This is a genomic window from Paracoccus wurundjeri (genome assembly GCF_030678915.1).
GTDB classification, from domain to species: Bacteria; Pseudomonadota; Alphaproteobacteria; order Rhodobacterales; family Rhodobacteraceae; genus Paracoccus; species Paracoccus onubensis_A.
In genome coordinates, this window is the sequence record NZ_JAUUTZ010000027.1 from 1 (window position 1) to 57,408 (window position 57,408).

General features: G+C 59.5%; 45 protein-coding genes and 1 pseudogene. 28 read left to right on the forward strand and 18 right to left on the reverse strand.

The window, feature by feature from the left end:
- The coding region (locus Q0601_RS20260; protein ID WP_305291731.1) for a DUF4123 domain-containing protein at window positions 1–657 on the reverse strand (657 nt) is incomplete at its 3' end.
- Window positions 658–891: 234 nt separating this feature from the next.
- Here Q0601_RS20260 and Q0601_RS20265 point away from each other — a divergent pair.
- The 3 genes from Q0601_RS20265 to Q0601_RS20275 all read left to right on the forward strand — a co-directional run bounded on the left by Q0601_RS20265 (window position 892) and on the right by Q0601_RS20275 (window position 2,650).
- Window positions 892–1,515 (forward strand): RNA ligase family protein, encoded by a 624-nt coding sequence (locus Q0601_RS20265; RefSeq protein WP_305291732.1) that lies wholly within the window; start codon window positions 892–894, stop codon window positions 1,513–1,515.
- Between the two features lie 70 nt (window positions 1,516–1,585).
- The gene (locus Q0601_RS20270) at window positions 1,586–2,098 is read left to right on the forward strand and encodes a GNAT family N-acetyltransferase (RefSeq protein WP_305291733.1); all 513 of its coding nucleotides are present in this window, start codon (window positions 1,586–1,588) and stop codon (window positions 2,096–2,098) included.
- Window positions 2,099–2,185: 87 nt separating this feature from the next.
- A complete protein-coding gene (locus Q0601_RS20275; RefSeq protein WP_305291734.1) occupies window positions 2,186–2,650 on the forward strand; it encodes an NUDIX hydrolase in 465 nt (154 codons plus the stop codon).
- Window positions 2,651–2,760: 110 nt separating this feature from the next.
- On the opposite strand, the gene Q0601_RS24755 is transcribed toward Q0601_RS20275, so the two are convergent.
- On the reverse strand, window positions 2,761–3,159 hold the full coding sequence (locus Q0601_RS24755) for a GFA family protein (RefSeq protein WP_370656157.1): 399 nt from the start codon (window positions 3,157–3,159) through the stop codon (window positions 2,761–2,763).
- A 206-nt stretch (window positions 3,160–3,365) separates the two neighbouring features.
- On the opposite strand from Q0601_RS24755, the gene Q0601_RS20280 reads away from it, so the two are divergent.
- The 6 genes from Q0601_RS20280 (at window position 3,366) to arsH (ending at window position 8,073) form a co-directional block, all read left to right on the forward strand.
- Window positions 3,366–4,481, forward strand: a complete 1,116-nt coding sequence (locus Q0601_RS20280) for a zinc-binding dehydrogenase (RefSeq protein WP_305291735.1) — start codon at window positions 3,366–3,368, stop codon at window positions 4,479–4,481.
- Between the two features lie 377 nt (window positions 4,482–4,858).
- Window positions 4,859–5,290: an acetyltransferase gene (locus Q0601_RS20285; RefSeq protein ID WP_305291736.1), complete on the forward strand. Its 432-nt coding sequence runs from the start codon at window positions 4,859–4,861 to the stop codon at window positions 5,288–5,290.
- A 190-nt stretch (window positions 5,291–5,480) separates the two neighbouring features.
- Window positions 5,481–5,846: an ArsR/SmtB family transcription factor gene (locus Q0601_RS20290; protein ID WP_305291737.1), complete on the forward strand. Its 366-nt coding sequence runs from the start codon at window positions 5,481–5,483 to the stop codon at window positions 5,844–5,846.
- 3 nt (window positions 5,847–5,849) lie between these two features.
- Window positions 5,850–6,275, forward strand: coding sequence for an arsenate reductase (glutaredoxin) (gene arsC, locus Q0601_RS20295; protein WP_305291738.1), 426 nt, complete (start codon window positions 5,850–5,852; stop codon window positions 6,273–6,275).
- Window positions 6,276–6,292: 17 nt separating this feature from the next.
- Complete coding sequence (gene arsB, locus Q0601_RS20300; protein WP_305291739.1) at window positions 6,293–7,369, forward strand: ACR3 family arsenite efflux transporter; 1,077 nt, start codon at window positions 6,293–6,295, stop codon at window positions 7,367–7,369.
- A complete protein-coding gene (arsH, locus tag Q0601_RS20305; protein ID WP_305291740.1) occupies window positions 7,366–8,073 on the forward strand; it encodes an arsenical resistance protein ArsH in 708 nt (235 codons plus the stop codon). The genes arsB and arsH overlap by 4 nt, the downstream gene beginning before the upstream one ends.
- A gap of 309 nt (window positions 8,074–8,382) precedes the next feature.
- Here arsH and Q0601_RS20310 read toward each other — a convergent pair whose 3' ends face one another.
- Entirely contained in the window at window positions 8,383–8,895 is a 513-nt protein-coding gene (locus tag Q0601_RS20310; RefSeq protein WP_370656158.1) for an Lrp/AsnC family transcriptional regulator, read from the reverse strand.
- 89 nt (window positions 8,896–8,984) lie between these two features.
- On the opposite strand from Q0601_RS20310, the gene Q0601_RS20315 reads away from it, so the two are divergent.
- On the forward strand, window positions 8,985–10,157 hold the full coding sequence (locus Q0601_RS20315) for an MFS transporter (protein WP_305291742.1): 1,173 nt from the start codon (window positions 8,985–8,987) through the stop codon (window positions 10,155–10,157).
- Between the two features lie 203 nt (window positions 10,158–10,360).
- Here the strand turns inward: Q0601_RS20315 and Q0601_RS20320 are convergent, their stop codons facing one another.
- Window positions 10,361–11,944, reverse strand: a complete 1,584-nt coding sequence (locus Q0601_RS20320) for an ABC-F family ATP-binding cassette domain-containing protein (RefSeq protein ID WP_305291743.1) — start codon at window positions 11,942–11,944, stop codon at window positions 10,361–10,363.
- Between the two features lie 310 nt (window positions 11,945–12,254).
- Between Q0601_RS20320 and Q0601_RS20325 the strand changes: the two genes are divergently transcribed.
- On the forward strand, window positions 12,255–12,419 hold the full coding sequence (locus tag Q0601_RS20325; RefSeq protein ID WP_305291744.1) for a hypothetical protein: 165 nt from the start codon (window positions 12,255–12,257) through the stop codon (window positions 12,417–12,419).
- A gap of 400 nt (window positions 12,420–12,819) precedes the next feature.
- Here the strand turns inward: Q0601_RS20325 and Q0601_RS20330 are convergent, their stop codons facing one another.
- Genes Q0601_RS20330 through Q0601_RS20340 form a run of 3 tightly spaced genes read right to left on the reverse strand, consistent with a single transcriptional unit; the run spans window position 12,820 to window position 15,220 of the window.
- The gene (locus tag Q0601_RS20330; RefSeq protein WP_305291745.1) at window positions 12,820–13,155 is read right to left on the reverse strand and encodes a hypothetical protein; all 336 of its coding nucleotides are present in this window, start codon (window positions 13,153–13,155) and stop codon (window positions 12,820–12,822) included.
- Window positions 13,155–14,084, reverse strand: a complete 930-nt coding sequence (locus tag Q0601_RS20335; RefSeq protein ID WP_220475332.1) for a DUF6772 family protein — start codon at window positions 14,082–14,084, stop codon at window positions 13,155–13,157. Before Q0601_RS20335 ends, Q0601_RS20330 begins: the two co-directional genes overlap by 1 nt.
- Window positions 14,081–15,220 carry a mandelate racemase/muconate lactonizing enzyme family protein gene (locus Q0601_RS20340; RefSeq protein WP_305291746.1) on the reverse strand — a complete coding sequence of 380 codons (1,140 nt, stop codon included), beginning with the start codon at window positions 15,218–15,220 and terminating at the stop codon, window positions 14,081–14,083. The genes Q0601_RS20335 and Q0601_RS20340 overlap by 4 nt, the downstream gene beginning before the upstream one ends.
- A 215-nt stretch (window positions 15,221–15,435) precedes the next feature.
- Between Q0601_RS20340 and Q0601_RS20345 the strand changes: the two genes are divergently transcribed.
- The 10 genes from Q0601_RS20345 to tagD all read left to right on the forward strand — a co-directional run bounded on the left by Q0601_RS20345 (window position 15,436) and on the right by tagD (window position 23,728).
- On the forward strand, window positions 15,436–16,194 hold the full coding sequence (locus tag Q0601_RS20345) for a FadR/GntR family transcriptional regulator (protein ID WP_305291747.1): 759 nt from the start codon (window positions 15,436–15,438) through the stop codon (window positions 16,192–16,194).
- Window positions 16,178–16,960 carry an SDR family NAD(P)-dependent oxidoreductase gene (locus tag Q0601_RS20350; protein ID WP_305291748.1) on the forward strand — a complete coding sequence of 261 codons (783 nt, stop codon included), beginning with the start codon at window positions 16,178–16,180 and terminating at the stop codon, window positions 16,958–16,960. Before Q0601_RS20345 ends, Q0601_RS20350 begins: the two co-directional genes overlap by 17 nt.
- The gene (locus Q0601_RS20355; protein WP_305291749.1) at window positions 16,957–17,850 is read left to right on the forward strand and encodes an SMP-30/gluconolactonase/LRE family protein; all 894 of its coding nucleotides are present in this window, start codon (window positions 16,957–16,959) and stop codon (window positions 17,848–17,850) included. The genes Q0601_RS20350 and Q0601_RS20355 overlap by 4 nt, the downstream gene beginning before the upstream one ends.
- A 32-nt stretch (window positions 17,851–17,882) precedes the next feature.
- The gene (locus Q0601_RS20360; protein WP_305291750.1) at window positions 17,883–19,127 is read left to right on the forward strand and encodes an ABC transporter substrate-binding protein; all 1,245 of its coding nucleotides are present in this window, start codon (window positions 17,883–17,885) and stop codon (window positions 19,125–19,127) included.
- Window positions 19,128–19,135: 8 nt separating this feature from the next.
- On the forward strand, window positions 19,136–20,059 hold the full coding sequence (locus Q0601_RS20365) for a carbohydrate ABC transporter permease (RefSeq protein WP_305291751.1): 924 nt from the start codon (window positions 19,136–19,138) through the stop codon (window positions 20,057–20,059).
- On the forward strand, window positions 20,059–20,907 hold the full coding sequence (locus tag Q0601_RS20370) for a carbohydrate ABC transporter permease (RefSeq protein ID WP_305291752.1): 849 nt from the start codon (window positions 20,059–20,061) through the stop codon (window positions 20,905–20,907). The genes Q0601_RS20365 and Q0601_RS20370 overlap by 1 nt, the downstream gene beginning before the upstream one ends.
- Window positions 20,908–20,937: 30 nt before the next feature.
- Window positions 20,938–21,990: an ABC transporter ATP-binding protein gene (locus Q0601_RS20375; RefSeq protein ID WP_305291753.1), complete on the forward strand. Its 1,053-nt coding sequence runs from the start codon at window positions 20,938–20,940 to the stop codon at window positions 21,988–21,990.
- A gap of 79 nt (window positions 21,991–22,069) precedes the next feature.
- Window positions 22,070–22,420 carry a hypothetical protein gene (locus Q0601_RS20380; RefSeq protein ID WP_305291754.1) on the forward strand — a complete coding sequence of 117 codons (351 nt, stop codon included), beginning with the start codon at window positions 22,070–22,072 and terminating at the stop codon, window positions 22,418–22,420.
- Between the two features lie 160 nt (window positions 22,421–22,580).
- Window positions 22,581–23,015: a hypothetical protein gene (locus Q0601_RS20385; RefSeq protein WP_305291755.1), complete on the forward strand. Its 435-nt coding sequence runs from the start codon at window positions 22,581–22,583 to the stop codon at window positions 23,013–23,015.
- A 269-nt stretch (window positions 23,016–23,284) separates the two neighbouring features.
- Window positions 23,285–23,728: a glycerol-3-phosphate cytidylyltransferase gene (gene tagD / locus Q0601_RS20390; RefSeq protein WP_305291756.1), complete on the forward strand. Its 444-nt coding sequence runs from the start codon at window positions 23,285–23,287 to the stop codon at window positions 23,726–23,728.
- Window positions 23,729–23,799: 71 nt separating this feature from the next.
- Here tagD and Q0601_RS20395 read toward each other — a convergent pair whose 3' ends face one another.
- Entirely contained in the window at window positions 23,800–24,837 is a 1,038-nt protein-coding gene (locus tag Q0601_RS20395) for an SGNH/GDSL hydrolase family protein (protein WP_305291757.1), read from the reverse strand.
- A gap of 198 nt (window positions 24,838–25,035) precedes the next feature.
- Between Q0601_RS20395 and Q0601_RS20400 the strand changes: the two genes are divergently transcribed.
- A complete protein-coding gene (locus tag Q0601_RS20400; RefSeq protein ID WP_305291758.1) occupies window positions 25,036–27,606 on the forward strand; it encodes a glycosyltransferase in 2,571 nt (856 codons plus the stop codon).
- A gap of 180 nt (window positions 27,607–27,786) precedes the next feature.
- On the opposite strand, the gene Q0601_RS20405 is transcribed toward Q0601_RS20400, so the two are convergent.
- From Q0601_RS20405 to Q0601_RS20415, 3 genes are all read right to left on the reverse strand, one after another.
- Entirely contained in the window at window positions 27,787–28,740 is a 954-nt protein-coding gene (locus Q0601_RS20405) for a hypothetical protein (protein WP_305291759.1), read from the reverse strand.
- A 118-nt stretch (window positions 28,741–28,858) separates the two neighbouring features.
- Entirely contained in the window at window positions 28,859–29,962 is a 1,104-nt protein-coding gene (locus Q0601_RS20410) for an XcbB/CpsF family capsular polysaccharide biosynthesis protein (protein ID WP_305291760.1), read from the reverse strand.
- Window positions 29,963–30,100: 138 nt separating this feature from the next.
- Window positions 30,101–31,252 (reverse strand): LicD family protein, encoded by a 1,152-nt coding sequence (locus Q0601_RS20415; protein ID WP_305291761.1) that lies wholly within the window; start codon window positions 31,250–31,252, stop codon window positions 30,101–30,103.
- A gap of 278 nt (window positions 31,253–31,530) precedes the next feature.
- Here Q0601_RS20415 and Q0601_RS20420 point away from each other — a divergent pair.
- Window positions 31,531–31,677, forward strand: a pseudogene (locus Q0601_RS20420) (IS256 family transposase); the annotation flags it as partial.
- A 76-nt stretch (window positions 31,678–31,753) separates the two neighbouring features.
- Window positions 31,754–33,949, forward strand: a complete 2,196-nt coding sequence (locus tag Q0601_RS20425) for a polysaccharide pyruvyl transferase family protein (protein ID WP_305291762.1) — start codon at window positions 31,754–31,756, stop codon at window positions 33,947–33,949.
- Window positions 33,950–34,188: 239 nt separating this feature from the next.
- Here Q0601_RS20425 and Q0601_RS20430 read toward each other — a convergent pair whose 3' ends face one another.
- The 7 genes from Q0601_RS20430 to Q0601_RS20460 form a co-directional block, all read right to left on the reverse strand.
- The gene (locus Q0601_RS20430) at window positions 34,189–34,959 is read right to left on the reverse strand and encodes a sulfite exporter TauE/SafE family protein (RefSeq protein ID WP_305291763.1); all 771 of its coding nucleotides are present in this window, start codon (window positions 34,957–34,959) and stop codon (window positions 34,189–34,191) included.
- Between the two features lie 447 nt (window positions 34,960–35,406).
- Window positions 35,407–36,267, reverse strand: a complete 861-nt coding sequence (locus Q0601_RS20435; protein ID WP_305291764.1) for a fumarylacetoacetate hydrolase family protein — start codon at window positions 36,265–36,267, stop codon at window positions 35,407–35,409.
- A 27-nt stretch (window positions 36,268–36,294) separates the two neighbouring features.
- Window positions 36,295–37,227 (reverse strand): alpha/beta hydrolase, encoded by a 933-nt coding sequence (locus Q0601_RS20440; RefSeq protein ID WP_305291765.1) that lies wholly within the window; start codon window positions 37,225–37,227, stop codon window positions 36,295–36,297.
- A 56-nt stretch (window positions 37,228–37,283) separates the two neighbouring features.
- Window positions 37,284–38,576, reverse strand: coding sequence for an LVIVD repeat-containing protein (locus tag Q0601_RS20445; RefSeq protein WP_305291766.1), 1,293 nt, complete (start codon window positions 38,574–38,576; stop codon window positions 37,284–37,286).
- Window positions 38,573–40,108, reverse strand: a complete 1,536-nt coding sequence (locus Q0601_RS20450; protein ID WP_305291767.1) for a tripartite tricarboxylate transporter permease — start codon at window positions 40,106–40,108, stop codon at window positions 38,573–38,575. The genes Q0601_RS20445 and Q0601_RS20450 overlap by 4 nt, the downstream gene beginning before the upstream one ends.
- On the reverse strand, window positions 40,108–40,605 hold the full coding sequence (locus Q0601_RS20455) for a tripartite tricarboxylate transporter TctB family protein (protein ID WP_305291768.1): 498 nt from the start codon (window positions 40,603–40,605) through the stop codon (window positions 40,108–40,110). The genes Q0601_RS20450 and Q0601_RS20455 overlap by 1 nt, the downstream gene beginning before the upstream one ends.
- Before the next feature lie 85 nt (window positions 40,606–40,690).
- Window positions 40,691–41,689: a Bug family tripartite tricarboxylate transporter substrate binding protein gene (locus tag Q0601_RS20460; RefSeq protein WP_305291769.1), complete on the reverse strand. Its 999-nt coding sequence runs from the start codon at window positions 41,687–41,689 to the stop codon at window positions 40,691–40,693.
- Window positions 41,690–41,806: 117 nt separating this feature from the next.
- On the opposite strand from Q0601_RS20460, the gene Q0601_RS20465 reads away from it, so the two are divergent.
- The 4 genes from Q0601_RS20465 to Q0601_RS20480 form a co-directional block, all read left to right on the forward strand.
- On the forward strand, window positions 41,807–42,469 hold the full coding sequence (locus Q0601_RS20465; protein ID WP_305291770.1) for a FadR/GntR family transcriptional regulator: 663 nt from the start codon (window positions 41,807–41,809) through the stop codon (window positions 42,467–42,469).
- Between the two features lie 679 nt (window positions 42,470–43,148).
- Window positions 43,149–44,024 carry a tetratricopeptide repeat protein gene (locus tag Q0601_RS20470; RefSeq protein WP_305291771.1) on the forward strand — a complete coding sequence of 292 codons (876 nt, stop codon included), beginning with the start codon at window positions 43,149–43,151 and terminating at the stop codon, window positions 44,022–44,024.
- Between the two features lie 11 nt (window positions 44,025–44,035).
- Window positions 44,036–45,700 (forward strand): ShlB/FhaC/HecB family hemolysin secretion/activation protein, encoded by a 1,665-nt coding sequence (locus tag Q0601_RS20475; RefSeq protein WP_305291772.1) that lies wholly within the window; start codon window positions 44,036–44,038, stop codon window positions 45,698–45,700.
- A gap of 47 nt (window positions 45,701–45,747) precedes the next feature.
- The coding region (locus tag Q0601_RS20480; RefSeq protein ID WP_305291773.1) for a two-partner secretion domain-containing protein at window positions 45,748–57,408 on the forward strand (11,661 nt) is incomplete at its 3' end.

A 57,408-nucleotide genomic window follows, 5' to 3' on the forward strand; every position in this document is an offset into this window, starting at 1 on the left:
GGCAAAGCGCAGATGCATGGGCGTGATCGGGGTCCCGGTCAATCCCCCGGTATCCGGGGAAAACCGGATATCCACGCCATTATGACGGAAGATATAATGCAGCGGCTCCCCGCGATCCGTCATCATCATGCGCCGCATCCGGGGCGCGTCCCCGGCAACGGCCGCCAGGAAGGGATGCAGGACCCGGGGGTCCCAGAACCGGAAGAACCGCAATCCGCCATCGTCCTGGACGGGTAGCCTGGTGAAGCGCCGCAAATGTTTCTGGACGGCTTTGAATGGCGCATCCGTCTGGATCAGCAGGCTGGTGCCAGCGGGCCAGTGTTTTGCGAAGTACTTCCGGTGAAAGGGAAGAGAAGATGCTTCTTCCACCTCCGGGATCGACATATCGACCAGCCATGGCGCGAAATCCGCTGAGGCCTCGGCAGCCTTTCCCTCGAACAGGCAAAGCGCCGGAAGCTCGATACTGTCCAGATCGAACAGCCCGCTGATCTCCCGGCGCAGGCTGGCATCAACCAGCATATAGACGCCTGCAGGGGCGTTTGAGCCGTAGAGCAAATTCAGCAAGGATGGTGGAGCGTCGGGGAGGGCTTCAACCAGATTATCCGGCCCGCTGACCTTGACCATATCCCGGTCAATCTGAACTTGCTGCAAGAACATCGACGAAATTTTCCGAAACCATATAAATATAAGCGCAATATAGTCGGAATCGGTGGAGCGGGAAACGCAGAATTTTTCGCTACCGCAGGCGCTCCATTCCTGAGGATCGCGCAGTGCCATTATCAGTGACGCCCGAATATCGCTTATTCCACGATGATGCCCTGCTTGTAATGCGCCGATAGGGCATTGTCTGGCCCATAGCCGCCGCTCAGCCATGTGTGCTATCGCTTCCTCATGAAGAAATATGGCCGCACCTTTCACCTACCGATTTCACCCGGCGCCACCAGCGACGACAAGATCATGTCTTCGCTGGACGGGCTGATGGTGGAAGATCTTGTTGTCACAGAAAAGATGGACGGTGAGAATACGACCATTCACGCTGGCGGCTCTCATGCGCGCAGCCCGGACAGCCGTTACCATCCGTCCCGAGACTGGATCAAAGCGTTCGCGGCGGGAATTTCACCCTACCTGGCAGAAGACGAACGCATTGTTGGTGAGAACCTCTATGCTCGTCATTCGGTCGCCTATGATGCGCTACCCTCATATTTTCTCGGCTTCGCCTGGATAATGGAGGATGAAATTCAGACATGGGATCTGACGCTGGCGCGTTTCGGGAAACTCGGCATCCAGCCTGTTCCGACGCTTTATCGACGCCCTTACCGACAGGGTTTGTTCAATGGTCTGGCGGAGGCGCTCGACTTTAGCAGGCAGGAAGGGTTTGTGGCGAGGATTACAGACTCGTTTGCGGAAACTGAAATGCCGAGACGAGTGGGCAAATATGTCAGAGAAGGGCATGTCCAGTCAGAGACCCATTGGATGAAAGCCGAACTCATCCCTAATCGCCTAGCTGAAACCTAATGACAATTCCGTCCGCAGGTTGATACGAAGAGCCCTTCTCTGTCATTGGCCCTCCGGCTAAATTGCACACATGACAAACATCAGACCTGCAATCGAGAGCGACGCCCCTTTTCTGCCAGAGATCGAGCGCAGTTCCGGTGAGATATTCCGGCAGTGGCCGGGGCTGGAATGGATCGCCGATGATGATGTTCAATCAGCGGAGCGGCATCGCGCCCTGATCGCAGACGGCGTTGCCTTCGTCGCGGAAATACAAGGCTATGAAATTGTAGCTTTTCTGAATGGGGAGCTGATGCCGGATGCCCTGCACATCTGGCAGATGGCGGTCCGTCGGGATCAGCAAAGGCAGGGTATCGGGCGGAAACTGCTCAAGGCCGCGCAGCGGTTCGCCACCAATCATGGGATCAACGCTCTGACCTTGACCACGTTCAGGGAAGTGCCGTGGAATGAACTCCACTATCATAGGCTCGGGTTCGTCACGCTGAAAGGTGAAGGACTCGTCCCCAGACTAAAGGCAGTGCTCGACGCCGAGGGACAAGCAGGACTACCTACAGCACAGCGTTGCGCCATGAGGAAAACGCTCTAACGGACGCAATGTCCGCTTTTCACCTTAGCCACTTTGCAGAGATCGCCGAAACATTGATATGAAACCGTACTCAGCAAGAGAATAATTATGCCAGAAATTGCAATACGCTCATTCCTTGCTTCTCTTGTCGCTGTCAGGAAAACGGAAGCACGGCATGAAGTGCTTCTGCTGAAGAGATCACAGTCTTTGGTGGGTGAGTGGTGTCAGGTGGCAGGCGGCATCGAGGAGGGAGAAACCGCTTGGCAGACCGCTTTACGCGAACTCGAAGAAGAGACGGGCTTGAAACCCATTTCCTTGTATTCAGCCGATACGTGTGAGCAATTCTACGAAGCGCGTCGGGATAGTATTACGATAGCTCCAGTGTTCGTCGGCTTTATCGACAGCGCGTCGAAAGTGGTTTTGAACCACGAGCATAGCGATTACTGTTGGGTGAGTTTCGACGAAGCAGTAGAAATGGTTGCCTTTGGTGGCCAAAGGCGGATTCTTCGCTGGATTGAGGATGAGTTTGTCAAAAGGCGCCCTAGCAAGCACCTGTTGATCGGGATGGGCTAGCCGAACGCCCGACCGGCCGATTTGGAATTCAAAGGCATTTGTCTCTGTCATGCGATCGGCACGCAACCTGAACGGCACAGATGCGAGACAAATCGGTCGATCAACGACTCTTATTCGTATGGTAAGCTATCAGAGAGATGTATCCACGACAACATTTCATCGGCGTGGAAATGTGCCCGTGGCTCTATATCAGCGGGATGATCGAGCAAAGCAGCATAGAAATGTGTCTCGTTCGGGAAACGTGCTGAGCGATAGAAGATTGGTGATCCACATTTTCCGCAGAAACCACGTGTATTCCCTGGACTGCTTTCATAGTCAACAGGTTCTTCTCCAATGAATTTCCAAGAGCCATTCTGCTGCCCGATCCAGGTGGTGAAAGGCGATGCCGTCGCCCTGCGGCAGCTCTCGCAGTGACAATGCCCCACCCAATTAGACGCCCCTGTCAGTTCAAATGCACAGGCCCCGCAAAGGCAATGCCCTCGTATGGCGGGTTGTTTCTCGCGGTTCATATCGTCTCCTATCGATTTGAGAAAGTCAGCCTGCTCTCGTCAAAAATGAAGTCAATACCCGACCGTCCGCTTTGGGCTCTAATCGGCCATTGCTATCGGCGATCCAGCCTTGTCTCCGTGTCGTCCAGTCGCTGGACATTGCCGTGCCGACCGCGTTTGATGCGGTTAACTTGAAGAAGAATGACCACGGAAACGCGGGAGATAGCATGGCGCGCAGCGGCCGGGAACTCAGAACCACGATCACCGAAGATGGGACGCTCCGGATCAACCTCGAGTGTGTGCCGGTGCCCGAACCGGCAGAGGGCGAATTGCTCGTCCGTGTCGAGGCCGCGCCGATCAATCCATCCGATCTCGGCCTGCTCTTCGGACCGGCGGATATGAGCACGCTGAAGGCACAAGGAACGGAAGCAAATCCGGTTCTTACGGCGCAAGTTCCTGCGCAGCTCCTGCCCGCTGTCAAGGCACGGCTGGGGCAAACCATGCCTGCTGGAAACGAGGGCGCGGGGAAGGTGGTCGAAGCCGGGAACGACCTTCAGCACCTTGTCGGCAAGCGCGTCGCCATGATCGGCGGGGCCATGTATGCCGAGTATCGCCTGATCACCCCCGATTCCTGCATCGTTCTGCCGGACGAGGCTACCGCCGCCGAAGGCGCGGCCCTTTTCGTGAACCCGCTCACGGCGCTCGGATTCGTGGAAACGATGCGGGCCGAGGGTCACAGCGCCATCGTCCACGCGCCCGCCGCCTCGAATCTTGGCCAGATGCTGGTGAAGATCTGCAAGGCGGATGGGATCGAACTCGTCAATATCGTCCGCAGCCAGGAACAGGCCGACCTGCTGCGAGAAATTGGCGCCAGGCACATCGTGGACAGCAGCACCGAGAGCTTTGCGCAGGACCTTGAAAATGCCATCGCCGATACCGGTGCCATGCTGGGCTTCGACGCGATCGGCGGGGGCGAGATGACCAGCGCCATGCTTAACGCGATGGAAGCCGCCGCGGCGCGCAATATGGACAGCTACAGCCGCTACGGATCCGACACGATGAAGCAGGTCTATGTCTACGGCTCGCTCGATACCGGGCCGACGATCCTCAGGCGGCGTTTCGGTTTTACCTGGAACGTGGGCGGGTGGTTGCTCTTCAATTTCCTCCAGCGCGCGGAACCGGGTGTCGCGAAACGAATGCGCGACCGCGTCAGGGCCGAGATGACCACGACCTTCGCCAGCCACTACACCGCGAAGATCAGCCTGCAAGACGCTCTCAAGCCCGAGATTGCGGCGGCGTACCAAAAGAAATCGACGGGGGAGAAATACCTGCTCGTTCCGTGACTGCCCGGGTTTTGGCACCAAGCATACTTAGGATCCCGCCGCGTGGATTATCGGCGCTTCGAATGATTCCGGTTTCCTCATTATTCCTGAGACCAGCAGACGCGGATTGTGGCTTCCGTTACTGTCAGGTTTTGGATGAATACCGCTCGGGGGGGGCACTGCCGCCGTTCAGCAGAAGCGGATACCGCAATGCGGCCATTTCCACACCGGACATTCCAGCATTATGCTACGACACCGCTCACCAACCGCGTTTAAGCAGTCGGTCATGTCGTAACGGCTCATGGCGAGCCTGGATCAGAATCGGCGGCGAAATGTAAGTCTTTTCAGCAGCTCTCTTTACTCAATTAATCAAAGTATTGTATCCGGAGACTATGATTATGATCCGACGTTCTCGCCCCGACGAGGGCGCCCGCATCATCGAAATCTGGCGAGGCGCAGTTGGCGCTACTCATGACTTTCTAACGCCTGAGGATCGTCTCGCCATTGACGAAATGGTGTGCGGTTTCCTTCCGCACGCTCCACTCTGGCTAGCGGTTGATGAAAATGACTACCCACTGGCCTTTATGCTGATCGACGATGGACACATGGAGGCGCTATTCGTTGATCCTGCCTGGCGCGGAACCGGTATTGGTGCTGCCCTTGTACGGCACGGCCTAATGCTTCATCCAAAAATGACAACCGATGTCAACGAGCAGAATGATCAAGCTGTTCGCTTTTATGAACGAATGGGATTCAAACAGACAGGCCGTTCGCCAATCGACGGACAGGGCAGGCCATATCCACTCATCCACTTGGAATATTTGAACTGATTGGCCGACCTCAGGGCATCAAACTCGGCAGCTTCATTGTGCTGAAATTAATGGGTTCACGGCCTGGCTGGTGATGTGCGGACCTGGCTGCCGTTCGCTGCGTCGCCGTATCAGCGACCTCTTTCGAAAACTCCTTGACCTCTTAAGTGAGTTGATCAAACGTATCAATACCTGTTGAGGAGTTGATTCGATGGAAGAGTCTCAAGCTCTCGCCGCCTTTACTGCCTTGTCCCAGGAGACACGGCTGCGCGTGGTGCGCCTGCTGGTTCAGGCCGGACCGGACGGCATGGCCGCGGGTGCAATCGGCGAAGCCCTCGGCGGCGCGGCCACATCTCGGTTGTCGTTCCACCTGACCCATCTTGAACATGCCGGGTTGATCCAGTCCCGGCGGGACGGGCGTTACATCATCTACAGCGCGGTCTATTCCGTCCTCGCCGGTCTGGTCGGCTTTCTCTTGAAGGATTGCTGCCAGGGCCACCCCGAGATCTGCGCACCTGCCATTGCAGCGCTGAGCTGTGCCTGCGACAGAGAGTCCAATCTGGTTAAAAGCGCCTGACCCATGGATGTTGTCATCTACCACAACCCGGACTGTGGCACCTCGCGCAATACGCTGGCGATGATCCGCAATGCCGGCATTGAGCCGCATGTCATCGAATATCTGAAGTGCCCGCTGTCACGCGTCATGCTAGAACAGCTGATCGGCCGCATGGGGATCACGCCGCGCCACCTGCTTCGTGAAAAGGGCACGCCCTACGGCGAGCTTGGTCTGGGCGATCCATTCCTGTCTGATGAGGCGCTGTTCGATGCGATGATGGCACATCCGATCCTGATCAACCGGCCCATCGTGGTCAGCCCGAAAGGCGTGCGGCTCTGCCGTCCCTCGGAGCAGGTGCTGGAGCTGTTGCCACCCCAGAAAGCCTCCTTCAGCAAGGAAGATGGTGAACAGGTGGTTGACGCCCAAGGCAACCGCACCCGTTCGACCTGATCTTGGGAGATATCGCCATGACTGCCGTTCGACCGGCCAACCAGCTTTCCTTTCTCGACCGATACCTGACGCTCTGGATTTTTGCGGCCATGGCACTTGGCATCGTGCTGGGGACAATCTTTACCGGCCTACCGGATGCCCTGCATGGCATGTCGGTCGGATCAACCAACATCCCGATCGCCATCGGCCTGATCCTGATGATGTATCCGCCCCTAGCCAAGGTCCGCTACGAGGAGCTACGTCAGGTCTTTGCCGACAAGCGCGTTCTGGTGCTGTCTCTGGTTCAGAACTGGATCATCGGGCCGGTGCTGATGTTCGTGCTGGCGGTCATCTTCCTGCGGGATCAGCCGGAATACATGACCGGCCTGATCCTGATCGGCCTTGCCCGCTGCATTGCCATGGTGCTGGTCTGGAACCAGTTGGCACGAGGGGACAACCAGTATGTCGCCGGTCTGGTGGCCTTCAATTCGATCTTCCAGATCCTGTTCTTCTCGACCTATGCTTGGCTGTTCCTCACGATCCTGCCACCGCTGTTCGGTCTGGAAGGCAGCGTCATCGATGTCAGCTTCTGGACCGTCACCGAGGCCGTGCTGATCTATCTGGGTCTGCCCTTTCTTGCCGGTTTCCTGACCCGGCGCATTCTGATCGCCCGGAAAGGGGCAGGGTGGTATCAAGAAGTGTTCCTGCCCAGAATCAGCCCGATCACGCTGGTGGCGCTGCTCTTCACCATCGTCGCGATGTTCAGCCTGAAGGGTGGAGACGTGGTGCGGCTGCCGCTGGATGCGGTGCGGATCGCCATTCCGCTGGTGTTGTATTTCGCCATCCAGTTCCTGGTCAGCTTCGCCATGGGCCGGCTGATCGCCCGGGACTATCCGCGCACCACGGCCATCGCCTTCACCGCCGCCGGCAACAACTTCGAATTGGCGATTGCCGTCGCCATCGCCGCCTATGGACTGGCTTCCCCCGTCGCCTTCGCCGCTGTGATTGGCCCTTTGGTCGAGGTGCCGGTTCTGATCCTGCTGGTCAACGTCGCACTGCGGCTTGGTAGCCGCTGGTTTTCCAAGACCACCTTGCACAACGAGGCCCGTGCATGATCCCCGACCTGTCAAACCTGTCGTCCGACGCCATCCGTCAGCCGAACCTGCCCTTGGTGTCGCGCGCAAGCCATCCACCGCGCATCCTGCTGCTCTACGGTTCGTTGCGCGAGCGCTCCTATAGTCGCTTCGCTACACTGGAAGCCGAGCGTCTTCTGCGTCACTTTGGCTGCGAGACGCGTGTCTTCCATGCCAACGGCTTGCCACTGCCAGACGATGCCGAGGCGTCGCATCCGAAGGTTCAGGAATTGCGCGAGTTGTGCCTGTGGTCCGAAGGCCAGGTCTGGACCAGTCCGGAACGCCACGGTGCCATGACGGGCGTGATGAAGTCGCAGATCGACTGGATCCCGCTGTCGATGGGGGCAATCCGACCGACCCAGGGTCGCACACTGGCCGTCATGCAGGTCTCGGGAGGTTCGCAAAGCTTCAACGCCGTAAATCAGATGCGCGTGCTTGGACGCTGGATGCGCATGGTCACGATCCCGAACCAGTCCTCGATCGCCAGGGCCTATGACGAGTTCGACGAGGCGGGTCGGATGCGCCCGTCGAGCTACTATGACCGCATCGTTGATGTGATAGAGGAACTGGTAAAGTTTACGCTGCTGACCCGCGACCTGTCAGGGTTCCTGACTGACCGATACAGTGAGCGGAAGGAAACGGCGGCAAAGCTGGAGGTACGGGTGAGCCTGAAAGCCGCAACCTGATAAGCACGTCTCTGCTGCGACCGCAAAATTAGGGCAATGCTGCGGAGTGGGTGAACGGCAACTGATGGTTCCAGGCGACTTACCGTGGCGTAGAAAGGGACAGGGGTGGACGAAGCGAGCCCCCGCCCTCTGGCAAGACAGGGCCGGCCCGTTCTCGCCGGCCAGGACGGGCGATATGCTCCCATGCAGGATCTCGAAATCGGCCGCTCAGATTTGCTGTAGCGGCTGAGGCAGGAAGCGCTGCCGTGATGCGGGGCAACGCCACTGTTCGGTTCATCCCGTTTTATGCGAGGTCTTGCCGTGCCGCTTTCAATGAACCGCCTGATCCGGCGATGGACCTCTTTCGAGAAATGTGGATAGGGCGATGTAACTGCGCACTGAGCGGACGCCTTCGAGGCTCTGGATCTCCATCAGGAAGTTTTCCAGCGATTCGGTATCGACCGCCCGCACTTTCACCAGAACGCAGCCGTCCCCCGCGACAGTGTGGAGTTCTTCGACTTCGGGCCTGTCGGCGAAGGTCAGTAATTCGCGCGTGGCCTTGTAGCTGCTGGTGTCGACCACGAGGAAGGTCAGAAGCGTGCGGCCCAGCTTGCAGCCGTCCAGAATGGCAACGGTGCCCTTGATGACTCCGTCGCGTTTCAGGCGCTTTACCCGGTCATGCACGGCGGGCGCGGAAAGATTCACGATCTTGCTGAGTTCTGCGTAGCTGCGCGAGGCATCCTTGGCCAGCGCGCCTAATATCCTTCGGTCGATTGCGTCAAGTTCAGCCGGATGGTGGCGTGTCTGCCGAACCACATCTGTTTCTTTCTTCAAAGCCGACATCTTGGGTTTATCTCCGAACATCATGTCTTATTTGAGCAGTTTAACCGAACATTGTTCGGGTTGAAACATCGCAGACGGAGACCTCCCCCATGCCAGTCGCACTGTTCGCGCTGGCGATCGGCGCATTCGGTATCGGCCTGACCGAATTCGTCATCGCCGGCATCCTGCCGCAGATCGCCAGGGATTTCGGCGTTGACATCCCCGCCGCCGGGCTGATGGCCACCACTTATGCCTTGGGCGTGTTTGTGGGCGCGCCGATCCTGACCATTCTGGGCGCGAAAGTCCCGCGCAAGACCATGCTGATCGGCCTTGCCGTCATCTTCACTCTGGGCAATGCGCTGACCGCCCTCGCGCCCTCGCTGCCCATCGCGCTGGCCGGCCGCATCCTGACGGCGTTCAACCATGGCACCTTCTTCGGCATCGGCTCGATCATCGCCGCCTCGCTGGTGGCGAAGGACCGGCAGGCAAGCGCCATCGCCTTCATGTTCTCGGGGCTGACCATGGCGAACCTGATCGGCGTGCCTGCCGGAACCTGGCTTGCACAGGTCTATGACTGGCGGCTGGTGTTCTGGCTGATCGCCGGGATCGGCCTTGTCACTGCGCTGAGCGTCGCGCTGCTGGTGCCCCGGGTCGAGGCGGGCAAGGCTATTGCGCTGAAGGCCGAACTGCGCGCCTTCATGGACCCGCAGGTACTGCTGGCCATGGGCATCACGATCTTCGGCCCTGCCGCGTTCTTTACCTCTATCACCTATATCGCGCCGATGATGGTCGAGGAGACGGGCCTTTCGGAAGCAGGTGTCGCGCGGATCATGGTTCTGTTCGGTCTCGGGCTGGTTGTCGGCAACTGGATCGGCGGTCGCTTTGCCGATCGTTCGCTGTTCGGGACGTTATTCGTGACGCTTACGGCACAGGCTGCGGTGCTGTTGGTTTTCTGGCTCGGTGTCAGCAGTGCTGCTGTGGCGTCGGCTTCGGTGTTTTTGATGGCGGCCTTCGGCTTTGCCACCGTGTCACCCATCCAGAAACTGGTTATGGATCGTGCGAGCCACGCGGGCGCGCCCACCATGGCCGCATCGGTGAATATCGGCATGTTCAACCTCGGGAATGCGATCGGGGCTTGGGCAGGAGGCGCGACCATCGCGGCCGGGTTCGGCCTGGCCTCCCCGAACTGGGCGGGCGCAATCCTGTCGCTCGTGGCCCTTGGACTGGCCGTCGCCGCTTGGCTAAGCGCCGGTCGAGAATATTCTGCAGTCCCGGCAGAGTGAGCCTCTACCAGAAAGTCCGGTTGATCAGGATTGGGACCGAGGCCCACGCATCCGGCTAAGCATTCGATCAATCTCGAAGCAGCCGGCCCGTTGCTGCCGGTTGAGCTCGATCGATGCTGCGTGGCGGCATTCCCGAAAGCTGCCGCTTGACCGGGACCGAAGCGAAATGTGGGGCATCGTGGCAGCGATGCGGGACTTAGCGGTCATTCCCCAAGGTGAATTGCTCTGTCCGGCGCGAGCGATTCAAGGAATGCTCTGTCGTGGCTGATGACCATCACCGCTCCATCATAAGCTGCCAGCGCGGCCTCCAATCCGGTTATCCCGTCCAGATCGAGATGGTTGGTTGGTTCGTCGAGGATCAGCAACATCGGCGGCGGCATGGCCCCAAGGGCACAGGCCAGCCCGGCGCGCAGGTGCTCGCCTCCGCTCAGTTCACCCGCGCAACGCAACGCATCCGCCGCACGGAAACCAAACCGGGCCAGCGCGGCATGGGCCATATGCGTATCCGCCACCGGATTCAGGTGCAGGAAATTGTCGCGCAAGGTATGGGCGGGGGTGAGCAATCCGACATGCTGATCCAGCAGCGCGAACGGCACCATTAGCTCCACCCGCCCACACTGCGGTATGATCTGCCCGGTGATGAGTTTCAGAAGCGTGGTCTTGCCGCTGCCGTTCGGCCCGGCAATAACGATACGTTCGGGGCCGGTGACCGTCAGCGACAGATCGCGGATAACGGGGCGGTCGGGATCATATCCGCCGCTCACGCCCCCCAGCCTCAGAACCGTCTTGCCGGGAGCAAGGCCGGTCGAGGGAATGTCCATGCGCAGTGGTTGCAAGACTTCAATCTTCGCCCGCGCTGCGGCCATTGCCTCATCGGCCACCTCGCGTCGGGCGTCACGCAAACGCGCGCCCGCCCCGCCCGAGGCCTCTGCCCGGCCCCTTGCAGCGTCCATCAGAATTTTTGGCTGATCGCCCTTTGCCCGCGCCCGGCGCCCGGCACTATCCTTGCGCGCCTTGCGCTCGGACGCCTGCTGCGCACGAAGCGCAGTATCTGAGACAGTTTTTTCCGCATGGGCAAGGTCACGGGCCGCCGCATCCAGCTCTGTGTCTTTACGCTGGCGGAAGGCACTGAAATTTCCGCCATATCGGCTCGCACCGAGCGATGTCAGCTCGACGATGGCGTCCATTTCCTCCAGAAGCTCACGATCATGGCTGACGATGATCGCCCCGCCTGTCCAACGCCGGATGAGGTCGATCACCGCCTCGCGCCCGTCACGGTCGAGATTGTTCGTGGGCTCGTCCAGCAACAGGAAATCCGGCTCCGCAAGGATTACTGAGGCAAGGGCGGCACGACTACGCTGTCCGCCTGAGAGTGTCGCAAGCAGTGTACGCGACTCGATGGACAGGCCACAGCGCAAAAGCGCGGCCTCGACCCGCGTGGGCAATGTCCAGTCCGCATCGGCCAGTTCATCGGTCTGAGCCAGCCCCGCCTCGGCCCGGTCCAGCAAATCAAGGGCGGACCGAACACCGAACAGGTCGGCGATCGTGTCGTCAGGATGACCCATCACATCCTGACGCATCATCGCCATGGCACCAGAAATCTGCACCTGACCTGAGGCGGGTTGTAGATCGCCGGAAATCAGGCTCAGAAGCGTGCTTTTGCCGGAGCCATTGCGGCCAAGGATGCCGGTCCGTTCGGGACCGAAGCTCAGGTTGAGGTCCTTGAAAAGCGGTGTGCCGTCAGGCGTGGACCACGACAGGTTGGAGAGGGAAACGAATACAGGCATGGATCTGGACTTCTCGCAGCAAAATCGAGGGGGTAAAGGCGGCGAGGTTCAGATCCATAGCTATAGTTTCTCTGTTAGGATGACTTGAAGGTAGTAGTCGTTCGACAATTTTGCAACCCAGAGCCGGCCGGCAGCTTTGCGGCGCGCGCATTGAATCAACCTTCCTGACGCAGTGATCCGGGCCGCGGCGCAAACCTCCGGTCGCCTGTTTGTGACCCGCAATACCAAAGATTTTCCACCTGATGATCCGGGGATACGCGAACCCTGCACTCTGTAGAGAATGCGCCAGGCCGAATGACAGGAGAATGCCATGACCCGCACCGCCTTCTACGCCTGCTATGTCGTCATCGAAGCCGGCCGGGGTGATGCGACGAACCTCGGCATCGGAGCGCGGTGCGTGCCCCGCCATCCCCTTCACTTCCTCGCTCAGTCGCAGCCCGATGCTAATGTGCCGTTGAGGGCGCCGCAGGTGTAGACGGAGGTGTTAAAGGCCCCATCGTTCCCCGTCGCCAATTGACCTTGTGCCACGCCGCTGCCTCCGGCATCCCCTTGGCCGATATCGACTTAACATCGGGAATGGCGTTTTTGCGCGGACGGCCTCTTCCGGTGGCCAAGGCGATCATCGCGACATCGGTAGGGTAGACCTTCTGCCTGAAACGGCTTTTCCTTATGCGTCTGCTCCTTCACGGTTGAGCAGGCTGTACATCAGACTGACGGAACACGCGGGGCGGGTCAGGGCGAAGAACCGATTTTTGTGCTGAAGCCGACTTAGGCCCAGCCATACGGCATCGCCTACGCGGTGGCCTCCCTCTGGATGGGCGCACTGTGCGATCATCCACAGCATCAGTTCAGGCAGACATTGCAGACCGGAATTTTCAGGCCTTGAGGTGCAAAGTCACCAGAACCGTTGTCGCGGCGCCGTCGGGCATTTGGGTCCGAAGGCGAAGCCAATTGCCGAAATGAGTTATGCGCGCCACCGCAAGCCCATCCTTTTCGGCGGGCATCGTCAGTGTGCTGCCTTCGGGGAGCCAGCGCATGCCGTCCGGGGAAATTTCTATGACCGCCTCTGGCTGTCTCCCGACGGGGGTCTTGAGGGCGCGGACGAACAGCACCGCTTCGCGGGCCCAGCCTGCCTCATAGGGTTCGGTGGCCGCTTCGCCGGTCCAGGTTTCGTTACGTGCGAGGATGGCTGTTATATTTTCTGGCAGCATCAGAAATCCCCCGAAATGCAGACTGAATCGACATAGAGAAAAGCGCGCTTGGCGACATCCGTTTCGGCGAAAAAGCAGAAATTCAGCATGCACCACAGGTTCTTCATGGCGGGAATGCGCATTGGCTCGAAACCCGAGATGTCGAATTCACGGTCATTGCAGCGAAAGCTTGTCGCCCGCATGTCGGCAAGGTCGAAGTCGAAGCGGATGTAGTTCCAGTTCACCTTGGTCGCGATCTCATTGTAGCACAGGCGTTGATCGCCGTTCGGCAGGTCCTCCCATCCGTCTGGCGCAAGATGGTAATGTGTCGCCGTCTTGTCGGTGTCACCCAGCTTGCGCATCTCCGAGAGTTGCGACTTGAACTGCCATTTCTGCACATGCTTGCCGTTTCCGGCGTTTAGAAAGCGCATATGCGGCATGACACGTTCGACCCCGTGATCGCGGTCGCCGCCCTGAAGGTCAAACAGAAAACCGAAGGAGCGCACGTCGGTATCGCCCAGCTTCAGCTCTGTTGCTTCGGGTTTGAAGGTGACATAGGCTTCGAAACGGATCGGCCCGCGTTCGCGCATGGCCAGTCGCTTGATTGCTACGTTCTGCGCGCCGGGGCGGGGACGGGTGGCGATCTTCAGGGCATAGGAACTGTCGACTCCGCCATGCGAGCCCGCATCCCAATGACCCAGTGTCGAAAGCATCGCAGAAGTGTGCTGCGCATAGCCCGGAAGCATGCTATCCAATGTGTCCTCGTAGTTGCCGACCAGCTGCGACCAGCCACAATGACCCCGTGAGAAATCGTCATGGCTGATGATCCGCCGCAACGGTTCGAACCGGCTGAGTTCCGGATTGGAAAGGCGCATTGCCCTAAGCAGGGTTGCTTCGAGATCGTCGGTTGGCGGGGCGTTCAGCATATGCGTCTCCATGAGGTCTGTCATTCGGGACTGCGCAGGCGGGCGACCGCGTCCCAGTTTATTTCGAGCCCCAGGCCCGGGGCCTGCGGCACGTCGAGCGTGCCGTCCCTTTGCCGTATGCAGCCGGGGGCGAGATCGGCGAGTTCGGTCTTGAACGGGCTGCGGTCGCCTTCGCATTCCATGATACGAAAGCCGGGCATGGCGGCGGAAAGATGTACCGAAGCGGTTTCGCATATGATGCCGGACATGCCGATATGCGGTGCGTAACCAATGTCGAATGCCTGTGCGAGTTCGGCCATTCTCCGGGTCTCGGTGATGCCTCCGGCGCGGGCAACGTCGGGCTGAAGGATGGAGAGCGTGCGGTTCATGACCAGCCGTTTCGCCTGATCGACCGTGAAGTTGCTTTCTCCGGCGGCGAGCGGCACATCGCAGCGGCGGCGCAATTCCTCGTAGCCTTGCTCGTTCTCGGGGGCCAGTGGCTCTTCGAACCAGACGTAACCGCAATCCGCGAGAGCGTGGCCGACCTGAATCGCCTCGTCGAGGTTATATGCCCAATTCGCATCGACGCAGAGGGCGATATCGTCGCCGGCTCGCTGTCGCATAAGTTCGATCCGGCGGCAGGCATCCCTGACCGGGCGGGCCATCTTGACCTTGATCTGCCGGAAGCCCTGCGCGATGAGCGCGTCGAGCTCCTCTTTCATTTTCGAATCTTCGCGCCAGTTAACGGCGGCGGCGTATATATCGATGCGTTCGCGCCCAACTCCGCCCAGCAATGCGTGGATAGGCAGCCCTGCGATCTTGCCCAGGATGTCCCAAAGCGCGATATCGATTCCCGAAATCGCCTCGATCAGCATACCGCCGGCGCGCCCCGACAGGGCCCGGCGCATCGTTGCCCAATGTGCGGCGATATTCTGCACCGGCTGCCCCAGAAGGCGGGGTTTCAGCGACGTCTCTATCAGTTCGGCATAGGCGCGCGGCGCGAAGCGGGCCAACGTTTCGCCGACACCGGTGATACCTGCGTCGGTGCGTATTTCGACCAGCACGATCGACACTTCGGAATAGCTGCCCCACGAGGTGATGGTCGGCTGCGGCAGCCGCTGTGTCAGGGGGTGGGCAATCACGTCGGTGATGCGGATTCCCGATTGGCTGCCGGTCGTCATCTGGCCGTCCTTCCTGCCGGATTGCCCTGAGTGTCGTGGGCCGATGGGCTGGTGGACGTCGTTGGCTTCCCGGACGGCTGCGCTGGCATGGCGTAAATCCCTGGCTCACTGAAATTGCCGATTATGTAACGTGATCTTTCTAACTAAGCAACCTATAAACATAGTTGCTATGTTGACTAAGCTGTGCTACCCAATGGCGGAGATGAGGGGACTCCATGCCTGATAACGTGAGTGACAAGCCGCTTTTTTCTGCCAAGCTTTTGACCCCGCCGCGCCTTGCGGACACGGTTTCAGAGGCGATCGCGGCGGCGCTTTTCGATGGGCGCATCACGCCGGGTGACGAGCTGCCGTCAGAGGGTGAGATCGCGCGAGAGTTCGGCGTCAGCAAGCCCATCGCGCGCGAGGCGTTGCGTCAGCTTTCGGGTGTGGGCCTGATTCAGACGCAGCGTGGCAAGGTCGCTCGCGCCACGGCGATCACCGGAGAGCCGCTGGACCGCATCTATGGTTATGCTGTCCGATCGAGCCTGGCGCGGTTGCGCGAAGCCAACGAGATGCGCCATCTTTTCGAGACCGGGATCGCCCGGCTTGCGGCGGAGCGGCGCGCAGAGAAGGGCGTCGCCGAGATGCACGAGGCGGTGCGGGAAATGCGCGAGGGCGTTGGCGAACCGGAGATCTTCATCGAGGCCGATATCGCCTTTCATCTGGGCATGGCCGAAGCCACGGGCAACACGATGATCCGGATGCAGGCGGAGGGTATGCGATCGGTTCAGCGTGAAGTGTCTGAACTGTTCTCGCGCCGCTCGAACCGCAGCCCGACGGATTGGGACGCGACCGTCGTGCGGCATGAAGATCTTTTCGCCGCCATTCGCGATGGCGATGGCGCGAAGGCGGTCGAGATGATCGACAGGCATTACGAGGCCGCCGATATCGCCTCTTTCGAGGTCGCGGGTGACATGGATGGCGATGATGCCTGAGATCGGCTCTCTGCAAGGGCGTCGTGCGCTTGTGACCGGGGCGGATCAGGGGATCGGCCGGGCCATTGCCCGGGCGCTGCATGCGCAAGGCGCGGAAGTGGTGATACATCACCTTGGCGGTGCCGATCATGCGCGGATCACGCTACCGGATGTCGAAATATACGAGGCAGATTTTACCCTGCCAGGATCGGCGGAGACACTGGCCGACCGCGTATTGGACAATGGCCACATCGACATTCTCATTGCCAATGCGGCAATCGAGCGACGGGGAGACTGGCGGGATGTCACGCCCGGCACGGTGGCCGATCATGTGGCGGCGAACTTCACTTCGCTGATGACGCTTTGCCAGCGTTTCCTGCCTGGGATGACAGAACGAGGCTGGGGGCGCGTGGTAGCCGTGGGTAGCGTCATGGCGGCGCGGCCTCGGGCCGAGACCATCGTCTATGCCTCGCTCAAATCGGCGCAGCTTACGGCTTTGCGTGCACTTGCTCGTGAGGTCGCGGGGGCAGGGGTGACACTGAATTCCATCGCTCCGGGCGCCATAGAGACCGAGCGCAACGCCGCGAAATATGCCGATTCCGACTTCATGGCGGCAGTCACTGCCAAAATCCCGGCGGGCAGGCCGGGACGCCCCGAAGATTGCGTGCCGCCGGTGCTGATGCTCTGCTCCGAGGCCGCTTCCTATATCACCGGGGCAGAGATCCCGGTCGATGGTGGCTGGACCCTTGGCGATGCGCCGGGTGCTTCGCCGGAGGGCAGGAGATGAAGCTGACGCCCGAAATCAGGGTGCTTCATCGGGGTCCGGACATGGTGGGGGAAGGGCCGATCTGGCATCCCGAGCGCCGGGAGCTGCTTTGGGTCGATATCCTTTCCCGCATGCTGCATCGGATGCCGCTTGAGGGGGGCGAGCCGCGCAGCGTGACCTTTGACATTCCCCCCGCCGCCCTTGCCCTCGACACGGCGGGCGAAGTGATCGTCGCTGCCGGCACCGGGTGGTATCGGCTTGAAGACGGCGACCGCCTGACCGCGCTCGCCGCACCCTCGGGATCGGAAGAGGGCTGGCGCATGAATGACGGTTGCACGGATCGCGACGGTCGCTTCTGGACTGGACGGATCGAGGAGCCGAGGGGGTCGGGGGCGGAGGGTTGCCTCTACCGGCTGGATGCAGCGGGCGCCGCGCCCGTGCTTGGCGGATTACGGACGCAGAACGGGCTAGCGGTTTCGCTGGACGGGACCACGCTTTACCTTTCGGATAGTCATCCAGAGGTGAATGCCATCTGGGCATTCGATCTCGATCGGGCGACTGGAGCATTATCGAACCAGAGGGTTTTCCACAAACCCCGGGCGGGTCGCGCCGACGGCGCCGCGATCGATGCGGAGGATTGCTACTGGTTCGCGGAGATTGATGCCGGACGTCTTGTCCGCCTGGCTCCTGACGGGCAGGTGATCGCGACTGTGGAACTGCCGGTCAGCCGGCCTACAAAATTGGCTTTTGCCGGGCCTGACCTGCGCACCATCTGCGTCACCAGCATGTCGATTCTGCCAGAGGACAGTGATCCGGCACGAGAGCCACTCGCTGGCGCGTTATTGGCATTCGAGGTTGAAACCGCGGGCGCATTGCCGACGCCCGTCTCGGTCCTGCCAGGACAGGATTGATAATACCGAACGAAAGAATGGGAGGAGATCAGATGCACCCCAGGAGACTTGCCGCGACGACGCTTGCGGCCATGACGTTCATCACCGCGCCGCTTGCGGCGGAAGAGCTGCGCTTCACGCTCTGGACGGGAAATGATGCCCATCTGGCGATTTTCAACGAGATCGCCAAGGGCTTCACCGAAACCCATCCAGATGTGACGGTTTCGTTCGAATCCATTCCCGCAGCGGATTATACGCAGAAGCTGACCTTCCAGCTTGCGGGCGGCAATCCGCCCGATCTGGGCTGGATGTTCGAGGATGTAATTCCCGGTTTCGTCGAGGCGGGTGTGGTCGAGGATCTGCGCCCGGCATTGGAAGCTGCCGAGGGGTACGAACTGGAAGATTTCTCCGAGCCGGCGATGGCCCTCTGGAGCGAGAAAGATGCCATTCACGGTGTGCCGTTCTCTACATCGCCATTCATGATCTATTACAACAAGGACATGTTCGATGCCGCCGGTCTCGAAACGCCGCCCGAACTGGCCGGGAAAGGCGAATGGGATATGGAGAAATTCCGCGAGGTCGCGATGGCGCTTGCCGAGGCGAATTCCGGTAAATGGGGTTTCGAGTTCAAGGACGGCCAGGGGTATGACTCGCGCATTTTGCACGCGATCATGCCTGCGATCAGGGTGTATGGCGGTTATGCCTGGCGTGATGGAGATTGCGGTTTCGACGAACCGGAAGCCGTCGAGGCGATCACCCAGTTGCACGATATGGTCTTCAAGGACAAATCCATCGTACCACCGGGCGAGCAGGGAGATTTCTTCTCGGGAAATTCGGCAATGACCGTGAACCAGATCTCGCGGGCCTCGCTGTTGGCTGATGCCGATTTCGAATGGGGTATCGCGCCTTTGCCGACAGGCCCCGCAGGGGCTTCGCCGATCATCGGGCAAGCCGGAATCGTGGTCTTTTCCCAAAGCAAGAAGCAGGAGCTGGCTCAGGAGTTCGTGGCCTATATGACCAATCCCGAAAATTCCGAGCTTATGGCGGAATTCTTTCCACCCGCCCGTCATTCGGTGCTGCAAAGCGATACCTTCGTCGCCGCCAATGAGCTGATCCCCAGCGAGCAGATGGCCTATGTCGGCAAGGCGATTGAGGAAGGTCATGTGCTGCCGAGTCATCCGCGCTATGCCCAGATTTATGCGGCGATGAAGCCGCGCATGGATGCGCTCTGGCGTGCGGATGCTGATGTCCAGACTTCGCTTGAAGCGGTTTGCACCGCGATTGAAGACCAATTGTGAGCGGCGGCATGACGGGCCATGTTCGGACCGGGACCACGGCGCCGCGTGCGCCGTGGCTGACCCTTCGTCGCAGAGAGATGTTTGAAGGCTGGCTTTTCGTCAGCCCGACTCTCATCGGGTTCCTGATCTTTTTTCTTGGGCCATTGATTGCGATCGTTATCTATTCGCTGTCGGAATGGAACCTGCTCAGCCAGCAGATGACTTATATCGGTACCGCGAATTATCAGGACGCGCTGACCCAAAATCCCGATTTCTGGCATGTTATCCGCAACTCGGTGATTTTCGCCGCCGGGCTGGTGCCGTTGAACATGACCCTCGCCCTCGCCCTTGCTCTCGCGCTTTGCCGTCCGGGACGGGGCGTGGTGTTTTTCCGCACGGCCTTCTTTGCACCCGTGGTTACTTCGGCGGTGGCGTGGGCTATCGTCTGGAAGTTCCTGCTTCAGGGAGAGGCGGGCGCAGTGAACCAGATGCTGGCCACGGTGGGGATCAACGGGCCCAACTGGCTGCGAGAGCCCGATTGGGCCATGGTGGCGGTGATCGCCACCCGCGTGCTCAAGATGGTCGGGCTGAACATGATCCTTTATATCGCCGCGCTGCAATCCATTCCCCGTGATTATGAAGACGCCGCGCGGCTGGAGGGCGCGGGAAACTGGCAGATCTTCCGCATGGTGACATGGCCCCTGCTCGCGCCCAGCACGCTGATCATCATGGTGATCACCACGATCGGGTCGTTCAAGGTCTTCGACCATATCTATCTGATGACCGGTGGCGGCCCCGAGAATGGCACGCTTGTGCTGGCCTTTTACATCTATGAGCAGGCATTCGAGTTCTTCAATGTCGGCTATGCTTCCGCGCTGGCGATGATCATGTTCGCGATCGTTCTGGTGTTGGCGCTGGTGCAGATCATGTTGCGGCAGAAAGGATCCGCGTGATGGAACTGACGATACGACAGGCCGCCATCGTCAAGAAACTGTGCTGGACATTGGCGCTCTCGGTAGTGGCGGTGCCGTTTCTTTTCCCGTTCCTCTGGATGATCTCCTCGGCATTCAAGAACGCGAATGAGATTTTTGGTCAGCCCAGTCTCATTCCCGATGTCTGGCGGTGGCGCAACTTCGTTGAGGTCTTCGAGTATCAACCCTTCGCGCGGCAGTATTTCAACTCGATCTATATCGCGGTTCTGGTGACCGGCCTGACGCTGATCCTGTCTTCGCTCGCGGGTTATGCTCTGGCGCGGATGCGTTTCGCCGGTGCCGGATTGCTGATGCTCTTCCTCTTGTCGGCGCTGATGGTGCCGGAAGAGGTGACCATCGTGCCAAACTTTTTTCTGATGAAGTGGCTGGGGGCGATGGATACGCATATCCCGCTTGTCCTGTTGCCGGTCTTCGGACCGCATGGGGTGATGGCGACCTTTCTGATGCGGCAGTATTTCGTGTCGCTGCCCAAGGAGCTTGAAGAGGCGGGAAAGATGGACGGGCTCTCACGCCTGGGGGTCTGGTGGAAGATCGCCCTGCCAATGTCGCGCCCGGCGCTGGCGGCGGTGGCGATCATCACGTTCCTGTTCTCGTGGAATCTTTTTCTGGAACCGCTGGTTTTTCTTTCCAGTATCGAGAATTTCACCCTGCCGCTGGCATTGTCGAATTTTACGGATCCCTATGGTTCACCGCTCTGGCACCTGCAACTGGCCGCTACCAGCCTGGCCGTGGTGCCCATCCTGATTGTCTATCTGATCGCACAGCGGCAAATTATCGAAAGCTTTGCAATGTCCGGGGTGAAGGGCTGATGCCCCTCTTGGAACACGGAAAGGTATAACATGAGCAGTCTGAAACTCAGAAACGTGACCAAGACGTTCGGCAAGACCAAGGTGATCCACGGCATCGATCTCGATGTTCTGGAAGGCGAATTCGTGGTCTTTGTCGGCCCGTCGGGCTGCGGTAAATCGACCTTGTTGCGGATGATCGCCGGACTTGAGGATATATCAGGCGGCGAGCTCTGGATCGGCGGACGGCAGGTGAATGAGGTGCAGGCCGCGCGTCGCGGGGTCGCCATGGTGTTTCAGTCCTACGCGCTCTATCCGCATCTCACCGTGCGGCAGAACATGGGCTTCGGTCTCAAGGTGCGCAAGGAAAAGCCCGACAGCATCGCGCGTAAGGTAGATGAAGCGGCCATGACGCTGCAGCTTGAAAAACTGCTCGATCGCTATCCGCGCGAGCTTTCCGGCGGGCAGCGGCAGCGGGTAGCCATCGGCCGGGCCATCGTGGGAGATCCGAAAGTATTCCTATTCGACGAACCGCTGTCCAATCTGGATGCCGAATTACGCGTGCATATGCGGGCCGAGATCGCATCCCTGCATCGCCGGCTGGAAAATACCATGATATATGTCACTCATGACCAGATCGAGGCGATGACGCTCGCGGACCGGATCGTCGTCCTGCGCGACGGCCGGATCGAGCAGGTGGGCAACCCGAAGGAACTTTATGCCCATCCGGACAATATCTTTGTCGCGCAATTCATCGGCAGCCCGAAGATGAATATCTGTTCCGCCGACGCGTTTGCCCCTGAATTGACCCGTGCCGGGATTCCGATGGAAGGCGTGGCGCAGATCGGCCTGCGGCCCGAGCATTTGCGGATCGTGCCCGACGGTGGACTCATAAAAGGGCAGGTCGCGCTAAGTGAATATACCGGGGGCGGATCGCTTCTCCATGTAGAGATGGAGGGGGCGGGAAGGTTCCTCGTGCTTTCGGAAGGGCAGGAGGGGCCGCAACCCGGCGATGAGGTGCAACTTGATTTCGACACCGCGAACCTCCATCGCTTCGATGCCGAGGGTCGGTCACTGCAAGCTGCGCGTGAGCCGGTCCCTGCATAGGGTCATGGGCAACCGTTCGCCGTTCCCGTCATGCTGAAAATGGTCTGAATACACAGATCACTCCCATTGAAGTACGAGTTTGTCCGATCTGGAGCCTCATTGCATCAGGGATACGGTTCTGGCTTTTGAAGCAAAGGCACGGCTTCGCACCGCATATGGGAGGCTGACGCTACGCAGCAAGTACAGAACGAGTTTCCTCGAAGCATCCGCATGCATCTCAGGCGGACGGGTCGCGAGTGTTGCGGGCGGCGCGTTCAAAGGGCTTGCAGCGGTGGGGATCGGAATCGTGGTTTACAGCGAAATCCGTGATTTTCTGGACCCGGAAACCGGGGGAGATTGGTCTGACCTGTTTGTCGGGCTGGGAATCGAAATGGCGAAGACTGTCTTGTCTGCGATTATAGGTGCAGGTTTGACGGCTGCCTTGGTCTGACGGGGGCGGCGTTTTGATTTGTAACTACGATAGGCGCGGGTGCGTCGATGGCCGTCGGAGCGATTATAAATATTGCCGATGATACATACAAAATTAAAGATGGGTTTCGTGCTGCAGTAAATAGCGAACAAGCCAGAACCCGTAACGGTGAAGCAATTCAATGGCAGTAATGAAAATTTACCTTCAAACCTTTAATTCACGCGGATTCCTGCTGGCGGGAGGTCTGGCGCTTTCCGTGTTCTACGCGGTTATCGTTGTGATACTCTGGCATGTAAACCCCGATCATCCTGCCATGATCGCCGTGATCCCTGTTCATCTGATCTTTGTCATATGCACGATACTACCGTTTTTCTTCAGCCAATTCTCTGTTAATTTATGCCGCGAGATGTGCCAATTGTTCTGGCGACGGACACTTGACTGCTTCACGCTGGCAAAGCGATTAACCCGTCCATTCCCCAATTCTCCTGGGGTGTTCAGCTCCGGCATCCAGCGGTTCGGTTTTCAGCCGAACCCAAGTCGCGAGAGTGGACCAGGATACCGGCAACGCACGTCGCGATCTCGCTTGCCGAAAGGCAATTCTCCATGCCAGATATGATTTCGATCTCGATAAGCTGGGCAAGTCGCTTCCGATCGTCCGACAGGGATACAGGATGTGCGATTGGGGAAGTCATGCTGGCCTCGTTGATAGATTCGCCTCCAAGAATAGCGAAGGATTATGGCTCTTTGATGACACTGGCGTGGCGCGCATAGTTGTAGTTCCGTGAGAGGTGCTTTACTGGTGCAGCCTCAACACGATGAATTGTCCGCACTTCGGTAGCCTCTACTGAAATGGCCAGTTCAGGTGCGAATAACCGGAGGATATTGATGCGGCGTGTTCTGACCTATGGCACCTTTGATACACTGCACTACGGACATATTCGTCTTTTGCAGCGCGCGCGGGCTCTGGGTGACTATCTGATCGTCGGCCTTTCCACCGATGAGTTCAATATAGGCAAGAACAAGCAAGCATTCCATAGCTGGGAGGAGCGCAAGGCGCATCTTGAGGCGCTTCGCTACGTGGATCTGGTAATCCCGGAAAAGACATGGGAGCAGAAGCCTGACGATGTGAAACTCTACCATGTCGATGTCTTCACCATGGGCACTGACTGGAAGGGGAAGTTCGATGAACTCGGCGCACTCTGTGAAGTGATCTACCTCGAACGTACCAACGGCATTTCCAGCACGATGATCCGCACCAGTCTGCAGTCCGACGACTCCTCCGTAGATATTGTCAACGCAAATCCGGCGACGTTGAAACAGATACGCTGAAACCGAAGCCGGACGCGGGCAAGCCGGGTCTCTTTATCGGCACGTTGCAGTCGTAACCGGCATGGGCGGTGCTAAGGCGCCGGCATAACACTTTCGACCAGCACCCCGGTAATCCGCGCGGGCGCGCCGATGTTTGGCGATGCAAGAGACTTGGACAATTCATGTTCGGCGTAGAAGTCGCCCGGCTTGCGGGCCGGCGAGAGACGAAGCCGATCGCCGGGACTGAAGGCCCAGCGATCACTCCATCGCTTGCCCAGAGCATTTTCCAGTGAGATCGCCTTCAGAATCGTGCGCTGGTCGTCCTGGTTCGTGGTTGAAAAGCGCATCTGCCGGATCTCGCCGGCTGATGGAACAAGCTGGACCCGGATGCCGCGTTCCGGCTCCGACTGGCACAGAGCGCAAACGGCCGCAATCCTGCCATGTTGATTCATCTCGATCGACAGAGGAATTCGGGTCACTGGCACCCGCATGATGGAATTCTGGTGAATTTCCCGCCCTAACCCGGTGATCAGTGTGACGCCTCGTCCCTCGGTATAGTGAGGCGCGATTGCAGCCGGGACCCTGGCATTGTTTGCTGCTTCGGCAACCCCATTAGCGATAAAATCCATCACCTGCGGCACGCGGGCATAATGGGGATTGTTAAGATACATGGAATCGGGCATCCGAGCCTTGCCGAAATGGTGACGCCAGGCGGTAGAAACATCAAACGGTACAACGCCATAGGCCAAAAAGAGTTTGGTCAGCATATCGTAATAGAGGTCACGGCGCGGCGCTTGTTCCTGCCACAGCGGCGTAAAGATCAGTGGAACGAAGGTACAGCCACGCTCGCGGGAGAGGACCATCAAATGCTCAACATTCTTGAGCAGCATCTCGCGACGATAGCCGCGCGCGACGTGATTGACATCGTTGAGAGCATATTCCCAGATGATGCAATCTCCCGCCTCAGGCGCGCGTTCTTCGCCTTTCATCAGGAACCGGAACAATCCCGTGAGAGTGGTTGTCGCTCCGACCGAGCGATTCAGGACCGGCTGCCCCGCACGTTCGGCAAACCAGGTGATCCAACCATCGCGAAAGATTGAATTGGAACCACCGAAAACGAAAAAGGACATGTCGATTCCCGGCATTTGCGGTCGATTGTGGTCGACCAGTGGGCAAGGCTGCGTATTGCATCCCATAGACATTATTACAATCGGTTAGATGAAAAACTACCCTTGCCATTGCTCAGCCGAGCCAAATAGGCCATTTTACCCGCACTGCCTATCCGGCTCATACAAACGACCGGCACTTGGGAAGAACGAAGTGAGGATATGACGAAGATATTGCTACGCAGATTTCTTCTTGCCTACCGGCCCCTTGATGCCCGACTGCGCCGTTTCGGCCCATATGCCGCCTTCTCGCGCCTTTTGCAGGCTCGCTACAATGCCATGATGGGAGGTGAGGGTGCCGCCAACCCGGGTGGCCTCGACACCCATGCATATGTGGAAAACTACAATCGTCTGGCGCCGCGGTCCGATACGATCCTGTTCGAATGCTACTGGGGCAAGAAATTCGCCGACAATCCTCTGGCCATGTATCGCGCTCTGACCAAAATCCAGCCTCGGGGTAAGTTCCGCATCCTGTGGGTGGCTCGTGGAAGCGCGATCGTGCCGAGCGAAATTTCCGACAATCCCGATGTAACACTGGTGCGCACCGGGACGCCCGAATACGGCATCGCGCTGCTCGAAGCAGGATTTCTGGTCAACAACGTCACCTTCCCGCCCTGGTTCATCCGTCGTCCCGGACAGCATTACTGTAATACGTGGCACGGCATTCCCATGAAAGCGATGGGGCGCGACATGGTGGCGCCCCTTGTCTCCATGGCCAATTCGCAGCGGAATTTCCTGCAGGCTGACATCATTCCTGAGATGAGCGATTTTTATCGGCAGGCGACAATCCGGCCCTATTACGTGGACCAATTGGTGGCCGGAGCGCTTATCCCTTGTGGGGCGCCACGCGTCGACGATCTTCTGACGCCGAAAGTGCCGGCAGCGCGGCTACGGTCACGCTATGGCGTCGAAGAGGGGCAGAAGGTTGTGTTGTTCGCACCGACATGGCGGGGCAATTCGACTCGGATTGACCAGGTCTTCGGCAATCAGGCGCAGCTGTGCAACAAGATGGCTGAAGCCCTGGGATCAGGCTACGTTGTGCTGTTCTCGGCGCATCAGATGCTAAAAGTTCAGCCCGCCGATCTGGCCGGCAATGTGGCCCTTCTGGCCGAGGACGAGAATATCAATGATGTGCTGAGCATCGTTGATGTCATGGTCAGTGATTATTCCAGCATCCTGTTCGACTTCCTTCCTCTGGACCGCCCGATCATCCTGTTCACGCCCGATATCGAGCATTACCGAGAAGAGCGCGGATTATATCTGGAGCCCGCCGATCTCCCTTGCGCCAATACCACCGATCTGCCCGGTCTGGTCGAGGCAATTCAAGTGGCCCGCCCACCCTCGGACTTCCCGGGTCACGCAGAAATGGTGCGGCGTTTCACGCCGTTCGAGGACGGACAGGCTGCCCAGACCGCACTTTCTGCTTTGCTTGATCCTGCAGGCGCGACATATCACCGTCGGCCCGACGACCGCATCCGCATCCTGATCGGGCCTGGCGGCGTCATTCCGAACGGAATTACCTCATCGCTTAAAAGCCTGATGGCTAATCTCGATTACGACCGGTTCGATCCATATATCGTGGTCGACGCGCCGGTGATGGACAAGGAACCGCTCCGGATGGAGCAGTTTCAGGAGTTCGACCCCCGGTGCAACTGGATCCTGCGCTCGGGCGACATGCTGCTAAGCACCGACGAACGGCCGGTCTACCATGGTTTTCGCATTGGCAATGACCTTGATGCCGATCGGGATCTGCCCGTTATCCGCAACATTCTTACACGCGAAGCGCGGCGAGTTTTTGGCGACAGCCACTTCGATGTCGCGATCGAGTTCGGTGGCTATGCGCCGTACTGGACCGGCCTGATCGCCTGCAGCAATGCCACCCGCAAGGTTTGCTACCAGCACAACCATCTCTGGGCCGAGTACAATAATCCTGACGCCTCGCGCAATCATCGCCAGTTGAACGCGGTGTTCCAGATCTATCGCTGGTTTGACCAGATCGTTGCTGTATCTGACGAGACGCGGGTAGTGAACGAAACCCATCTGAAGCATTTTTATCCGCCCGCGATGACGGCCCGCACCGTGCGCAACACGCTGGATGTGAAACGGGTACTGGAAAAGGCGCGGCTGCCGGTCTCACTGATCCATCCCGAGGCCGGCCCGCTGTTTCAGGACAGTTCACTTTATCGCTTCATCGCCTTGGGCCGATTGTCGCCAGAGAAACGCTATGATCGCATGATCGGTGCGCTGGCCCGGATCGCGCCAGAGTATCCTAACGCCGTTTTGTTGATCTGTGGCACCGGCCCTTTGCTGGAAAGGCTATCGCAATTGGCCCGGCGCAAGGGAGTCGCCGCCCAGGTGCGTTTCCTGGGCCAGGTGTCGAACCCCTATCCGTTGCTTGCCCGGGCTGACGCCTGCGTGATGTCATCGGATTACGAGGGCCAGCCCATGACCCTGCTCGAGGCACAGTGCGTCGGCACACCTTGTATCGGCTCGGACATTCCGGGGATAAGGGCGGTGCTGAAGGACGGGCTGGGCCATATCGTCCTCCCGACCGAAGAGGCATTCGCCGAGGCGATGAAGGCCGCCATCGAGCATCGCTTGCCGCCGTTGAAGAACGCCGAGGTGAGAACCTCTTATTCCCGCGATACGATGGCCGAATTCTACGGGACCGTCCTGGCTCGCACAGCAGATGCGGCCGGCCGAGTTTTTGCGGCTGACCGGACTGGCACGTAAATTGAGCCCAGCCTGGACGCGACCTGACGCCATGTCAGTCCACCCGAGCGCGATGCGAACCGCATCCTGCCTGAAGTCCGCTGTGTATCGCTACCATATCTGGCCTCCTTGACGGCGAGTATCGCTCTCAAAAGACCGGAGCGAAACCGGTGCAGATCCACTGAGGCGGTAGCGGCACCCTCAGCGTGCCCCCTCTCTGACACGCTCGGGCCAACGCGGCTCCAGATATTCGGGGTGGCCGGGGAAGTAAGTTTCTGTCACCCAGTGATTGCTTTCGTCGAACTGCGATTGGAAGGCTCGGGCCAGCTTCGGCGGTGGTGTCGCGCCATGACCTGTACAATGGAGTTCAGCCCATTTCACCACCTGGCGCCGATGGGCCGCGTCGAGGGCACCAGTCTGATTCAGCAGCAGCAGCAGTTCCTGTCCAGCGACATTGATCGAGGTATTCACCTGCCCGCCGATCCGCCACTCTTCGGAATCCGGATTCAGATCCAAATCTAGAACCTCGCAGAAATCACCCAGGGTGCCTAGTTTCCCGGATACAGCCTTGTAGGGGCGGACAACGAGATTCTCCGCCCCAAAGACATCGCCCCACCGAGTAATGACGTCGCGCAGATCAAAATAGGGCCGGAAAGCCGGGCTCATGCGGCTTCTGATGAAGTGGTTCAGTGGGCGCGCATATCCGCTTCGTAACACCGTTGAATACAACGAGACGATCTGATCCAGCTGCGGCCGCATATAGACCACGATGCGGATTTTGTCGAAATCGCGGCAGAATAGATCCCGGAAGGTCTGAACGTGTTGCCGCAAGGGCAATCGCGAATGTAGATACTCGGCAGTAATCACGACCTCGCGGCAATCAGGCGAGGCCGCCAGCTCTTTCTGGAAGGCTGCGATGGTGTTTCGGCGAAAGGCTAAATGGTCGCGAGCATCAGTCAACTTGATGACCCGCGCCAGATCCATGCTTTCCCCAAATGGCAGTGAAGCCATGACGGCGTTGAGATGGATAATGTTGCCCAGACTCGAGGGCACAAGTATTCCCTTCATGCGCAGTTGGTCGCTGTTGCAGTTCAGAAATCTCTGGATGCTTGACGATCCGGTCTTCGTCGTTCCGATATGGACGGTGAGATTCATGTTGTTCCATTACGAAAGAGTAAGGTTTTTACATAGACCGGATCTGGTGGCTCTCCCGGCCTTCACATTCGCCTTTAGCAATCGTAAGCAAGCCCCGCAACTGTCAGGCCGGCCTGCTTCACCAGACGGTGTATAGTCCGCCTGGCGCTTCCAGACCGGCCAGATGCCGGTTGATCTGTGACAGGGTGTGCGGCAGGGTCTGCGGCCCCACATCGGGATGTGTGCGGATCTCCGGGGTCTCAGAATTCAGGAACAGAAAACGATCCCGGAACCGCTCGATCAAAGTCTCTTCAATATAGCGAAATTGTGGCGAGCGGGTCGAACAGATCACTGACAGCCGCGCTTGCGGATGAACCTGCTGCACCAGTTCCGCAAAACGTTCCTGCTTGGCCGCCGGAAAGGTACCCTCGGTGAAATGCAGGTCGCGATGCTTGTGCACGTAATGCTCGTCCGACAATATTGGATCCACCGCGATGCCACGCCAGCCTTGGCGCAATGCATAGAAGGTTGCCGCGGTGCCGCCCTTCGACGTGCCATAGAGCACAATGTTTTCTGATGACACGCCCAGTTCATTTGCGATGGTGGAGATACAGGTCGCGATATGTTCCTCGTTCCGCGGCAGGGCGTTGGAGTTGAGGTAGAAGGATCCCAGTACGCCGCCGAAATCGACAATCCGCAAGATATATGTGTTCTTCGGAATGTATTTGCCGATCGACGCAAAGTTTTGTTCGAAATGTCGGATCAGACTGGGCGTGTAAATTGTGCCCGCGATCGAGGAGAACACCACCAGCAGGCGCGGTTCTCCGCTGTGGTCGGGAGCCGGCGCCAGTTTGCTGAATATCCCGTTGGCATCGATCGATATTTCGCCCGCGATCGCCGGCCGCCAGAGGGTGCTGATCCGGCGATGACGCACCATCGAGGAAACGCCCTCGCGCAGGGCATAGAGATGAAATCCGGCATTGGCCATGGTGATCAGCTTCTCCTTGAGCGCTGGGTCACGGCGCGCCAAGGTGATGATGTTATCCTGCGTGTTTTTGCTGATTGCAGCGTGGGCGATATGGATGAAGTTCAGTCGCGGCAGCGACGCAATCCGGTCGCGTAGTTCCGCGTCCGGAATGTCGACAGGAATATGGATGGCGGATGCGCTGTCTATCTTTTCCATAAATAACCGGGCCTTGCTGCGCCCCTCGGCTAGGATCAACATCAGCGAGCGCTTATTCATGTACGAGCCGGCCATGTCAATACGCAGCGAATGGCACGAGTTTTTCCTGCCCTTGCCGGCGGGTACCCGTTCCGCTGACCCAGCAGGCTTTCCGACCGCTTTTGCGCTGATCCGGCCTCCTGTTTCGCTGGCCTAGCATCAGGCGCGGACCGCTTCCGCATTCAACCCCACCCACCTTTCGGCCGGTTCGTAAGATGGTTCGCGGATCCGCCAGCCTTTTTCAGGAGTGGGCTCGATGAAGCCTGCCTGCGCCATCTGTTCAAGCAGTTTCATTGCCTCGACCGGACGCGAGGCCAGCATCGTAAAGCGCCGCACTGCCGCCGCCAGAGCCATTGGACTTGGATGCAGTACCAGGTTGGGCGTATCAAGTGCACAATGAAAGTCGTATTTCGGCTGTCGCCAATCTCCATAATTCTCGGTTAGGTTCTGCTCGGCATTCGTGGGCGCCAGCAGACTCAGCTCTGCAAGATCGCAGGGGGCAAGCGTGAAGGGGCTGTTCACCCAACGGAAAAGCTTCGTGCCGTGCCAGATCCGGTTACTCTCACGATAATGTAGAAAGACATCTGTGATAACGCCGCTGACATGGCGTAGCTTGTAGAGTACCGGAATGTCGCGGCGGCGCGCTGCCGTGTCGTGATCATCCAGAATAACCGTCTGGTATTCCTTCCCCAGACAGTGGAACTGCTGATTACGGTTCAGCAACCGTTCAAGACGGTCCAGATTGGTTTCCTCGGCGAAAAGTCCAAGGTCGAGATCGTAATCGTGGGCGAGCAACCGGCCCTCGCGGATCGCACCCAATAGGGTGCCCGATAGGATGAAGGGCCTGAAGCCCCCGTCCTCAAGCAATTTCAGGACGTCACGCAGCGCGGTCTCGGCCCGCTCTGGCGAGAAATCTGACCGCTGTGCGGTTGCTGTCGGTTTCCGCTTTCGCAAGCCCACGGGTTGGAGGCCAGAGGCGGACGGATCGGGTGATTTCAGGCGGTACAGCCCATAGGATAGCAGTTCCCCCGCATTCGCGCGCAGACGGGTCATGATGGCAGTATGAGCCGGTGTCCCGAATGTCCCGAGCGCGCAGCAGGCCGAAATGAAGCACAACTCGCCCAGCAGGGTTTCAGGCGTAACACGGCTGCCATGGCGCAACAGGAACCGGCGCATGGCCTCGAGTTCCTGCGGTGTCATGCCGGCGCAGAACAGATGCAGCGGGTCCACCGACATGTCCATCCGGGGAAATCTGCGACGGACATACCATGCCAGGCGCGCCAGCCCGGTGGCGTAGTCGTCTGCCCGCATCCGGTTAAAAACTTCCTTCGCCAGGACAAGATCCAATGTGATGGCCAAGGTCGCGCAGAATGTACCTCCGCCCAGCGCTAGGCGGCTGATAACACCGTGCTGGGCGGTTATATAGTTTCTGGGAAGGGCTCGGCGGATCAGATATTTAAGCATTGTTATAGCGGGTGCCTGCTGGATGCACTGTGACGTGCGACAATGGCTATGCGTCCTATTGATGTCAACCTGCGGCCCCTTCGGCGATATCAATGCTGAAGTGAAGCACCAATGACCGTCTGAACCGCAATGCCGGGATTGCCATGGCGTTCAAGCTGATGATGTCGGGGCAGAAGGAATATCGCAAACTCGACGGCCAGAACTGCCTGCCCAGGTTCATTCAAGGGATTGAGTTCCGTGACGGTCTACGCCAACTTCAAGTCGCCGCCTGATCAGGCGTCACCAACTTTCTGCGTATATCTCGGTTGTTCCCTATCGTAAGCATCATTTACTGACTGAGGGCCAAGCTTGAATACTTACCAAGCGCGAAAGATTGCGATTGTCAATTTCACAGGGTTTCGTGAGAATTGGGGCTGTCAGGCAACGAGCTGGGGCTTGCTAAGCCTACTCAACGGAAACCTTGATATTGAAGCGTTACCAAAGATTTCACTCGTACCTCTGCTTCCCCGGCATGACATTGATCGGCAGCTAGGACAGGAGCATTCGCAGAATATTTATGATGCCATGCTGGCTGCCTGCCAATCCGGCCACATGACGGGCAAGGCGCTCGATTACCTCGAACGGCTAGCTCTGGAGCGATATGGTCGATACGCTGTTCAGGTCAAAAGCGCAGATCTTATTATTTTCCAGGCTGAAGGCACTATGGCAGGCACGGATTTCGTGAATGGCGCCAGGTTACTGCTTTTGCCTTTCGTGGCCAAGAATGTTTGGAAAAAACCGGTCCTGTCGGTCAATCAGACCATTTATTCATGCGATGAGACATTCACTCCGGTGATGGCAGCGGCCTATAACAGCTTCGATCTTGTGGCGGTCCGTGAGAATATCTCGTTTGATGCGGCGCAACAGGCAGGAATCCGGGAGGTGACCCACATACCAGACGCAGCGTTTCTGACACGTCCGCGTCCTGCCTCGCTGGACATTCCGGCAGATAGACATTTCGCGGTCGTCGGAGCAGCCTGGACAGGGCATGAAGCCCATGAAGAAATTTTTGCAACTGCTGACCATCTTAAGCGGACAACTGGCCTGATCCCACTCGTTACAGTATCGACTTCGGCGGACAAGGCGCTGTTTGGGCTTGCTCAACGACATTGGGGAGACGAGGGCTTTGTGAGCGTTCCCCAAAACGTTCCCTACACGGCAGCAGCTTACGCCCTGCAGCGATGTCGTTTCGTTCTCAGCGGCCACTACCACATGACGATCATGGCGCTTGCCGCTGGCACGCCGGTGATTCAGTTGCCGGGTAATTCCTACGAGAACGAAGGGTTGTCCGCGATGCTTGGGGGCATTTCCCCTGTTCGATCCTTTGACGATCAGACGACCATCACAGAGGATGCATTAAGGATTCTTGACGATCCCGCCGAAACCTCCTCGACGCTCCAGAACGGGATGGGGCCAATCAGAGAGCGCCTGCACTACGCAGGAAATTATTTCGCAGCGATCCAGAAAGGTCAGCCCACGACGTTCCCTCGCAGCTTATCTACCCCGCCCGGACAGACGATTTCAGCCGCTGAGCATATCGCTCCCTATTGCGCGAATACGATCAAACAGGTTGATGGTTATAAGTATTCCGATCCGATGAATAATGCGATTGGGCCTCCTCCAGCTCCGCGTGCTTTGTTCGAAGAGCTTGTCTTGGCCTATCATGCTGGTGATCATAAGGTATTACGTAGCCTTATCCAGATGTTGGGTAGCTTTTCCAGAAGAATCGAACAAGCACGCCCGGTACTGAAAGACGCAATTTACCGACTGCCTTTGGATGTTTTTGCAATGGCGGGGGTCCCACGCCCTGCGGATCCGGCTAACTCTATTAGCTGCCTCAAAGATTTACATAGGCTCTGCGGAAAAGATGCGGGCGAAATAAGATGTAGAATTGTGCCAGGCATTTCTCCTGCTCCGCCGCGCCCCAAGGGCAAAGATATCCCATCGCATTTTGCAACGCTCCGCGAAGAATTTGCGACCAAATCAGAACTTCTTTTCTACCACGCCGCCCTTATCAGTTTGCTACGGCGCGGATTAGAGAGCGCTCCGGCATTTCGGTGTTTTCAGGAGATCTGGATCAAAGAAACGGATTTTCTTCTACGAGAACTCAATAGCCGCTGGCTTGTGTCCGCTTGCGATACATTTGCAGATCATGCGCAAGACGTGGTCGATCGTAGCTTAGCCATGACCGGTGTTCTTTTCGCAAATACAGTGAAATTATACGAGACGGAGAATTGGGCAACCGGCCGCCGGGGTATTGCACAGGAATACCGTGCTGTTGTGTCCCAAACACCGTTGTTCGATGGTATGACAGTCTTTGGCATCGGAAGCGGAGATCTTATGCATTGCATGCAAAAGCGCCTTGCAGCCACAGCCGGCCAAGAACGCGTAGTTTCAAAGATACTTTCCGAGCTGTTTAGTCGCATGCATGCACATGACACGGTGTTCCGCCGGTTCCGAAATGTGCACTATAGTGCGAATACGCTCTGGGACACACAATTATAGTGAGCCGCCTCCCTGTAAAATCACTCACCATGAAGCGGCCCTCTCATTGTTGGTCGCTTGCTTCCCGAACATCCAATCCGAAGATGACGGCAAAATGACGCGGGTGGGCGGCGGAGGAGGAATGGCAGCAAAGGATTGCGGACATGTCGCTGGATGCGGGTAAGGATGATTACCCGGCGCGGGCGGATACTATACCGCGCTTGATCCGAACCCCGCCCGGCGTTTATGCGTTTTCTCTGTCATGATAGCCTGAAAAGATCAACGACACCGGCAATCACTAGTCTGGCGGCGACAAGCAACAGGATCGCGTCGAGGATGCGGCGGAACCATCTGTCGTCGAGCCGATTCAGCACCATCCGGCCGGCCAGCGTCCCGGCGAAACCGCAGATCATCATTGCGGCTATGAACGGCAGCCAATCGGCAAAGGCAAAGCCCAGTAGTCCGAAAGTTATGGTCTTGATGCCGTGCTGAACCGTCATCAGTGTTGCGTGGGTAGCGACGAAGCCATGTCGGGGCAGTTTCAGCGCCTTTGTATAGACCGCGACGAACATGCCGGTCGCGCCGAAGAACATCGTCAGGAAGGACGAAAACGCGCCAACCAGAACGGGCCAGTCACGAAGTTGCCGGGGCGGGCGGCCCAGCACTGACCAGATGATGAACAACCCCACACCGGTTTGCACGAGCGCAGGCGGCAAGCCGATGACCAGCATTCCTCCGCTTGCCGCACCAATGATCGAACCCAGGACAAAGGTCGGAATGGCTGGCCAGTGAACATGCTTCAGAGTCAGCGCGGCGCGGCCCAGATTCGAGCCGGCCTGGATAACGCCATGCGCGGGGATCAACGCAGCCGGAGGAACCAACGAGGCCATGATAGCCAACAGAACCGCACCGCCACCAAGTCCGAATGCCACAGTGATAAACGACGCCACGAAGCTCGCTGCCAGCAGCGCAGCCATTGCGAGTTCGCCGACCCCTGATGGTGCCAGTATCTGTAGAAACGTTTGGATCACGGCTTTGTCTCCGGTCTTGAGATTGCGCTAGCCTGTTTCGCCAGAAACTCGGCGGTAAAAGACGGTCGGGATGAGCGGAAGGTTTGATTATCGCGTTTGTTTCGTTTGCTCCGCAAGTGCAGAGGATCGGGTGCTGCCCTTTCACGACATTCGGCTATGGCGCTGCATTGCTTTCACTCCATCTGCGAGATTCAGCAGCCGTTTTCTCCGAAGCAGACTTTCAACTGCCGATATGGCGCATCAGGATGCTGTAGGCTGCGCAGCGGGCCGCAATGTACAGAAAGCAATTCGCTAAAAGTGCGAGCACCGTTGATGTAAGCAGCGTCAGCCGGCATTCGGGCGGTTTGTGACTGCTGTAGGTACTGCACAGCGGTTACTTGCAACTATGGAGATGCGGAAAAAGGCGCGTATCCATACCTGCCTCTCGCATGGTTCTTTTGGGCAAGATCATCTGAAGGTATTGGTCAGTGTTCCCAGTCCCGTTATGCCCATTTCGACTATGTCACCCGACTGAAGAAACTTGGGCGGGTTGAACCCGATGCCAACGCCAGCCGGTGTCCCGGTCGCGATAATGTCTCCCGGCATAAGCGTCAGCCCTGCCGAGATCGTGGCGACCAGGCTGGGAATGCTGAAGATCAGGTCGCGGGTGTTTGCGTTCTGGCGTATTTCGCCGTTTACGCGTGTCTCGAGATCCAGGTTTTCCGGTTCTATCTCATCGGCGGTCACGGCCCAAGGTCCCATCGGGCAGAACGTGTCCAGTGACTTGCCCAAGAACCATTGCTTGTGCTGCTTCTGACGGTCCCGGGCGGTCACATCGTTGATGATCGTATAGCCCCAGATATGCTCATACGCCCGCTCGGCCGCGATGTTCTTGCCGCGCTTGCCGATGATCAGGGACAGTTCGATCTCGTAATCGACGGAATCGGTTATGTCGGCGTGCAGATCGACATCCTGTCCAGAGGCGATGACGGTTGAGGCAGGCTTGGTAAAGACGGCAGGAAATTCGTCGATTTCTGCACCTTTCTTCGCCCCCGCCTCGTAGCCGCTACCGGCAAATTCGCGGGCATGTTCCTGGTAGTTCTTGCCCACGCAGAAGATGTTGCGCCGCGGCCGCGGGATCGGAGCGAGAAGTTCGATATCGTCGATTGGAATCGCCTCGCCCTTGGGTTGAAGCGAGAATTTCAAGCTGTCGAATTGTTCGATGAGACCCACGAGATCACCACGGTAGCCGTCAAGGGCACGAACCATGTCATCTTCGACCAGACCCAGAAGTTCTTCGCCGCCATCGCGGTAGCACACAAATTTCATTCTGTCTTCCTTTCTTGATACACCTTCTCAATGATCTCCAGCTCGATACAACTGCTTGGGGCGCGTGTAGAACGCATGCAGGATCTGGTAGGCGATCATGAAATTCTTCTGCGCGAACGAAGCATGAGAAATACCGGGCATCACCGCGAACTCCTTATCGGCGTTCGGCAGAAGTGCGAAGAAATCCAGCAGGTCTTCCATGCTGGCGATGCCGTCGTATTCACCGCGCATAATTGCCACTGGCATGGCCAGCTTGGCCGGATCGACAAGCGGCAGGTTCGCACACATGTCGATATAGGTGCCGTTCGGCATGGAATCGTCCAGTTCCAGCACCTGGTCGATGAATGGCTGGGCGAAATCGTCGTGGACTGTGCCGGGGTGGTCGCGGTTGAAGATCGACCACATGAATTCGGCATTCTGCGGGCGACGCGTGGTGCCGCGCCACTGGTCCAGCTTTGTCCGGCGCTGTTCCAGCGTAGGGCTTCCCTTACCGGTCCAGACCATGGCATCCAGCGCGACGCGGGCCACGCGGTCGGGATTACGCTGCGAAAACAGGGCAGCGCGTAACGCGCCCGACGAGATGCCATAAACCAAAAGCGATCCCTCAGCGCCCTGATCGGCGATATATTCGGCGGCGGCCAGCGCATCGTCGGCCCCGTCGCTGATCGTCGCCAGCACGTCGTCGCCCTTGTAGGACCGACCATAACCTCGACAGTCGAAGCACCAGGTGTCAAAGCCGCGGCTGGCGAACCAGTTCATTACCGAAGCGTAGGGTTTGCCCTCGACCTGAAGATCGAAGGTTGGCTGGCTGGCCATGGACGAGCCGTGGACGAACAGGATGGTTCCGCGGGACGGACCGTCTAACACCCTGGGTTTCTGCCAGATGAACAGCTTCTGACCCTGCGACACAGACTCGTGGGCAATGCCCTCTACGGCCTCGGCAGTATATAGCTCATCCATTTTGCCCTCCTTTTGAAATGAGTCGGCGTTGCGTGGGGGCTGTCGCCCGCCATGCGCTATTCGAATGTCAGGATGCTGAGACCCCGGTTGCGATCCAGCAGATAGATGGTGCCGTCGTCGCCCACGGCCACGTCGTTGGATTGCGGGGCAGGTTCATCGCCCATGGGTTCGGGTACAAAATATCCCACCTCGACCGGCAGTTCCGGATCGGCAGCATCGATGATCCGCAGGCCTCCCGAAAACCACGCGGCATAGATCAGCGTGCCGTCCAGCCGTTCATGGAACTGATGCGCCCCAAACCGGCCCGGCGAGCGGCTGTAGGGTGAGGCGCTTTCATCCAGTGAGAAGATCGACAGCGGTTTCATGTTGCCGAGGTCGGTCACATCGAAGAGCCAAAGGAAACCGTGCAGGCGACCATGAAGGTGGTCGTGTTCTTCGTCGATGACGGCAGCGATCCGGCGGCCGCCTATCTGTTGTTCGAACGGCATGGCCGTGTGTGTCGGCTCCGGTACGGCGGGATGATAATCGTAGCTGCCAATTGTCTTCATCTGCGCCAGATCGCGGGCATCGATGACCTGAAACCCGGCGTGCCAGACCGCGGCCCATAATTCGTCGCCGCATTTCATCGCATGATGAAGCCTGTGCCTGAGCCCGGTCCATGTCGGCCGTTCGCCGCCGGCGAGGTGCTGGCCGGGCAGCCACCAGCGACCGATCTCAACCGGTTGCGCTGGCTTGGTGATGTCATAGACAACCAGAATGTTGCCTTTGTAGCCATCCATTTCAGTTGAGATATAGGCATGGCGTTCGTCAGCATCAAAGCGATGAACCCCGACGCCTCCGGTCCGTTGATGCGTCAAAAGCCGAGGGTTCGTGCGATCACTGATGTCCCAGAGCCTGAAGCCGCCGTCGTTATAGATCTGACCGGTCATGGTCCGCAGCCTTGCCATGTCCGCAGCTTCGGCTTCGATACGTACCGCGATCTCTGCCTCGTCAGGGTCGCGGCCCAGTTCTTTTCGTAATGCCGCCTCGGCGCCGGGAATAGCATTGGCTCGGCGTTTGGCATGGCGGTCATTCTGTTCGACATTGGTGATCATCAGATCGCCGATCACACGCACTTTGTGGGTATGCGAACTGTCATCATCCAACATGATCCGCACCACAATGCGTGGACAGGCGCGATCGGTCACGTCGATGATCGTGGTGCCGTGAGGAGGCTTCATATGTCCGACAAACACATGATTACCCTGAACCACCACCTGGCCGCCGCCGGGAATGTCCAGTGCTGCAATCTCGCGTACACGGTGGGCATGTGGCGGTCTGGCGCTGCGATTTTTGTTGGCGGAACTCATGCATCCGGCCCCGCATGCGACTTTGGCGTCTGCCGTTCCAGCCAGGCGCGACGCCGCTGCATCAGCGGAGGCAGGGCAAGGGTCAGGATCAGCATGACCCAAAGGACATTGCCGATAGTCGACGAGAACATCACCATCGGATCGTTGCCTGAAATCCGCATCGCCAGCAGAAACGACCGTTCGATCAGTGGCCCGAGGATCACACCGATCAGGATCGCCGCGACATGATAGCCGGTCTTGCGCGCGATATAGCCGATTACCCCGAATGCGACCGCGACACCCATGTCAAAGATGAATCCGCGCGGGACGAACGCGCCGACCAGGGTAAAGGCCACAATGAAGGGCGCCAGATAAACCGTCGAGATCACGGTGATCCGCGACATGTAGCGGACCATTGGAAACATGAACGGGATCATCATGATATAGGACACGGCCATCACCGCGATCACCCCATAGGCCAGCTGAGGCTGTTCGACGAAGAGACGCGGCCCAAAGGGAACACCGTGAAACTGCAGCACGATCATCATCACCGCTGCCGTGCTGCCGCCCGGAACACCAATCGCGAGAAGCGGAACCAGCGTGCCTGTGGTGACGCCGTTGTTCGCGGATTCTGGCGCAATCACGCCCTGCGGGTGGCCCGTGCCGAATTTCTCGGGTGTTTTCGAGAAGAAGAGGCTTTGCTGATACGCCACGAAAGAGGCGATACTTGCCCCTGCACCCGGCAAGGCACCGATGATCAATCCCAGGATCGAAGTCCAGACGATCTGCCACCAATACGTAAAAGCATGAAAGACTTCTTTCGCGCTTTCTCGCCATGTCACGCGGCCTCTGGACTGACTTCCCTGTTTGACCAGGGTCGTTTCCTCGAGCATGACCAGCGCTTCTGAAATCGCGAAAAGCCCGATCAGTGCAGGAACCAGCGGCACTCCGTCGAACAGTGCCAGAAAGCCGAAGGTGCCGCGGGGCGTGGCATAGATATGGTCCGCACCCATTGCGCCCAGCATCAACCCGAACGCCCCCGCAATCAGACCCTTCAGCATGTCTTGCGCCGCAATAGAGGCAATCAGCGCAAGGCCGAACAGCATGACGACGACCATTTCGACACTGTGGATGTAATATCCGACTTTCGAGAGCATCGGCAAAGCGAACAGCGTGACGATTGAACTGATGAGCCCGCCAAGTACTGATGCGACGAAACACAGTGCCAGTGCCTTTACCGCTTGGCCGTTCTTGGTCATCGGATAGCCGTCCAGCGTCGTCGCCGCCGCGCCGCCTGTGCCTGGAATGTTGACGAGGATCGCGGGGATGCCGCCGCCAAGATGCGATGCACAATAAAGCGAAACCATGAAGGTCAGCGCCAATTCCACATTCAAAGCCAGTGTCAGGGGCAGCAGGATGATAATCGTGTTATGCGCTGCAAATCCGGGTACGGCACCCGCCACGAGACCGACCATGATCGCCGGGATCATGATCCACCACATGCTGAAGGCATGACCGAACAGACCTGAGACCGTAGCGAGATCGTATTCCATCAGATCAGCGCCTCAACCAGAAGCTCGAACGGGCCTTTGGGAAAATGCGTGCCCAAAAGAAAGATGAAAAAGAACCACCCGACCAATCCGCCGACGGCGGCAATCTGGACTGCACGCCAGAACGGGCGCACCCCAAGGGCGATAAATGAAGAAGCCAGAAAGCTGAATGTGGTCAGGGTGAAGCCCAGCCAAGGCACCAGCACAAGCGCCGCCAGCATGAGACAAAAGAACACGGAGCGGTTTCGCCGGGATTCACGTGGCCCGAACAAATCACCGAAACCCATTGAATAACGGCCGCTGGCGAGGCCGCGCAGCACGCGGATCAGGTAGATGGTCACCAGCAAAAGAAGCAATCCTGCCAGCATGATGCCACTGAACTGCGCCTCGGCCGGGAAATCCCAGACCGACCAGACATAGTAAAGGGCATAGAGCGCGGCACAAACTGGCAGTATAAGGTCGGCACCGACCGGTTTCGAGGCGGCCTGTTTCTCGGTCATCGAATTGCCCTCATGTGATGCCAGACAAGAAAGATGAAAAGGTACGGAACAGCCGTTTGAAAAAATCAGTTCCGCAGTTCAGCGATCATTCGCCGGTCAGAAGGTCACGGTATTTGGTCGCCAGTTCGGCCGTCGCTGCTGCTTCGGCCATCGCCGCTTCCTGGTCGCCCGGATCAATGAATTCGACCGGAACGCCAGCTGCCGCGACCGCGGCGACGTAGTCAGGATCGACCAGCGTTTCGCGGATGGTTTTCTTCAGCAGTTCGACCCGTTCGGGATATTCTTCGAGGACCGAAGCCTGAACGGCAAAGGCGCGTGAACTGGTCAATGCCGGCAAATCGGTTCCGGCGGCTTCGTTCACGGTCGGTGCATTGCCAGTCTGGTCCGGCACCGGATTCTCGTCTGCGAAAATGCCAAGAACGCGGGCCTCCGGTCCTAAGGTGATCGGATTGGCGAGCGGTAACGCAGAAGCATCGACCTCGCCTGTGATTGCGGCCATGGCAGTCGGATTGCCGCCGCCATACGGGATCAGGTTAAATTCTGCGCCGGTCGCCTCGCCCAGCGCCAGCATCCCAATCGAGGCTGGATGCGGCAATCGGCTGACAGAAATCGTCACCGGCCGTTCCTTCGCCTCTTCGATCAACTGTTGCAGTGTCTCGAACTTGGAATTTGCGCCAACCCATATCGCCATCGGCTCGGTGCTTGTCTTCTGAATATATACCAGGTCCTCGCCGATCGTGATCGGCACGTCCTGAAGCTCCAGCATTATGACTTCGGGGCCAATGTTGCTGAACATCAGATGGGTCCCGTCGGCCTTGCTCTTCATGAAGAATTCATAGCCTACCTGTCCCGCCGCGCCGGGGTAATAGCTGAATTCGGAGTTGCGCTCCAAATATTTGGCCCAGACTTTGGTAATCGCGCGCGCATCCCTGTCGGCACCCCCGCCTTCGCCAGTCGGGATCGTGATAGAGATGTTGCTATCGGGATAATCCGCATCCTGCGCCAATGCGGGCACGCTCGGGTAAGTGGCAAGCGCCATTGCCGCGATGGCGGTGAAGCCTGCATTTCTGACGAAATTCTTCATGTCCGATTCTCCTCCCCAGGTCGGATATGATCACTTGGTCTGGTTGACCAATTTTGAACCAATCTTTATGCATAGCTCAATATTAGTCAACCAAAATTCCAGATTGGTCAACCAATTATGCCGATAAACACTTCTGACCGTGCAATTGACGCATTGAGCGAACTCATCAAGTCAGAGGAATTCGCGCCCGGATCGCGGCTTCCGACCGAGCGCGAACTGTCAGCAAGGCTGCAAGTCAACCGTGCAACGATTCGCAAGGCGCTTGCCCGTCTGGAATACGAAGGGCGCATCACACGGCATGTCGGGCGCGGAACTTTCGTGGCCGAGATGGCGGCACTGCCGCAGGATATCGCCGCGGCGTCCTCTCCCATCGAATTGATGGATGCGCGGCTGCTGATCGAGCCGGTCATCGCGCGCGAAGCTGCCCTCCGGGCGCGGGTGCCCGATCTTGAGCAGATGCAGAAACTGTTGGATCTTTTCGAACGCGCCGATGACTATAGCGAATTCGAGAAATGGGATATCCAGTTCCATCGCGCTGTTGCTCGTGCGACGCAGAATTCGATCTTTGCCAGCATCGACGAAATGCTGCGCAATCTGCGTAGTACTCCTGAATGGGACAAGTTCAAGCGTGGCTCGTTCTCTGCTGCCACGCGAGAGCTCTATCGCCACGAGCACCGCCTCATTCTGGCGGCCCTGTCCGAGCGTGATGCGATCGCCGCCGGTAAAGCGATGGAGATGCATATCCGCTCAATTCATGACCGGCTGACCCGTTTTGGGTGAACCTATCATAGGCTGTCGAAGGAAATATGATTTGCAAGGTAAAAAAGCAGCCTTGCCATAGTCGGGTATTCGGCTTTGGGTGTTGATTGATCATTGAATCTGAGGCCGGGTTCTTGATGTGCTGATGTTGATAACTTCTATCATGAACACGACGGCAGCCTGTCCTCGCCGATGTTACGCAGGAATTTTTCCGCCCGCTGAGGTGGTATCCACTCCAATGTCCAGTTGATAAGTATAATCAATGTCCGGGAAGGACGGATGAAGCCGGACGGAAATCTGTCCGGGAACCTTTGACGTTATCTCGCGGAGCCGTCAGCCTGCCGTTGGCAAAAGAATTCGCACGCGTTCGAAACCTCGTACAATGGGTTCGCGAATTACGGCAGAAAGACCAAGAGGAAAGCGAGAGGCATTTTTCGGGATCGGATATCAATCGGACAACAATGGGATCAGATAATACCCAGGCGGCCGACCCCTTTTTGATCCAGGGCAGCGACCGGGCCGGTGTTCGGACGAGAGATGTAAATCTCATTAGAGTCAGAGCGATATGTTCGGCTGTTGTATACATATTCCAGAATATTTCTGTGGAACCGTTGCCGCATGTGCATTTTTCCGATATTTGGGAATATAACGGTTCTGTGAAGGTATTTTGTCCTTATTTAATTGGAAGGTGGTTCATTTGATGACGTTTCCCCGCATTTTGATTGTCTCTGCATTTCTGTTTTCCACGCCCGTCTTTGCAGATGTTTCCGAGGGGCTGGCGCTTCTGGAAGAGGGTCAGGTGCAACAAGCCGCAACCACGTTCCAGGAAGCTTACGAAGCCGGCGACGGGGACGGCGCCTTTTATCTGGGCCGGCTGTTCGAAACCGGGGTGGGTGCTCAGGCTGATCCGGCGCGGGCCGCCAATCTTTATGCGGCTGGTGTCGAAAAGGGCTCGGTGCTGGCGATGAACCGGCTCGGAATTCTGTACCAGGAAGGCAATGTACTGCTGCGCGATTACGCGGAAGCGGCAAAGCTTCTCTGCCAGGCGGCGGATGCGGGCGATGCCAATGGACAGTTCAATTGCGGGTTGGCGTATTTCAACGGTCAAGGCGTCGGGAAGGACGTGGCCAAGGCGGTCTCGCTTTGGGAACAGGCGGCCGAGGGTGACAATGTCGCGGCACAAAACTTCCTGGGCCAGGCTTATCTGGAAGGTGATGAAGCGGCTGGGATTGCTGCCGATCCCGCCAAAGCGCGTGGCTATTTCGAAAAGACCGCCGAGGCGGGCAACGCGCTTGGCCTTTATCAGTTGGCGCAGCTCGACGCGGTGCCCGGTGAGGATGGCGAGACGCCGGTCAATGCGGTGGAGGCCTATAAATATGCGTCGCTTGCGGCGGTCCGCGGGCTGCCCGATGCGGCACGTTTGCGCGACCGGCTTGAGGCGCAGATGAGCGCCGAAGATGTGCTGACAGCGCAGTCGGCGGCGAAAACCTGGACCGAAGCGCGGTTGAACCAGGCGGATGCCAGTGACGCTGCTGATGCCGCGCTTGAGGGCGAAGAAGCGCCTCCCGCTGAATAACGGGTGCGCAGATGCGCCAAGGTTCCGTTGTAACCATTACCCGCCGTCAAATCCGCAATTGTGCCATGCCGGGTCATCGGTTCTGGAAAGGCTTGCTTCTGAGTGCCGGATATGGCGTGGCCTTCTCATCTCCTGTCGTTGCACAAGGCATGACCTGCCTGCCCATTCAACGCGTGGAGGTGCGGGACGCAGACAGCTTGCCCGCCGCTGCGGTGGATCGCGCGGTCGCGCCTTTTGCGAACCGTTGCCTAGGGCTTGCGGATTTCAACGCGGCACTCAAGGCGGTAACCGATCTCTATATCGAGGCCGGATTGATCACTTCGCGGGTCTACCTGCCCGAGCAGGATCTGCGCGATGGCGTGCTGGAACTGGCAGCGATCGAGGGCCGTATCGAGGCGGTCGAATTCAACGGAAAGCAGGACCGGCTTTGGGAGCGCTTCACCTTTCCCGGCATTCGCGGGCATGTCGGTGATCTGCGCGAGATCGAGCAGGGGCTCGATAATATCCGCAGCATGCCCAGTTTCCAGGGCGCCGAGATGACGCTTGATGCGGGCGCAGAGACCGGGACTTCCGTCCTGCAGGTCGCGGCGGAGCCCGATCCGAAGCCCTGGCGGCTGTCGGTCTCGACCGATAATTACGGCTTCGAGGGCGAAGGCGAGTTCAACCCGACGCTCAGCCTGGGCTGGGACAATCTGATCGGCATCAATGACAGCTGGGAGTTCAGCTATACGAGCGCGGTTGACCAGACGCCTTTCTTCGATCAGGGCGAGCCGGGGCAGTCGTCACAGCAGGCGGCGATCGGTGTCACCGTGCCCTATGGCAAATGGGCTTATACGCTGCGCCAGAGCTGGTCGGCCTATGAGACCGAGCTTCCCGGACAGGTTGAACCGATCCCGGCGGATGGCGACAGCTTCACAACCATGCTGCGCGCCAGTCGCTTGCTGCATCGCGACGAGACCTCCAAAACTCATCTGGCCTTCGATCTCAGCCGTGAAGAGAAGCAGAACAATATCCAGGGCGTGCGGATCGAGACAAGCAGCCGGGTGCTGACTGCGATCGGTGCCGAGTTGTCGCACCAGCGCAGCTATCGCGGCGGTCAGCTTTCGGGAACGCTTCGACTGGAAAAGGGCATCAAGGCGCTGGGCGCGGAAGATGCTGATTTGCAGCCGGAGGGCTTTCCCGACGCGCAATATCTGCTTTTGCTGATGCGGGGCGATTACACACGCAGCTGGACCCTGCCAGAGCGCCGGGGAAGGGTCCGCTGGATCTCGACGGGCAAGCTGCAATATTCGAATGACCGGCTCTATGGCGGTCAGCAGTTTCGTCTGGGCGACAATGCCACGATCCGGGGATCGAAGATTGCCCTGGTGGAAGGATCGTCGGGCATCTTCTGGCGCAACGAGATCGAATATCATCTGCCGGGCCGCAAAAAACCGAATGAACTATCCAAATGGCTGGGCCAGCCGGCGCTCTATGCTGGGTTGGATGCGGGTCGCGTCTTCGCACAAAGCGGGCTTGATATCCGGGGTGGCTCGGTGATCGGCGGCGTCATCGGGCTCAGGACCTATGGCGGGCGGACATCGCTTGATATCGGCTATGCCGAAGTGCTGTCGGTTTCGGATGGGCTGCAAGAGCCCGAAGGTCATTTCAGGATGGCCTTGAATGTGAGTTTTTAAGGGTTGTGCCCGCACCGGATGCGGCGTTTCGGGCAGGAGGATACAAGATGAAGCGCATGATACGGCAGTCCATCGGGATCTTCTCGTCTATCGTTGTCGCCCTGTCCCCGGCACTGACGCCGCTTGCGCTGGCGGAGGGAATTTCCGGCACCGGCCCCAATGGCCCCGAGGTGCTGCGCTCGGGCAATGACACGCCGCTGATCATGATCGAGACGCCGAATGGTGCGGGTGTTTCGCATAACACCTATGACAGCTTCGATATCGATGGCCGCGGCGCTATTCTGAACAATATCGACAGCAATTACGGCCAGACGCAACTGGGCGGCTATGTCCAGGGCAACAGTAACCTGCGAGGCGGCCCGGCCTCACTGATCATCAACGAGGTGGTCGCGGACAACCCGTCCGAGCTTGGCGGTTACCTGGAGGTTGGCGGCGCCCGGGCCGATGTCGTGGTGGCGAACCCCTACGGAATTACCTGTGATAGTTGCGGGTTCATCAATACCGATCATGCCACGCTGACCACCGGGACACCGCAATTCGGGGCAAATGGTGCACTGGACTCAATCGACGTGAGCCGGGGCCATGTGGCGATTGGTGAACGCGGGCTGGACGCCACCGGCGTGTCGCAATTCGACCTGCTGTCGCGGACGGTCAGTTTCGCGGGTGCGATCCATGGCCAGAATGTGCGCGTGGTTGCCGGGCGGAACAACGTGATCTATGCGACCGGCGCGGTCGAGGTGAAGGGCGATGATGGCGGCGAGGCGCCGGCCATTGCCATCGACTCGACAGTGCTGGGTGGCATGTATGCCGACAAGATCACGATCATGTCCTCTGAGCGCGGCGCGGGTGTGCGCGCGCCCGAGACCATGGCGTCGAATGCCGGCGAGATGCATATCACCGCCGACGGGCGGCTGGTTATGGGACAGGCCTCGGCACAGAAACTGACCGTCAAATCCCGCCAATCCGATGTCGAGATCAGGCAGCAGATCTATGCCGCCGAGCAGGCCGAGATCGCCGCCGCGCGCGACCTGGTGATCGCCGCCAATGGCCAATTGGTGAGCGAGGCGGCGCTCAGCCTGAGTGCGGGCCGCGACATGGTGATGGGGGACGGCGCGGTGGCCGGCTCACGGGGCGCGCATGTGCAGGCAGAGATCGGCGGAGATCTTACGATGGGCCGCTCGGCACAGTTGGTAGCAGCGGGTGAGATCGGATTGCAGGCCGGAGGTCTCGCCCTTGGCCGGAACGCGCTCATCTCTGCGGGAGCGGATATTGATGCCACTCTCTCGGGTGCAGGAGCTCTGGCGCAAGGTGCCGTGATGGTATCCGGCGGCGCATTGTCGCTGGATGGCACCGGGCTGGAACTGGTGGAAGATGCGGTGGTCTCGTCGGGCGCGGCTGCGGATGTCACGCTTGACCAATTGGCGCTCAATGGTGGCATTCTGCAGGCCGCTGGCGATCTCACACTGGACAGCCGCACAGTGACCATCGCGGGCGGTACGATCCAGAGCGATGGTGCACTCGGCCTCACGACAGGCAGTCTTACAGGGCAGGATCATGTGCTGGCCGCCTCCGACAGCCTGTCGCTCACGGCAGGGACCATCGATCTCGGCGCGGGCCGGATCGTGGCGGGCAGTGATGCGGAGCTGCGGGCCGACCGCCTCGCGATTGGCGGCACCATCGCCAGCCGGGATGGCAATTTACGGATCACGGCCACACGCGGCGATCTGGACGCTACCAGTATGCTTGCCGCTGCCGGGGATATTGCGCTCGAAAGTAAGGGCGTGATGCGGCTTGGTCATGTTCAGGCAGGTGCGGCACTGGACATCGCGGCAGCGGGCGATGTGACCGGGCTGGACGCATTCGAGGCCGGTGGCATGATGGAGATTGTGACAGGCGGCAGCCTGCGCGGGCTTGCGCTCCATGCCGGCGTGGATGTGGTGGCCCGTGCCGCAGGCGATATCCTAATCGGGGACGATCCAGAGACGGCCGGAACGTTGCTGCCACATGAGGAAACAGGCACGCCGGATGATGATGGAGACAGTTCCGGGGATGGCGATCCGGAGCCCAATCCGGATGATGATGGCGCAACCGTTCCACCCAGCCTGACCGACGATGACACAGGCGGAGATGACGATTTCACGATCACGCCGGGATTGCTGATCGGCGATGTCCGGGCCGGACGCGATATCGACATGAGTGCCGGTGGCCGGATCGTTATCGGCCATTCCGCTGTTGCCGAGCGTGATATCCGGCTTGATGCGGGTGAACTTATCGACGTTACCGCCGTTCAACTGGGGGGCGAATTGGCCTTGCAGAGCGGTACGGGCGAAATCCGCATCGGCACGCTGGTTCTTGCCGGGGATTTTACTCTCGAAACTGAAGGTGCGCTGAGTCTGGATGCAATCTCGGCTCCTGGCAGCCTGAGCCTCTGGGCAGACAGTCTCACGTTGGGCGGAGTGGCCGCCGGATCCGATATCGCATTGACAGCGGATGAGGGTGATCTGGCGGTCACGGGGGATATCCTCTCGGGCGGTGCGATTACGCTTGATGTGAAGGGCGCGGTCTCGGCGGAGAAAATTGTCGCCAATGCGGCAATCGATGTCACCAGCGGCGCGGGACTCACGGCCGAGACCGTGCAATCGGGCGAACGGATCGCGATCGAGACCGAAGGCGATCTGACCATCAATGGTCCCGCCCTTGCCGAACAGGGTGTCACGCTGATCAGCGGCGGGCAGTTGAGCAGCGGTGCGGTGCAGGCGCTGGATGGCGCGGTGACACTCGCCTCTACGGGTGCGGCCAATATCGCGGGTGCGGTGATCTCCGGAACAGCGACGGATATTCGCGCAGGCGGCGATCTGAGCCTGCAGGCACTGCAATCGGGCGGTGCGCTCGCGATCCACGCTGCAGGGGATGCGCTGTTCAATGCGGATATCCGGTCGGCTGATACGATCCTTGCCGATATCGGCAGGAGCCTGACCTTGGCAGCTGCGGCTGACGCTGACGCAGGCGTTGCCCTGATCGGGGAGACCGACATCACCGTTTCGGCCGCCCGGCTGCAGCTGGGTGATCATGCGCAGATCGCCAGCAGGACGGGGGACGTCGCCCTTGAGGTTGCCGGGACGACGGAACTCGGACGCCAGGCCAGCCTTGTCTCAACGGAAGCGCTGCGCCTGTCAGCAGAGTCCCTGCGGATGGGCCGGGGCAGCGCTGCGCAGGGCCGCAAGACCGACCTGGCTCTGGCCGGCGATCTTGCGCTCGGGCAGAACACTCAGCTTGTCGGCACGGAACAGCTTGCCCTGAACGCCCATGATCTCACACTTGGATCGCAAGCCCTGATCAGCCAGCAGGGTGCAGGCCCGATGGCAGTGGCCCTGACCGGGGACCTCACCAGCAACGGTGGGGTCATTCAATCGGCAGGCGGCCTTGACCTGATGGCGGGAATGATCGCGCTCACCTCCTCCGACATATCGGGAACGGCTGCGCTGTTGGCCGAGACGGGGCTTAATCTCTCAGCGGGTGATCTGCACTTGAATGGCGCCAGCGTGATTCAAGGTCGAAGACTGGATCTGGCGCTTTCCGGGGACGCCCATCTCGGCGACGGGGCGCAAATTATCGGCGGGCGGTCTTTGCAACTCAGTGCGCGCAATCTCACCCTCGGGACGGATACCCTCATTGCCCAGCAGGGCGCGGGCGTGATGGGAATCGATGTCGCACAGGCTCTGGCCAGCACCGGCGGGATCGTGCAATCCGCAGGCGGCCTCGATCTGTCCGCTGGTCGTGTGACACTCTCCTCTTCAGATCAGCTCGGGACGGCTGCGCTGCTGGCCGGGTCTGCGCTTACCCTTTCGGCGGATACGCTGCGGCTAACCGGAGCCAGCGCCATCCAGGGTGATACTGTGCATCTGAACGCCACGGATCGCACAGAGCTCGGGGCATCGGCCCAGATCATCGGCGGCTCGGAACTGCAGCTGGTGACGGGGGCGCTCGATCTCGGCGCGCAAGCCCTGATCGCCCAGCAGGGCACCGGCGTGATGTCGGTGGCTGCCACAGATGCACTCACCAGCACCGGCGGCATGATCCAGTCGGCAGGCAGCCTCGATATCACCGCCGGGACGATTGCCCTGACCTCTTCGGGGGAGTTCGGTGTGGCGGCGCTTCTGGCCGACACCGATCTCGATCTGCGCGCGGGAGTACTGAACCTGACCGGCGCGAGCGCGATACAGGCGGATACGGTCGCCCTGAACGTCGCGGATGCCGTGGCGCTTGGGGCTGCCGCCCAGGTGATCGGCCGGGAGTCTCTGACCCTCACGGCCCGCGACCTCGGCCTCGAGGCAGGTGCCGTACTCGGACAACAGGGCAGCGGTGTGATGTCGCTCACCCTGGCGGGCAATCTCATCAGTCATGACGGAATTATTCAATCGGCCGGATCGCTCGATGTCTCGGCGGCAGGCATTGCGCTGGCCTCATCCGCATCCGGAACGGCTGCCTTGCTGGCAGAGGATGCGCTGGACATCTCGGCAGGGACATTACGGATGACCGGCGCCAGTGCGGTCCAGGGACGTGCGGTGAATATGGTTCTTTCCGGCAATGCGGAACTCGGGGCGCAGGCCCAGATTATCGGGGCAGAGACATTCAGCCTGCAGGCGCAGGATCTCACGCTTGGCGCAGGTGCCCTGATCGCCCAACAAGGCACGGGGGTGATGACACTCGATCTGGCCGGCAATCTCACCGGCACGGATGCTGTCATTCAATCCGCTGGCGGTCTTGACCTTTCCGCAGGTCAGATCACGCTTTCCTCGGAGACGGCCACTGCCGCGCTTCTGGCCGAGACGGTACTTGAAGTTTCGGCGGATGCGCTCCGGCTTGCCGGTGCCAGCGCCAATCAGGGCAATGCCGTAAATCTCGACCTGACCGGTGATGCGGTGCTTGGGGATGGTGCGCAGGTTATCGGCCGGGAGACCCTGCAACTGGCGGCGCGTGATCTTGCGCTCGGATCACAGGCGCTCATCAGCCAGCAAGGCACGGACCGCATGAGCATTGATCTGACCGGCGCACTCACCAGCAATGGCGGGATCATTCAATCGGCGGGCAGCCTTGATGTCGCGGCCGCCTCGGTGTCCCTGACCTCGCCCTCAGAGACCGCACGGGCCGCCCTGCTGGCGGAAGATGGGCTGACCCTGAGAACGGCCAGTGTCACATCGGATACAGCCAGCCTGGTGCAGTCGAATAACGGCAACCTGACTCTGCGCGGGCAGAATGGCGCGCTGGAGATCAGCGGCGGGAACTGGCGCGCTTCGGGCGATGCCGATGCAAGTGCCGGCCGCGTGTCCATCTCGGAGGCGGATTTCGGCGCCGGGGGTGATTTGCGGGTCGATGCAGGTACCGGCGATCTCAGTTTCGATGGAAGCGTGAGTGCCGCCACCATCGCAATGCAGGCGGCGGGCGATGCCACGCTTGCCGGACGCTTTGTCAGCCCCGGCGCGATCACATTCGCGGCGGCAGGCGATCTCACCCATGCCGGCCGGATCACGACGCCGGGCACCCTGACGCTCTCGGCCGGAGACCTGTTGACGGATATGGGTCGCGGTGAGTTGCCGGGGGACGCTTCTGAGAACACCGCGCAGCTTGGCGGGCTGAACATGACCGGGGGAGAGATCGCCGCCACCGGGAGTTATCTGGTCGCAGGCGATGTCGGGATGGCCGCCACCGCAGGCGGCATCCGCAATAGCGGCCGGATCACCTCCGGGTCCATCCTGAAGGTGCTGGCGACCGGCGCGATGATCAATATGGGCGCGCTCGAGGCCGCCGGTCTCGAAATCGAGGCGGCTCGCGTCGAGAACCACGGTGAGCTGACTAGCGGCCAGAGCCTGAATATCGCCGCCACCGGCGAGATCGCCAATGCTGGCACGATCGCCTCAGGGGGCAGCCTCGATCTCAACGCGGGCGGCATGGTGGACAACCGGGTGGGCGGCGAGATTGCCGCTCATGACGGTATCACCCGCATATCCGCCTTGGACATGCGGAATGCCGGCACGATCGGGCTTGTCGATGCCCGGTTCGATCTGGCGGGAGATTTGCGCAATTCCGGTATGTTGAGCGCCAATACCTCCGGCGAGATCGGCGGCAGCCTGATCAATGCGGCAACTGGCAGGATTCAAGGTGGCAGCCATGATCTGAACATCGGCGCGCTCGAGAATAACGGCGCGTTCACCACCACGGGCAGCATCGCCCTGGCGTTGAATGGCGGGGATGTCACCAATCGCGGCACATTGCATGCGGGCCCGCTGCTGGAGATCGGTGATGCAGGCGCGATCCGCAATGCCGAGGGCGCCGAGCTTTCAGCGACCCGGATTGGGCTTGAAGGCCAGTCGCTGGCGAATGCCGGCGAGATCATCGCCGATGAGAATTACCGGATCGTCATGACCGGCCAGATCCGTAATACCGGAACCGGGCTGATCCAGAACGGTACGGCCGCGACCGGAACCGGCGATGTGATAGCCAGTCGCTTGACGGGGGCCGAGATCGTCAATGCCGGTGAGATCGTCAATGACCAGGGTGCCCTGATCGTCACAGCGAATAGCAGCCTGTCCAATAGCGGCAAGTTTTCCGCGCTTGGGCAGGACAGTTACCTGGCGCTGCATGCGGACAGCCTGCCCGATCTGGGCAGGATCGCCTCGGAAGGCACGCTGGAGCTGGCCAATGCCGATGGCGGCTTGCTCACCGAGCTGGTCACTGAACAGGGCGACGAGATCGTCACCGAAGGTGTGCTGATCATCAAATCCGCCCGCATCGAGAATGCCGGCGCCATCGCCGGGCTGGGTGGGCTGGCGCTCGAGGGCAACCGCCTGATAAATACCGGGTTACTCTATTCCGGGGGCGATATCGCGCTGCGCTTCCGCGATCTGATCGATAATGATGGCGGGCTGATCCTGGCGCAGGATAATCTGCTCGTGGCCGGTCGCGGGACCACATCGGATGGCAATCCGGACGAACTGACACGTCTGATCAACCGTCATGGTGGCGTTATCCAGACGGTCAACGGCGATATGGCCTTCCATACCGGCACGCTCGAGAACCTGCGCGAGTTCACCACGACCACGGTGCAGGGGTTCAATGATTACCCGGATGGCGCGGTGAACAATAACCGGGGCACCTGGTCCTTCTGCGCGGATGTGGGCGTGGATTGCAGCAACAGCCGCAACCAGGCCGATGGGGAACCGATCGATAACGATCAGCTGCGCATCCAGTCGAGCACGGTCAGCATCGATTTCCAGGACGCCCAACCCGCGCAAATCCTCTCGGGCGGCGATATCAGCTTTACCGGCGGCGACCTTCTCAACCAGTACAGCCTGATCTCGGCGGCGGGTGATATCGGCTTTGACGTCGATAACGTCACCAATATGGGTACCGAGACCGGCGAGCGGCTCAGGTTCAGGTTCACATTTGACAGCAATGCCGGCTCAGGCCGCGACCTGCCGGCTTATATCCGTGCCTTCGGATATACCGGTTCGGAATTTACCGGCGACGGCACTGAAGAATCGCGCGACCCCGCGTGGTATGACCCTGCGGGCGGAGGTTTGGGGGTCGTGACCGATCCCGAGCACGGGATCAATTATGAAGGCTATCCCACCGACGTCCAGATCTGGTTCCAGGGCAATGAACTCGTTCTTGCACATGCCGAATACGGGATCCTGGATCTGCGGGAATTTTCTGGCTTCACCTCCGATACCCGGGACGGCTCCACGGATGTTGGTTATGTCGAGGGCCGCTTTTCCTTCCCTGCCCGCGGTGACTGGGGTGATTTTAACTCGGAATGGGGTTTCGTCGATCCCGGCTATGCGTTCGGCACCATCCATGCCGGTGGCACCATCTCGGGGGACGTCTCTGGCTTTCTCACCAATGGCGCCGTCGCGGGGGGGCAAATTCACCGCCCCGGTGACCGGGACGAAGATTTTGCCGTGCTCGCCGCCACCAATGCAAGGGAGGCCAGCATCGGCGGCGCCCTGATCGGCGGCGACAAGATGGTCACTGCCTCCATGCTCAGTTTCACACCGGATGCGGCCGGAATGGATCGGGAGAATGCCAGCGGCGGAGAAATCACTGCCCATGATGGCCGGGATCTCGATAGCACGGAGATCGCGGGTCTTGATGGTCGGAGCGGTGCGGATATCACGGGCGGGAACGGCACCGGAGCTGGCTGGCGAGAAGGCGCGGAGGTTTCCGGGCGGGCTGGCGGCGATGCCTCGGTCGAGACGGGGCTGGAACTCGGCGACGGGGGCGGCGCAGGTCCCGGAGAGATCACCGGACCGGGCGGTCCCGATGATGTCGCATTGCCGGGCCGCGCCGGGGTCGATCTCGGCGCCATCGGCAATGACAATCTCTTCGTGGTCAACCAGGACCCGTCCTCGGATTACCTGGTCGAGAGCCGCTACGAGTTCATCGACCAGGACAGCTTCCTCTCCTCGAATTATTTCCTCGACTCCCTTGGCTTCGATCCCGAGGGCACGCAGCGCCGGCTCGGCGATGCCATGGTCGAGACCTGGCTCATTCGCGACCAGATATTCGAACTGACCGGGCGCAACCTGCTCACCGGCCAAGGCTCGGAATATGAGCAGCTCCGCGCCATGTATGACAATGCCGCCGCGCAGGCGGAAGCCCTCGGGCTGGTGCCGGGCGTAAGCCTGACGGCAGATCAGGTGGCGGCGCTCACCTCGGACATCGTCTGGCTCGAGGAGCGCGTGGTTTCCGGCCAGCGCGTGCTGGTCCCGCAAGTCTATCTGACCGAGGAGACGATCCGTGAGAATACCCATGGGGGCGCGCAGATTGTCGGGGATGCGGGTATCAACCTGAATACCGGCGGGCTGGTCAACGTCGGCGGTGCCATCGGCTCGACCGGGGGCCAGACCGTGATCGCCTCTACAGGTGATATCCGCAATGATGCCGGTCTGATCTTTGGCGGTGGGAACGGCGCGGCCGATCCCGAGACCGGTCTGGCCCTGCCCTCGGTCGTGCTCTCGGCCGACGGGGATTATCTCAGCACCTCCGGTCTGGTGACCGGCGATGATATCGTCATTTCGGCCCGCGATATCCTGATCGAGACCGGCGCGACCCGTCTGGAAACGGCGGCGGGATTCGCCGATATTGCGGGACCCGCTGCAGGCATCCGCGCCAAGGGCGATATCGGTCTCAATGCGATCCGCGACATCTCGCTGGCAGGCGTGGAACTTGCCGCTGGCCGGGATGTCACCGCCATCGCTGGCGGTGATCTGAGCCTCGGCACGGTCCGGCTCGATGCCGAACTCGGCGATACCGAGGGTGACAATTACGATTACCTGCGCACCACCCGCCACCTGACCACTGACATCACGGCGGGCGGGGATATTTCGCTGATCTCGACCGGGGCCGCGCCGGGTGCCGATGGGCTGGCCCATGTCACGCTCGCCGGCTCTGATCTGAAAGCAGGCGGAACCATCGGCATCGCGGCAGCAAAGGGCGATGTGGAACTTCTCTCGGTGGCCGATGAGTTCTATTCCGACCGGGCCAGGAGCAGTTCATCCGCTTTCGGCCTGAATGCTAAGAGCAGCCGCGACCGGGTTTATGATCTGTCGCAGAATACCGTCTCGCTTGCCGGCAATGAGATCGACATCTCGGCCGAGCGCGATGTCATCGCCGAAGGCACCGGCTTCACCGCGGGAGGTCGGTCCGGCCAGGATGCCGTCGACAGCGGCGACCTGCGGATCACAGCCGAGACCGGCAATATCGATTTCGGGGCGGTTGAAAGCATCCATGCCGAGAAACACGAGGAATCCTCGAAGATCCTTGGCGGGCTGTTCTCATCCAGCAGCACGACGGAAGATGTCCTTTCCGATATGGAAGGTGTCACTGTCACCACCACGGGCGATCTCGATCTTTCGGCGGTGGACGGTTCGGTCCTGCTGCAAGGCGGGGATTTGCAGATCGGTGGCGATCTGATCACCAGGACCGATCAGGTCTATCTGCAAGGGATCATCGATACCGAATACAGTTTCGCGCATAGTAACGACAACAACGGCTTCGTCATCACCGACCGCACCGAGGTCTCGCTTGCCGAGACTGCCGATGCGCCCCGGATCACCACCGGGGGCCGCAACGGCTTGCTGGACCCGATTGGGCCGGCCATCCATCTGGGCGGGCGCGGTGACGAGACCTCCGGCAGTGACCAACTGACCCGGGGCGGACTCATCGAGGCGCTTGGTCCGCAGGGCATCCTGCCGATGGTGGGTGGGGAGACAGGCGATGGAACGGGCGATGGCGGCGCGGGTGGCGAACACTGGACCGCCAGCCTCAAGGATCAATATGGCGATGATGCCGAACTGACCCTGACCGCCCTGACCGATGTCACCGGGCCGGGAACGGGATATCTGCGGGAGCTGGGAGCCGATACCTCAGGCCGCGTCACCTATGGCGATGAGGTCGAACTCCTCGATGTGCAGTATGAGGAGGTCACCCGCCAGGCAGGCGTCCTTACCAAGGCGCTCATTGCCGTCGCTACCTATGGCCAGGGCGCATGGGCCACATTTGCGACCAATACCGCTGTCGATGGGGTCATCTCGGGTGAACTCGATCTCGAGAATATCGTCAAGGATGCGGCGTTTACCGCGGTCACCGCTGGTTTCAACCTTGGTGAAGGGGCGCAGTTCGGTGGCCTCGACAGTGCCATCGATCGGTTGAAACTGTCCGATGCCGGGCTGTTCAATACCGGCACGCTCAGTCAGGAATGGCTGGTGACCGGATTGGCCGATGGGGCCGTGCAAACCGCGCTCTATGGTGGCGAGTTCACCGATCATGTCCTCGGCAGCCTTGGCGACCGGGCGATCAACGATCTTCTCGCGCTGAGTCAGGGCAAGGTGGGCGATCTCAAATCCGGCGAAGGCTCGCTGGACGGCGCCCTGATGCACGGCCTCGCCGGCTGTGCGGCGGCCGTTGCGGGGGATCAGGATTGTGCCGCCGGGTTCGTGGCTGCCGCAGGGGCGGAACTCGCCACCGGCGCGCTGGACCGGCAGAATGGTGGAGATATGCTCGCCACCAGCGAGGCGATGAAGCATTACGTCAATCCGATCCTCGCCGCGCTCACCTCCGGCGGAGATGTCGGCCAATACAGCACCAATCTCGGTGTCCAGAGCAGCCAGCTGGCGAATAATTATCTGAGCCACGCGGAAAACACCCGCCGTATCAATGCAGAACAAGCACTGAAAGCCTGCAACGATAGCAGCAACTGCTCGGCAGAACAGGTTGCCGAACTTACGGAAACCGTTGCTTATTGGGATCAGGTGGATGCCGAACGCGATGCCGCTCTGACAGGGGCCTGCACGGCTGATCGCAATGGCTCGGACTGCCGCGATCTTGTGCGCGATGCACTGATCGCGCAGGACCGTCTGCCGGGCGACTTCATTCTCAATGCTGGCAATGGTTATGCCGAAGCTCCCATACGCTACGGCGAATACGGGGCGGAGAACAGCGGCGACCCGAGGCTTGACGCGGTGGCCGCGCGCGAGCGTGCGCATATTGTGGAATATAACTCGACAGAGAACGTGCTGGCGCCCTATGAGGACATCGCGCGAAGCATCGCCCGCGATCAGGGGCTGGCCCTGATCATCGGCGGCGGCATGACACTCGCTGTTCCCGGAGGTGGGGGAGGTAAGCCTGCGGGGGGGGGGACGGTTGCGGCA

Excerpts from the sequence above, each read along its gene's own strand:
- Q0601_RS20410 (WP_305291760.1), bottom strand. The coding sequence starts at position 29,962 with ATGAATAAGCGCTCGCTGATGTTGATCCTAGCCGAGGGGCGCAGCAAG.
- arsB (WP_305291739.1), top strand. The coding sequence starts at position 6,293 with ATGACTGCCGTTCGACCGGCCAACCAGCTTTCCTTTCTCGACCGATAC.
- Q0601_RS20475 (WP_305291772.1), top strand. The coding sequence starts at position 44,036 with ATGCGCCAAGGTTCCGTTGTAACCATTACCCGCCGTCAAATCCGCAAT.
- Q0601_RS20315 (WP_305291742.1), top strand. The coding sequence starts at position 8,985 with ATGCCAGTCGCACTGTTCGCGCTGGCGATCGGCGCATTCGGTATCGGC.
- Q0601_RS20405 (WP_305291759.1), bottom strand. The coding sequence starts at position 28,740 with ATGAATCTCACCGTCCATATCGGAACGACGAAGACCGGATCGTCAAGC.
- Q0601_RS20465 (WP_305291770.1), top strand. The coding sequence starts at position 41,807 with ATGCCGATAAACACTTCTGACCGTGCAATTGACGCATTGAGCGAACTC.
- Q0601_RS20375 (WP_305291753.1), top strand. The coding sequence starts at position 20,938 with ATGAGCAGTCTGAAACTCAGAAACGTGACCAAGACGTTCGGCAAGACC.
- tagD (WP_305291756.1), top strand. The coding sequence starts at position 23,285 with ATGCGGCGTGTTCTGACCTATGGCACCTTTGATACACTGCACTACGGA.
- Q0601_RS20275 (WP_305291734.1), top strand. The coding sequence starts at position 2,186 with ATGCCAGAAATTGCAATACGCTCATTCCTTGCTTCTCTTGTCGCTGTC.
- Q0601_RS20460 (WP_305291769.1), bottom strand. The coding sequence starts at position 41,689 with ATGAAGAATTTCGTCAGAAATGCAGGCTTCACCGCCATCGCGGCAATG.
- Q0601_RS20330 (WP_305291745.1), bottom strand. The coding sequence starts at position 13,155 with ATGCTGCCAGAAAATATAACAGCCATCCTCGCACGTAACGAAACCTGG.
- Q0601_RS20280 (WP_305291735.1), top strand. The coding sequence starts at position 3,366 with ATGGCGCGCAGCGGCCGGGAACTCAGAACCACGATCACCGAAGATGGG.
- arsH (WP_305291740.1), top strand. The coding sequence starts at position 7,366 with ATGATCCCCGACCTGTCAAACCTGTCGTCCGACGCCATCCGTCAGCCG.
- Q0601_RS24755 (WP_370656157.1), bottom strand. The coding sequence starts at position 3,159 with ATGAACCGCGAGAAACAACCCGCCATACGAGGGCATTGCCTTTGCGGG.
- Q0601_RS20435 (WP_305291764.1), bottom strand. The coding sequence starts at position 36,267 with ATGAAATTTGTGTGCTACCGCGATGGCGGCGAAGAACTTCTGGGTCTG.
- Q0601_RS20470 (WP_305291771.1), top strand. The coding sequence starts at position 43,149 with ATGACGTTTCCCCGCATTTTGATTGTCTCTGCATTTCTGTTTTCCACG.
- Q0601_RS20355 (WP_305291749.1), top strand. The coding sequence starts at position 16,957 with ATGAAGCTGACGCCCGAAATCAGGGTGCTTCATCGGGGTCCGGACATG.
- Q0601_RS20395 (WP_305291757.1), bottom strand. The coding sequence starts at position 24,837 with ATGTCCTTTTTCGTTTTCGGTGGTTCCAATTCAATCTTTCGCGATGGT.
- Q0601_RS20350 (WP_305291748.1), top strand. The coding sequence starts at position 16,178 with ATGGCGATGATGCCTGAGATCGGCTCTCTGCAAGGGCGTCGTGCGCTT.
- Q0601_RS20325 (WP_305291744.1), top strand. The coding sequence starts at position 12,255 with ATGACCCGCACCGCCTTCTACGCCTGCTATGTCGTCATCGAAGCCGGC.
- Q0601_RS20445 (WP_305291766.1), bottom strand. The coding sequence starts at position 38,576 with ATGAGTTCCGCCAACAAAAATCGCAGCGCCAGACCGCCACATGCCCAC.
- Q0601_RS20370 (WP_305291752.1), top strand. The coding sequence starts at position 20,059 with ATGGAACTGACGATACGACAGGCCGCCATCGTCAAGAAACTGTGCTGG.
- Q0601_RS20360 (WP_305291750.1), top strand. The coding sequence starts at position 17,883 with ATGCACCCCAGGAGACTTGCCGCGACGACGCTTGCGGCCATGACGTTC.
- Q0601_RS20385 (WP_305291755.1), top strand. The coding sequence starts at position 22,581 with ATGGCAGTAATGAAAATTTACCTTCAAACCTTTAATTCACGCGGATTC.
- Q0601_RS20440 (WP_305291765.1), bottom strand. The coding sequence starts at position 37,227 with ATGGATGAGCTATATACTGCCGAGGCCGTAGAGGGCATTGCCCACGAG.
- Q0601_RS20400 (WP_305291758.1), top strand. The coding sequence starts at position 25,036 with ATGACGAAGATATTGCTACGCAGATTTCTTCTTGCCTACCGGCCCCTT.
- Q0601_RS20290 (WP_305291737.1), top strand. The coding sequence starts at position 5,481 with ATGGAAGAGTCTCAAGCTCTCGCCGCCTTTACTGCCTTGTCCCAGGAG.
- Q0601_RS20415 (WP_305291761.1), bottom strand. The coding sequence starts at position 31,252 with ATGCGGGCAGACGACTACGCCACCGGGCTGGCGCGCCTGGCATGGTAT.
- Q0601_RS20270 (WP_305291733.1), top strand. The coding sequence starts at position 1,586 with ATGACAAACATCAGACCTGCAATCGAGAGCGACGCCCCTTTTCTGCCA.
- Q0601_RS20335 (WP_220475332.1), bottom strand. The coding sequence starts at position 14,084 with ATGACAGACCTCATGGAGACGCATATGCTGAACGCCCCGCCAACCGAC.
- Q0601_RS20345 (WP_305291747.1), top strand. The coding sequence starts at position 15,436 with ATGCCTGATAACGTGAGTGACAAGCCGCTTTTTTCTGCCAAGCTTTTG.
- Q0601_RS20450 (WP_305291767.1), bottom strand. The coding sequence starts at position 40,108 with ATGGAATACGATCTCGCTACGGTCTCAGGTCTGTTCGGTCATGCCTTC.
- Q0601_RS20320 (WP_305291743.1), bottom strand. The coding sequence starts at position 11,944 with ATGCCTGTATTCGTTTCCCTCTCCAACCTGTCGTGGTCCACGCCTGAC.
- Q0601_RS20310 (WP_370656158.1), bottom strand. The coding sequence starts at position 8,895 with ATGTCGGCTTTGAAGAAAGAAACAGATGTGGTTCGGCAGACACGCCAC.
- Q0601_RS20455 (WP_305291768.1), bottom strand. The coding sequence starts at position 40,605 with ATGACCGAGAAACAGGCCGCCTCGAAACCGGTCGGTGCCGACCTTATA.
- arsC (WP_305291738.1), top strand. The coding sequence starts at position 5,850 with ATGGATGTTGTCATCTACCACAACCCGGACTGTGGCACCTCGCGCAAT.
- Q0601_RS20265 (WP_305291732.1), top strand. The coding sequence starts at position 892 with ATGAAGAAATATGGCCGCACCTTTCACCTACCGATTTCACCCGGCGCC.
- Q0601_RS20340 (WP_305291746.1), bottom strand. The coding sequence starts at position 15,220 with ATGACGACCGGCAGCCAATCGGGAATCCGCATCACCGACGTGATTGCC.
- Q0601_RS20365 (WP_305291751.1), top strand. The coding sequence starts at position 19,136 with ATGACGGGCCATGTTCGGACCGGGACCACGGCGCCGCGTGCGCCGTGG.
- Q0601_RS20285 (WP_305291736.1), top strand. The coding sequence starts at position 4,859 with ATGATCCGACGTTCTCGCCCCGACGAGGGCGCCCGCATCATCGAAATC.